The sequence below is a fragment of the Parapedobacter tibetensis genome, assembly GCF_024704835.1.
In the GTDB taxonomy this organism is placed as follows: domain Bacteria; phylum Bacteroidota; class Bacteroidia; order Sphingobacteriales; family Sphingobacteriaceae; genus Parapedobacter; species Parapedobacter tibetensis.
This window is the reverse complement of the sequence record NZ_JAMXBE010000023.1, coordinates 1-49,882: the sequence shown is the minus strand read 5'-3', so window position 1 is coordinate 49,882 and position 49,882 is coordinate 1. Positions and strand designations below refer to the sequence as shown.

Annotated in this window: 52 protein-coding genes and 3 tRNA genes; 31 read left to right on the top strand and 24 right to left on the bottom strand. The window is 44.0% G+C overall.

The features are described from left to right. The first annotated feature begins 38 nt into the window (after positions 1–38). Both NF543_RS23500 and NF543_RS23495 read left to right on the top strand, forming a co-directional pair. A complete protein-coding gene (locus NF543_RS23500) occupies positions 39–686 on the top strand; it encodes an O-methyltransferase (protein WP_257670650.1) in 648 nt (215 codons plus the stop codon). 164 nt (positions 687–850) lie between these two features. After that, positions 851–2,041, top strand: a complete 1,191-nt coding sequence (locus NF543_RS23495) for an MFS transporter (RefSeq protein ID WP_257670649.1) — start codon at positions 851–853, stop codon at positions 2,039–2,041. Between the two features lie 4 nt (positions 2,042–2,045). On the opposite strand, the gene NF543_RS23490 is transcribed toward NF543_RS23495, so the two are convergent. Continuing rightward, complete coding sequence (locus NF543_RS23490) at positions 2,046–2,921, bottom strand: NAD(P)-dependent oxidoreductase (RefSeq protein ID WP_257670648.1); 876 nt, start codon at positions 2,919–2,921, stop codon at positions 2,046–2,048. A gap of 136 nt (positions 2,922–3,057) precedes the next feature. On the opposite strand from NF543_RS23490, the gene NF543_RS23485 reads away from it, so the two are divergent. The 7 genes from NF543_RS23485 (at position 3,058) to NF543_RS23455 (ending at position 6,858) form a co-directional block, all read left to right on the top strand. Beyond that, positions 3,058–3,402 carry a winged helix-turn-helix transcriptional regulator gene (locus NF543_RS23485; protein WP_257670647.1) on the top strand — a complete coding sequence of 115 codons (345 nt, stop codon included), beginning with the start codon at positions 3,058–3,060 and terminating at the stop codon, positions 3,400–3,402. Between the two features lie 227 nt (positions 3,403–3,629). Beyond that, positions 3,630–4,220, top strand: coding sequence for a TetR/AcrR family transcriptional regulator (locus NF543_RS23480; RefSeq protein ID WP_257670646.1), 591 nt, complete (start codon positions 3,630–3,632; stop codon positions 4,218–4,220). A 48-nt stretch (positions 4,221–4,268) separates the two neighbouring features. After that, positions 4,269–5,135, top strand: coding sequence for an alpha/beta hydrolase (locus NF543_RS23475; protein ID WP_257670645.1), 867 nt, complete (start codon positions 4,269–4,271; stop codon positions 5,133–5,135). A 100-nt stretch (positions 5,136–5,235) separates the two neighbouring features. Beyond that, positions 5,236–5,308, top strand: a tRNA-Lys gene (locus NF543_RS23470). Between the two features lie 93 nt (positions 5,309–5,401). Then, positions 5,402–5,474, top strand: a tRNA-Lys gene (locus NF543_RS23465). A gap of 203 nt (positions 5,475–5,677) precedes the next feature. After that, a complete protein-coding gene (locus tag NF543_RS23460) occupies positions 5,678–5,860 on the top strand; it encodes a hypothetical protein (RefSeq protein WP_257670644.1) in 183 nt (60 codons plus the stop codon). 305 nt (positions 5,861–6,165) lie between these two features. Further along, entirely contained in the window at positions 6,166–6,858 is a 693-nt protein-coding gene (locus NF543_RS23455; protein WP_257670643.1) for a type 1 glutamine amidotransferase domain-containing protein, read from the top strand. Positions 6,859–6,873: 15 nt separating this feature from the next. On the opposite strand, the gene NF543_RS23450 is transcribed toward NF543_RS23455, so the two are convergent. Further along, positions 6,874–7,737 carry a hypothetical protein gene (locus NF543_RS23450; RefSeq protein ID WP_257670642.1) on the bottom strand — a complete coding sequence of 288 codons (864 nt, stop codon included), beginning with the start codon at positions 7,735–7,737 and terminating at the stop codon, positions 6,874–6,876. A gap of 256 nt (positions 7,738–7,993) precedes the next feature. On the opposite strand from NF543_RS23450, the gene NF543_RS23445 reads away from it, so the two are divergent. After that, positions 7,994–9,118 (top strand): Gfo/Idh/MocA family protein, encoded by a 1,125-nt coding sequence (locus tag NF543_RS23445; protein WP_257670641.1) that lies wholly within the window; start codon positions 7,994–7,996, stop codon positions 9,116–9,118. A gap of 28 nt (positions 9,119–9,146) precedes the next feature. On the opposite strand, the gene NF543_RS23440 is transcribed toward NF543_RS23445, so the two are convergent. Both NF543_RS23440 and NF543_RS23435 read right to left on the bottom strand, forming a co-directional pair. Further along, positions 9,147–10,202 (bottom strand): nucleoid-associated protein, encoded by a 1,056-nt coding sequence (locus NF543_RS23440; protein WP_257670640.1) that lies wholly within the window; start codon positions 10,200–10,202, stop codon positions 9,147–9,149. Positions 10,203–10,232: 30 nt separating this feature from the next. Further along, positions 10,233–11,135: a histone deacetylase family protein gene (locus NF543_RS23435; RefSeq protein WP_257670639.1), complete on the bottom strand. Its 903-nt coding sequence runs from the start codon at positions 11,133–11,135 to the stop codon at positions 10,233–10,235. A 121-nt stretch (positions 11,136–11,256) separates the two neighbouring features. Between NF543_RS23435 and NF543_RS23430 the strand changes: the two genes are divergently transcribed. Both NF543_RS23430 and NF543_RS23425 read left to right on the top strand, forming a co-directional pair. Further along, a complete protein-coding gene (locus NF543_RS23430; RefSeq protein ID WP_257670638.1) occupies positions 11,257–11,904 on the top strand; it encodes a YceH family protein in 648 nt (215 codons plus the stop codon). Between the two features lie 88 nt (positions 11,905–11,992). Beyond that, positions 11,993–12,463: a universal stress protein gene (locus NF543_RS23425; protein ID WP_257670637.1), complete on the top strand. Its 471-nt coding sequence runs from the start codon at positions 11,993–11,995 to the stop codon at positions 12,461–12,463. A gap of 80 nt (positions 12,464–12,543) precedes the next feature. Here the strand turns inward: NF543_RS23425 and NF543_RS23420 are convergent, their stop codons facing one another. Continuing rightward, positions 12,544–12,894, bottom strand: a complete 351-nt coding sequence (locus tag NF543_RS23420; RefSeq protein ID WP_257670636.1) for a 4Fe-4S dicluster domain-containing protein — start codon at positions 12,892–12,894, stop codon at positions 12,544–12,546. A gap of 163 nt (positions 12,895–13,057) precedes the next feature. On the opposite strand from NF543_RS23420, the gene NF543_RS23415 reads away from it, so the two are divergent. The 6 genes from NF543_RS23415 to NF543_RS23390 all read left to right on the top strand — a co-directional run bounded on the left by NF543_RS23415 (position 13,058) and on the right by NF543_RS23390 (position 17,940). Further along, complete coding sequence (locus NF543_RS23415; protein ID WP_257670635.1) at positions 13,058–14,077, top strand: acyl-CoA reductase; 1,020 nt, start codon at positions 13,058–13,060, stop codon at positions 14,075–14,077. A gap of 79 nt (positions 14,078–14,156) precedes the next feature. Next, positions 14,157–14,360 (top strand): fructose-6-phosphate aldolase, encoded by a 204-nt coding sequence (locus tag NF543_RS23410; RefSeq protein ID WP_257670634.1) that lies wholly within the window; start codon positions 14,157–14,159, stop codon positions 14,358–14,360. A 4-nt stretch (positions 14,361–14,364) separates the two neighbouring features. Then, entirely contained in the window at positions 14,365–15,045 is a 681-nt protein-coding gene (locus NF543_RS23405; protein ID WP_257670633.1) for a cell division ATP-binding protein FtsE, read from the top strand. A 170-nt stretch (positions 15,046–15,215) separates the two neighbouring features. Further along, the gene (locus tag NF543_RS23400; RefSeq protein ID WP_257670632.1) at positions 15,216–15,800 is read left to right on the top strand and encodes a nucleotide exchange factor GrpE; all 585 of its coding nucleotides are present in this window, start codon (positions 15,216–15,218) and stop codon (positions 15,798–15,800) included. Positions 15,801–15,814: 14 nt separating this feature from the next. Then, positions 15,815–16,963 carry a molecular chaperone DnaJ gene (gene dnaJ, locus NF543_RS23395; RefSeq protein ID WP_257670631.1) on the top strand — a complete coding sequence of 383 codons (1,149 nt, stop codon included), beginning with the start codon at positions 15,815–15,817 and terminating at the stop codon, positions 16,961–16,963. Between the two features lie 380 nt (positions 16,964–17,343). After that, positions 17,344–17,940, top strand: coding sequence for an outer membrane beta-barrel protein (locus NF543_RS23390; RefSeq protein ID WP_257670630.1), 597 nt, complete (start codon positions 17,344–17,346; stop codon positions 17,938–17,940). Between the two features lie 312 nt (positions 17,941–18,252). On the opposite strand, the gene NF543_RS23385 is transcribed toward NF543_RS23390, so the two are convergent. The 7 genes from NF543_RS23385 to NF543_RS23355 all read right to left on the bottom strand — a co-directional run bounded on the left by NF543_RS23385 (position 18,253) and on the right by NF543_RS23355 (position 23,952). Continuing rightward, positions 18,253–19,458: an NADH-quinone oxidoreductase subunit D gene (locus NF543_RS23385; RefSeq protein WP_257670629.1), complete on the bottom strand. Its 1,206-nt coding sequence runs from the start codon at positions 19,456–19,458 to the stop codon at positions 18,253–18,255. Between the two features lie 36 nt (positions 19,459–19,494). Beyond that, positions 19,495–19,989 (bottom strand): NADH-quinone oxidoreductase subunit C, encoded by a 495-nt coding sequence (locus tag NF543_RS23380; protein ID WP_308379381.1) that lies wholly within the window; start codon positions 19,987–19,989, stop codon positions 19,495–19,497. An 11-nt stretch (positions 19,990–20,000) separates the two neighbouring features. Further along, positions 20,001–20,654, bottom strand: coding sequence for a pyridoxamine 5'-phosphate oxidase (pdxH, locus tag NF543_RS23375; RefSeq protein ID WP_257670627.1), 654 nt, complete (start codon positions 20,652–20,654; stop codon positions 20,001–20,003). 191 nt (positions 20,655–20,845) lie between these two features. Continuing rightward, positions 20,846–21,658, bottom strand: coding sequence for a M48 family metallopeptidase (locus tag NF543_RS23370; RefSeq protein ID WP_257670626.1), 813 nt, complete (start codon positions 21,656–21,658; stop codon positions 20,846–20,848). 132 nt (positions 21,659–21,790) lie between these two features. Continuing rightward, positions 21,791–22,441 (bottom strand): glycerol-3-phosphate 1-O-acyltransferase PlsY, encoded by a 651-nt coding sequence (plsY, locus tag NF543_RS23365; protein ID WP_257670625.1) that lies wholly within the window; start codon positions 22,439–22,441, stop codon positions 21,791–21,793. Between the two features lie 47 nt (positions 22,442–22,488). Beyond that, positions 22,489–23,349 carry a carboxylating nicotinate-nucleotide diphosphorylase gene (gene nadC, locus NF543_RS23360; protein ID WP_257670624.1) on the bottom strand — a complete coding sequence of 287 codons (861 nt, stop codon included), beginning with the start codon at positions 23,347–23,349 and terminating at the stop codon, positions 22,489–22,491. Positions 23,350–23,556: 207 nt separating this feature from the next. Beyond that, positions 23,557–23,952 carry a DUF4783 domain-containing protein gene (locus NF543_RS23355; RefSeq protein ID WP_257670623.1) on the bottom strand — a complete coding sequence of 132 codons (396 nt, stop codon included), beginning with the start codon at positions 23,950–23,952 and terminating at the stop codon, positions 23,557–23,559. Positions 23,953–24,258: 306 nt separating this feature from the next. Between NF543_RS23355 and gpmI the strand changes: the two genes are divergently transcribed. Together gpmI and NF543_RS23345 are read left to right on the top strand one after the other, a co-directional pair. Beyond that, entirely contained in the window at positions 24,259–25,788 is a 1,530-nt protein-coding gene (gene gpmI, locus NF543_RS23350) for a 2,3-bisphosphoglycerate-independent phosphoglycerate mutase (RefSeq protein ID WP_257670622.1), read from the top strand. A gap of 5 nt (positions 25,789–25,793) precedes the next feature. Further along, positions 25,794–26,348 carry a hypothetical protein gene (locus NF543_RS23345; RefSeq protein ID WP_257670621.1) on the top strand — a complete coding sequence of 185 codons (555 nt, stop codon included), beginning with the start codon at positions 25,794–25,796 and terminating at the stop codon, positions 26,346–26,348. A 56-nt stretch (positions 26,349–26,404) separates the two neighbouring features. Here NF543_RS23345 and NF543_RS23340 read toward each other — a convergent pair whose 3' ends face one another. Then, entirely contained in the window at positions 26,405–27,079 is a 675-nt protein-coding gene (locus NF543_RS23340; protein WP_257670620.1) for a tetratricopeptide repeat protein, read from the bottom strand. A 161-nt stretch (positions 27,080–27,240) separates the two neighbouring features. On the opposite strand from NF543_RS23340, the gene NF543_RS23335 reads away from it, so the two are divergent. The 3 genes from NF543_RS23335 to NF543_RS23325 all read left to right on the top strand — a co-directional run bounded on the left by NF543_RS23335 (position 27,241) and on the right by NF543_RS23325 (position 31,502). Further along, entirely contained in the window at positions 27,241–27,480 is a 240-nt protein-coding gene (locus tag NF543_RS23335) for a hypothetical protein (RefSeq protein WP_257670619.1), read from the top strand. A 128-nt stretch (positions 27,481–27,608) separates the two neighbouring features. After that, complete coding sequence (gene lon, locus NF543_RS23330; RefSeq protein WP_257670618.1) at positions 27,609–30,068, top strand: endopeptidase La; 2,460 nt, start codon at positions 27,609–27,611, stop codon at positions 30,066–30,068. 120 nt (positions 30,069–30,188) lie between these two features. Beyond that, entirely contained in the window at positions 30,189–31,502 is a 1,314-nt protein-coding gene (locus NF543_RS23325) for a hemolysin family protein (protein WP_257670617.1), read from the top strand. Positions 31,503–31,560: 58 nt separating this feature from the next. On the opposite strand, the gene NF543_RS23320 is transcribed toward NF543_RS23325, so the two are convergent. The 5 genes from NF543_RS23320 to NF543_RS23300 form a co-directional block, all read right to left on the bottom strand. Beyond that, entirely contained in the window at positions 31,561–32,511 is a 951-nt protein-coding gene (locus tag NF543_RS23320; protein ID WP_257670651.1) for a glycosyltransferase family 2 protein, read from the bottom strand. Positions 32,512–32,569: 58 nt separating this feature from the next. After that, positions 32,570–33,151: a DUF4199 domain-containing protein gene (locus NF543_RS23315; protein ID WP_257670616.1), complete on the bottom strand. Its 582-nt coding sequence runs from the start codon at positions 33,149–33,151 to the stop codon at positions 32,570–32,572. Between the two features lie 17 nt (positions 33,152–33,168). After that, positions 33,169–33,837: a hypothetical protein gene (locus NF543_RS23310; protein WP_257670615.1), complete on the bottom strand. Its 669-nt coding sequence runs from the start codon at positions 33,835–33,837 to the stop codon at positions 33,169–33,171. Next, positions 33,837–35,108: a dihydroorotase gene (locus NF543_RS23305; RefSeq protein ID WP_257670614.1), complete on the bottom strand. Its 1,272-nt coding sequence runs from the start codon at positions 35,106–35,108 to the stop codon at positions 33,837–33,839. The genes NF543_RS23310 and NF543_RS23305 overlap by 1 nt, the downstream gene beginning before the upstream one ends. Before the next feature lie 256 nt (positions 35,109–35,364). After that, a complete protein-coding gene (locus NF543_RS23300) occupies positions 35,365–35,925 on the bottom strand; it encodes a UbiX family flavin prenyltransferase (protein WP_257670613.1) in 561 nt (186 codons plus the stop codon). A 669-nt stretch (positions 35,926–36,594) separates the two neighbouring features. Here NF543_RS23300 and NF543_RS23295 point away from each other — a divergent pair. Then, positions 36,595–37,245: an ankyrin repeat domain-containing protein gene (locus tag NF543_RS23295; protein WP_257670612.1), complete on the top strand. Its 651-nt coding sequence runs from the start codon at positions 36,595–36,597 to the stop codon at positions 37,243–37,245. Positions 37,246–37,252: 7 nt separating this feature from the next. Here NF543_RS23295 and NF543_RS23290 read toward each other — a convergent pair whose 3' ends face one another. From NF543_RS23290 to ribD, 5 genes are read right to left on the bottom strand one after another with little or no spacing between them, the layout of a single operon-like run. Next, the gene (locus NF543_RS23290) at positions 37,253–37,474 is read right to left on the bottom strand and encodes a PspC domain-containing protein (protein ID WP_257670611.1); all 222 of its coding nucleotides are present in this window, start codon (positions 37,472–37,474) and stop codon (positions 37,253–37,255) included. Beyond that, positions 37,474–38,757 carry a DUF2851 family protein gene (locus NF543_RS23285; protein WP_257670610.1) on the bottom strand — a complete coding sequence of 428 codons (1,284 nt, stop codon included), beginning with the start codon at positions 38,755–38,757 and terminating at the stop codon, positions 37,474–37,476. The genes NF543_RS23290 and NF543_RS23285 overlap by 1 nt, the downstream gene beginning before the upstream one ends. Before the next feature lie 47 nt (positions 38,758–38,804). Beyond that, entirely contained in the window at positions 38,805–39,560 is a 756-nt protein-coding gene (locus tag NF543_RS23280; protein ID WP_257670609.1) for an ABC transporter ATP-binding protein, read from the bottom strand. 15 nt (positions 39,561–39,575) lie between these two features. Then, complete coding sequence (locus NF543_RS23275; protein WP_257670608.1) at positions 39,576–40,454, bottom strand: ABC transporter permease; 879 nt, start codon at positions 40,452–40,454, stop codon at positions 39,576–39,578. Between the two features lie 19 nt (positions 40,455–40,473). Next, positions 40,474–41,538, bottom strand: a complete 1,065-nt coding sequence (gene ribD / locus NF543_RS23270) for a bifunctional diaminohydroxyphosphoribosylaminopyrimidine deaminase/5-amino-6-(5-phosphoribosylamino)uracil reductase RibD (protein ID WP_257670607.1) — start codon at positions 41,536–41,538, stop codon at positions 40,474–40,476. A gap of 77 nt (positions 41,539–41,615) precedes the next feature. Between ribD and prmC the strand changes: the two genes are divergently transcribed. From prmC to NF543_RS23245, 5 genes are all read left to right on the top strand, one after another. Continuing rightward, positions 41,616–42,485 carry a peptide chain release factor N(5)-glutamine methyltransferase gene (gene prmC, locus NF543_RS23265; protein WP_257670606.1) on the top strand — a complete coding sequence of 290 codons (870 nt, stop codon included), beginning with the start codon at positions 41,616–41,618 and terminating at the stop codon, positions 42,483–42,485. Between the two features lie 15 nt (positions 42,486–42,500). Next, positions 42,501–44,153 (top strand): amidohydrolase, encoded by a 1,653-nt coding sequence (locus tag NF543_RS23260; protein WP_257670605.1) that lies wholly within the window; start codon positions 42,501–42,503, stop codon positions 44,151–44,153. Between the two features lie 161 nt (positions 44,154–44,314). Next, positions 44,315–44,387, top strand: a tRNA-Lys gene (locus NF543_RS23255). Positions 44,388–44,729: 342 nt separating this feature from the next. Beyond that, a complete protein-coding gene (locus NF543_RS23250) occupies positions 44,730–45,728 on the top strand; it encodes an aldo/keto reductase (RefSeq protein ID WP_257670604.1) in 999 nt (332 codons plus the stop codon). Between the two features lie 72 nt (positions 45,729–45,800). After that, on the top strand, positions 45,801–46,697 hold the full coding sequence (locus NF543_RS23245; RefSeq protein WP_257670603.1) for a helix-turn-helix domain-containing protein: 897 nt from the start codon (positions 45,801–45,803) through the stop codon (positions 46,695–46,697). A gap of 410 nt (positions 46,698–47,107) precedes the next feature. On the opposite strand, the gene NF543_RS23240 is transcribed toward NF543_RS23245, so the two are convergent. Continuing rightward, complete coding sequence (locus NF543_RS23240; RefSeq protein ID WP_257670602.1) at positions 47,108–47,884, bottom strand: alpha/beta fold hydrolase; 777 nt, start codon at positions 47,882–47,884, stop codon at positions 47,108–47,110. Positions 47,885–48,790: 906 nt separating this feature from the next. Here NF543_RS23240 and NF543_RS23235 point away from each other — a divergent pair. Both NF543_RS23235 and NF543_RS23230 read left to right on the top strand, forming a co-directional pair. Continuing rightward, positions 48,791–49,075, top strand: coding sequence for a type II toxin-antitoxin system RelE/ParE family toxin (locus NF543_RS23235; RefSeq protein WP_257670601.1), 285 nt, complete (start codon positions 48,791–48,793; stop codon positions 49,073–49,075). Positions 49,076–49,087: 12 nt separating this feature from the next. Then, positions 49,088–49,387 (top strand): HigA family addiction module antitoxin, encoded by a 300-nt coding sequence (locus tag NF543_RS23230; RefSeq protein WP_257670600.1) that lies wholly within the window; start codon positions 49,088–49,090, stop codon positions 49,385–49,387. Positions 49,388–49,882: the final 495 nt, after the last annotated feature.

Here is a 49,882-nt window from a genome sequence, read left to right as displayed (position 1 = left end):
TTGATTGATAAACAAATAAATGATTTAAACATATTCTAATGAAAACTATTTTCAAAATTAAATCGGTTTTGTTCGGCATCCTGTTTTTCGGCTTCATTGCCGAAAGCGCTGCCCAAGAGGTAAAAGACCAGAGCACACGGGATGAACGTGTCCAGAAATTTCTGAAAGAAAGCCAGCAGAAGTGGCAGGATCTAAATGTACCATATGAAGACGGGCAAATATTACATGATCTCATTGTAAACAATAATTATCAATCAGCACTAGAAATAGGCACCTCCACGGGACATTCCACCGTCTGGATCGCATGGGCACTCAGTAAGACCGGCGGCAAGCTGACCACCATAGAAATTGACAAAGAAAGGCAGCAGGAAGCCATCCAAAACCTGGAAGCCGTGGGTCTGTCGGATTTTGTAGATTTCAGGCTGGGCGATGCCCACCAGCTGGTTAAAGAGCTGGATGGACCATTCGACTTTGTTTTTTCAGATGCAGATAAGGACTGGTATGTACAATATTTCAAGGATGTGCATCCCAAACTTAAAAAGGGCGGTCGCTTTACCGCGCATAATGTGCTTCAAAACATGAGTGGAATCCAGGAGTATATGGATTTTGTCAAAAGCCATCCGGATTATGAAACCACTTTAGATCGGTCAAGCAGCTCGGGTATCGCCATTAGTCATAAAAAATAACTAGTTTTTCCCTATTTGCATATACATAACTGCTTTGCCAATTATGCTCAATCTCCGTTGGTACGTGGGCCGCAAAACATTAGTTTGTCCAAATCAACCCCATGTAATGTCTGTTTTACCCCCTAGTCCTATCAAATTAAGATGGTAGTTTTGGGGTTATGAAAATGAAACCAGCTGAGTTTATTGCGCTGTCGGCCTGCACCATGACCTTGACGGCTTTGGGAATTGACATCATGCTTCCGGCATTTGGTGAGCTTCGGGAGCATTTTGGGCTTAGGCCTGGATCTACAGCTCCAGCACAGATCATTTCGTTCTTTTTCATGGGTCAGGTTGTCCAGATTATTTTTGGCGCACTTTCGGACCGTTTCGGACGACTGTCGATCCTACGGGTCGGGTTTCCACTCTACATCATGGGTGGAATAGCTGCGGCCTTTGCCCCAAGCCTGGAACTCATGCTTGCAGCACGCTTTGTGGCCGGCATGGGGGCATCAGCGGTCTTTATGACCACCATCGCGGGTGTTCGCGATCGCTTTGTTGGAGACCAGATGGCCCGCACCATGTCCCTGATCTTTACGATTTTCCTATTCACTCCGATCCTCGCACCCTTTTTAGGGTTGGCTATCCTGTCCGTTTCATCCTGGCAGATGGTATTCCTCACCCCTCCGCTGTTTGCGGTCATCGTGTTTCTCTGGTCGCTTAGACTGGAGGAGTCCCTTCCTCGCGAACAACGTAGCGTGCTCAACTGGATAAGTATCAGTCAGTCCATCCGGAAAGTGATCAGTAACCGGATCTTTCTTCGGTATACCGGGATTACTACCATCCTTTTCGCGGCATTAAGCTCGTACGTCGCCAGCTCCGAACATATTATAGGAGAGATCTACGGCAGACCGGAGCTATTTGCCTGGATTTTTGCTGGTATTGGGTTGATGATGTCGCTTTGCGCCTTACTGAATTCGCGCCTCTCTTCCAGGTATGGGGCACGGCGAACCATAAGATGGCTCCTCCTCATCTACACAGTAGTAGGTGGCCTCCTACTGTTGTACGCATTCTCGTTCGGTGATCCACCGGATATGCACTTATTCTTCATTGCCGTTGCCTTATTGATGGCTATCAATATAGCTGTTGAGCCTAATAGCAGCGCTTTGGCATTGGAGCCGATGGGAAATATGGCGGGTATGGCCTCTGCTATTTACGGAACCTCCTTCTTTTTCATTGGGGCATCTTTGGGATCAGTCATTAGTCATTTACTGGTCATTGGGGTTTTTCCGCTTGTACTAAGCTTTTTTGTCATAGGACTGATCACTGTGCTTTTAGTATTTAGCGATCGTCGACCGCTCAGCAGACCATTTTCCTGACGGATTACCGAATTACCTTCACAAGAGCGGCCACTTGTTCGGGCCCATAGCCTGCATCCATTGCCTTTTTAAAGAGCGTCATCCCAAACAACGGCCAGTCCTTATTGATACCTGCCTGCTCCGCATGTTGGAGCAACAATTTAAAAGTAACCGATGATGTTTTGACGGAACTCTGTACCTGTGTAAAGGCACTTTTCGCAATAATTTCTCCCTCATATTTAATCATTTCACCGGTAATGGGTGCCAAGGCTGCCATCATATTGCCATAGGCTTCCACATCAATATGCTCAGATTCCAATACAACAGCTCCGTGGTAAAAACCCAGTAAACCGCCAAAGAGACAAGATAAAAATGCAAGATCCCAGGCCGAAGCATTTCCCACAGGCTCGCCCATATATTGCAATCCTCCTGCCAATGTTTTCATTACCTTTTCAGCTGTCTCATAAGCCTTTCTTTCGCCTGAAACAAAAATCGGGGTGTCCGGCCTTCCCATTTGTGGTGGTGTAGCTAAAATAGCACCATCAAGATAAGCTGCTCCTGCTTTCTTGGCCAGTTCATGGCCATCCCTTGCGTCCTGCGGTGTTCCGGTACTTAGTTCAATAATCAACCGGTTTTCCAATGCCGCAAACGCACCGTCAGCGTTGAGAATCCGGTGCGAAACCTCATAATCGCTGACACACATAATGGTTATCGGGCTACTGCTTATGGCCGCGGCCGGTGATGCCGCTTTTACAGCACCTACCTTTCTCAAAGCCTCTGTTTTTGCAATATCCCTGTTCCAAACAGTTACTGTATACTCATTTTCCAATAGCACATGGGCTAGTTTTTCGCCCATATTGCCAAGACCAATTACGGTTACATCCTTGTTTATCTCTGCCATAGTTAAAAGTTATTTTTGCAAATTTAGCAGGTTTCAACGGCCTAAACAATAAGGGAAAAAAGATTCATGTAGGGAAGTTTTCTTCCCTATATTGATGTTTTCATTTTATTTATCTTTGTGAAAATTCTTATTGATTATGTACCTGAAAAAGATTCCCGACGAGCATGATTGTGGTATAAGTGTTGCCTTAAAGATAGTAGGAGGCAAATGGAAAGCCTGGATAATTAATTGCATCAGCAAAGGAATGATCCGCCCAAGTCAGTTACACCGTGAACTGACTGTAACAAGCCCTCGCGTCATAAACATTCATCTTAGGGAATTGGAAAAATATGGCATCATAGACAAAATAGTGCATCCCGGCCTACCGCTTAAAGTTGAATATTTTCTTACAGAAACAGGTAAAAGTGTGCTTCCAATTATTGATATAATGGAACGCTGGGGTGACAACCATAGACAACCAGTAAATGAACCGGACAACTAAGATCATTCATTCATCAAACTAGCCATCCGGGTATAGCATTGATCATGGAAATCCATACAACAGTGCCGTGCACGCTATCCATAGCTTAGCTGGTGGTTGGGTAGGGGAATGCGTGGCATGCTCTCTACAACTATACGATACGGGTCAATACTTAGGTCACATTAAATACAAAAAATTTTATTTTCTTTTTTATTTCTTATCTAGATACCAATCGGTATCTTTGTAGGATGAGGAACCCCAGTCAAACCAAGCTGAATATACTGGTCCGCTCCGGCGACCTATTCAACACACAGGGATATAGGGCCACATCAATTGCTAATATCACCAAATCCACCGGTTTTACTAAGGGGGCCATCTACAGGCATTTTGAGAACAAGGAAGAGCTGGAAAACCAAGCCCTCATGCACCTATCCACCGTCATGTTCCAAAAACTAAGAGAACGCATCAAGAAACAAGCGACAGCCCCCGATAAGTTGCGTTCGATATTGAGATTCTTTGAATCATATATCAGTAACCCTCCCCTTGAAGGTGGTTGCCCGTTGATGAACGCAGCCATAGAAGCGGATGACGCGCACCCTTCGCTTAAAAAGGGAGCCAATAAGGTACTTAACCTACTGGAAGAATCCATCATTACAATTCTTGATAACGGGATCCGTTTTAAACAACTCAAACCGGAGATTGATAAAAAGTCTCTGGCAACCCTATTGATTGCAAGCCTCGAAGGAGCCATTATGATGAGCAAGCTCCGTGACGATAACGACGCTATCATCAACGTAGTCAAACACCTGGAAATTGAAATAAAAAAAACTGAGTTATAAAAAATTTTTGACCAACAAGATACCGTTCGGTATTTATAATATAGTATGATGAAGAGGTTACTTACACGTTCAATGGGATTCTACTTAAATTCCCTCGCATTGGTATCGCCGCAATTAGCGGCCAAAAAGGGATTCGAACTCTTTTGCCGTCCATTCCGAGCCCCAATAAAGCCATGGCACAAGCAATTTTTACATTCAGCAGATCTTTTCGAATTCCAGCATGAAAACTACCGGATCCAAGGATACCGCTGGGGCAATGGGGAGAAAAAAATCCTACTGCTTCACGGCTGGCAAAGCCATACCTATCGTTGGAAAGCATTTGTTGAGTCCTTTCAGTGGGAGGAGTACTCCATCTATGCATTTGACGCGCCCGGGCATGGGCTATCAACCGGAAATTTTCTTTCGGTACCCCTATACAGCGATGTCATTGAGCAGGTGATCCATCGTATAGGAGACTTATATGCAATCATTGGCCATTCATTGGGAAGTTTTACATCAATATATACGTACTATCGGTTGGAAGGGTTTCCGGTTGCCAAATTAATCGCTTTGGCTTCGCCGGCGGAAGCAACGGAATTTTTTCAATTCTACCAGCACACGCTCAAGCTTTCAGCCAAAACCATACAAGCCACTATCGCTCACTTTAAACGTGAATTCCAAAAGGGCCCCGAATTCTTTTCGGCACCTTCATTTGCCCGCTCAGTCAATGTTCCTGGCCTAATCATTCATGACCAAGATGATGATGAAACCCCGGTTGAAAACAGCATACGGATAAACCAAGCGTGGGAACAATCGACCCTGCTCATCACCAAAGGACTTGGGCATAAGTTAAAAGGTTCTGCCGTGTTGAAACACGTAAATGAATTCATGCTCGATGGGCACTCGGAAAGTACTCGCACGGCGAGCAACCATTGATCGCCGTACTACAAAAGCATTTGTAGATTACGCATGCAGATCACACCATTTTTTTTATATTTGCATCGGTCTATCCAAATTTACTACTTGGATATAAATAGACTCCGTAGCTCAGCTGGTAGAGCAACTGACTCTTAATCAGTGGGTCCAGAGTTCGAATCTCTGCGGGGTCACTAGTTTCTAAAAGCTCTTTTTTCTCAAAAAGAGCTTTTTTTTATGCATAGACGCATATTTTGCTTTTTCCATCGCTAAAACTTCNATAAATAGACTCCGTAGCTCAGCTGGTAGAGCAACTGACTCTTAATCAGTGGGTCCAGAGTTCGAATCTCTGCGGGGTCACTAGTTTCTAAAAGCTCTTTTTTCTCAAAAAGAGCTTTTTTTTATGCATAGACGCATATTTTGCTTTTTCCATCGCTAAAACTTCTGGTTCTATGACGCTTTGTATGGCTAAACGGATTCACTTAACCTGCCTACGCAGCGGACGCCCGCTAGAGGCAAAACCTTTGAGGGGACTGGTTCGATGAAGAATACCGACCAGTGGTTTGACAAAAACTAGACAACGTGTAGACATTTTCGGAGCTCCTTCGGGACTGCAACGGGATTTCTTCGAGACTACAACGGGGCTGGTACGGGCGCAGGCCGATCAAGGGTCGTCGCTTGCCCGGTACCCATCCGGTTTATATCCGAAGCCGTCTCCAATTCATCCCCAACCGTGGAGAGGCTAAATTCGATTACCCACACTATCCGTCATAGAGCCAAACTTCTTGTAATTCTCGGCTCAAAAACAGCTACTGTCCGCAACAGCCAAATTGATTTCTTCAAGTGGACGAAGGCTGCCATTAACGAAATTACCGTCGTTTACAAACGGTCTGTCTATGGTGTCAGGTTAGAAGATGCCATTTTGACTGCTGGTGATTCCGACAGCATGGACACTAGCCCCATTAGACCCATTATCTTAGCCGATTTGTTAACTTTGTATCAAATTTTACCCAACGTATAAACCTTGCATTCTTTTTGCCGTTTAGGGAGTATGAAGAAAGTCTTAATGGTCCTTAGTTCGCATGCTGCATTGCAGCACACGGACGAACGTACAGGTGTCTGGTTGTGTTCGTTCACCGATCCTTATTATACGTTTTTTGATGAAGGCTTTGAAGTGACATTGGCCAGTCCGATGGGTGGCCCGGTGCCGGTCGACCCCATGAGTGAACAGACAACGCATGCCAGCCTCGGCACGGCTCGCTTTGCCGCGGATGAAGACGTGCGGCTGGCCATTGGGAATACCTGGAAACTAGACGAGGTGCAGGCTTCGGATTTTGATGCCTTGTATTATCCAGATAGCCACGGGGCCATGTGGGATCTGGTAGACAATGAACGGAACGCGCGGCTGTTGCTGGGTTTCCTTGATGCCGGAAAGCCAGTGGCCATGGTTGGTCATAGCGCGGCAGCCCTGATCAAAGTGGCGGCTCAACGGCCGGAGATGTTACAGGGCCGGCACCTGACCTGTTTCAGCAATACGGAAGAGGCTTTATTGAAACGGCATCACCATATTCCTTTTGCATTAAAGGATCGCCTGAAAGAACTGGGTGCGGTCTACGAAAAAGGCATCATCCCGTTTACGCCCCACTTGGTAGTGGAGGGTCTGCTGATCACAGGACAAAATGCATCGTCGTCACTGCCAACGGTGCAGGCTGTGGTCAAAGCGTTGGAAGGGGAATTGGTATAAATGTTTCTTATATCCTTATAGACCACTTTCTGGAATTTCGGTTTCTGGATTGCTAGTCTTCCGTTTTATATCAGTAATAATATATTTTTCAACTTGATTTATCTTTATAATTGTGCTATCGGTTGTAATGGTGTATTGTGAGTCATCGATCCCAGTAACCTCACCCTCTCCGTATACATCTGATAGGTCATTGTATACGCCTAATATAGTTAATGTGTTGTCAACGTCCATATCGCCGTGATGTACCTTGACGGAATCCAACACGTTATGATCATCAAAATAAAAATAGTGCACGCCCACAAATCCCTTGAGCGGAAAAATGTTCAACAACCTATCCTGTTCGTACCTTGAATCATTTTCGGTCTCCAACTCGGTATTGATTTTCACTACTGCTTCATTTTCCCATCTTGTAAGCATCTCCGGTCTAAGGACATCCCAAATACTATCAATTTTTGAGGACTCAAGTATGGGTACTTTTGCTTCGGATTTGACAATTTTGCCATTTATATATTCAATTTCAATCGTAAATACAGCCTCAGGCGCCTCAAAGGCAACAAACGTTACGCGCTGGTTATCCCCTGCTAATACTTTTGATTGCTTATTATAGGAGACCTTGATTCCCCTTAACTCCATTGGAGATAGCGCGCTGGATATTTCAGCCCTTGTAACCGTCAATTCTGTCGATATGGTATCCGATACGCCAAAAAATCCCCTATCGAATTTTGCCTCCACCCCTACATTATACCTATCTGAAAGCGTTTCCTCATGTATGGAATCATCCTTTACGCACGATACTAGAACAAACAAAATCAATGGAATAGTTAGGAGTCTCATGGTTTTAAATATTATTAGTTGTAGTTGGTCAAAAAACTTTTTCAAAGTCCTTTATTGATTTTATATAATATGCTGTTGGCAAATGTACATATAATCAGTACAAGTAGCCAAAAACGGATGAAATAGCGAGCAAAGACATAAAAAATCATGCCAGAACATAAATCGACAACTTGTTTTTATACGCCGTTTTTGTAACTTGCATAAAAAAATAACGTATCAAAGGTTGCTTATCACCTTAAGAGACAAAAAAACTATCCGGTGGCAACTGTTGTTAACCGTACAAAAGCAAACCATTATTACCATGATGAAGAACTCACGTCGCGACTTCCTACAGAAATTGGCTGCATCAGCCATGACCATGCCCGTCCTATCATCATATGGCGCATTCAGCAAGCTGGATTTGTACCCCCCTTCTTACCAAGGGCCTACGTTGCGGGTGGCCCTCATGGGGCTTGGTGGCTATGCCTCCCGGGTGGCCGCTGCCATGCAGGATTGCAAACGCGCTAAGATAACGGGACTAATTAGTGGCACACCTTCCAAAATCAAAGACTGGCGGGCCAAATACGATATCCCCGAAAAGAACTGCTACAATTATGAGAATTTCGACAATGTCAAGGACAACCCCGACATTGACGCTGTGTACGTGATTACACCGAATGCGCTCCACCATGAGCACGTAATCAGGGTGGCTCAGGCCGGTAAACATGCCATTTGTGAAAAACCCATGGCCATCAATGCGAAGGAAGGCCAGGATATGGTAGACGCGTGTGCAAAAGCAAATGTGAAATTACTCGTAGGCTACCGTATGCATTTCGAACCCAAAACGCTTGAAGTCGTCCGCATGCGCACTGAAGGGGAATTGGGCAACATCAAGTTTTTCCAAGGACTATGCGGTTTTCGAATAGGCGACCCCAACCAATGGCGGTTGGATAAGGCACTCGCAGGCGGTGGGGCACTGATGGACATCGGTATCTATGCCATAAATGGTGCCCGTTACATGGTTGGTGAAGAACCAGTTTGGGTAACTGCACAAGAAACCAAAACGGATAACGTGAAATTCAAGGAAGGGGTAGACGAAACCATCTTGTTCCAATTGGGTTTCCCAAGTGGGGCATTAGCTTCCTGCCTCTCTACATACAACATGAATTACCTCGACCGTTTTTTCCTAAATGGTGAAAACGGCTTTGCGGAATTGCAACCCTCCACGGGCTATGGCCCCATCAAAGGCCGCACGAATAAAGGCGAACTGTCCCAACCCCATATTACCCATCAAACCTTGCAAATGGATGAAATGGCTGGTATTATCCTTGATGACAATAAGCCCATAGTACCCGTTGATGGATTAGAAGGTTTGAAAGACCTGAAAATTATCGATGCTATATACCAGGCTTGCGCAACGGGAAATAGGCAGGAGCTGCAATTGTAATGGATAGCGAGCGATGCAATAGGGAAACTTAGTGCTCTTCCTTAAAATACACTTTGTAATAATTCAACCCTTTTTCGTCGTCATAACCCTTCTCGATGTATTCCCGCTTGCCATGTACGTAAATATGGAAATTCTTATCCAGCTTCAATACACTTTTATAAGTAGATTGGGCCTTCTTTACCGCTTGGTCCGAAATACCAAAATTACTGTCAATGGGCATGTCATATTCCTTTTCGAATTGTTGACGATAGTCATTGAAAAGGTTAATCGCCTGCGGATTACCTAAGATTTCTTCCTCAAACTCTTCTTGTTTGAACGTTTCCTTCTCCTTGAAGTAATCCATCGAACGATTGAGCAAATCAATCTTGTCCGTACGCCCCATTTCAAACGTTTCATCCAATCCCTCGCTGACAAAATTTTTATATACTTTCAGAAAATTTCCGGTTTGGTGGAATGCATCATTTCGAACACGTAACTTGAGAAAGTCATCTTTCCAATATGCCGCTTCTTGTTGCCGGTTGGTTTGGTCGACTACCAATACTTTGTATCCCTCTTCACTTTCCGTATTGACAATAAGGCAGCCTTTGTCCAGCTTGTTGATGTTAATGGCCTCTTGTTCGTAATCCATATTGAATGCTCCCTCTGTAGGGTATACTTTGAGATAGGTCTCCTTGTTTTCAGATTTAAATATCCCAATGGCTTCATGTACTTCCCCCTCCAGCTGCACGCCTTGTAGATGCACCACATAGAGCTCGCCTCCTTTTATCTTGGGGTGGTTGGAAGATTCAAATAAATGCTTGCAAATTTGTTGGCTAAGCTCATGGAATCCCAATTGTCCCTGAAAAAATTCCTTGGAAAAATGATGCAATTCATTGAGTGCAAGGGTACCATTGGGATGAAAAAAACGGTATACTTCAGCCACTTTGGCAAATGGGTTTAAGAAATACTGCATCAATAATTGGGCTAACAATTCATCCTGTAAATCCACACGATGATCTGAAAGTACATAAAACTCATCCTGCAATTTGTTGCCCACTCGGTGGATGGATAGGTGTTCGATAATAGCGTCAGTATGGTAAAACATGTATATAGTTGATTTAATGACTAGCGAAGCCTAAGTATAAATACGGATAGCTTCCTTGAATGTACGGCAATGCGCATCTACAATATCACGAATATGAGATGAATAACCTCCTCCCATGCTCACCTGCACCGGTATATTTGCCGATTTACAGCACCGAAAAACCAGTTCATCCCGCCTCCGGCATCCTTCCTTGGTTAAGGTCAATTTCCCCAGTTTATCTGTCGTAAGCACATCCACCCCCGCTTGGTAAAAAACGAAATCTGGTTTCACTCGCTTAATGATCATTTCCAGCTCCTGTTCCAGTATGCGTAAGTATGTATCATCGCCTGTTCCATCAGGCAGGCCCACATCCATATCGGAGCGCTCCTTGCGAAACGGGAAATTCCGCTCACCATGCATCGAAAAGGTAAATACGCAGTCGTCACCCTCAAAAATCTGTGCCGTACCGTTCCCTTGGTGGACATCCAAATCGACAATCAGCACCTGGTTGCAAATTCCATGATGTACCAAGTGCGCCGCTGCGATTGCTTGGTCATTGAGCAAGCAAAAACCTTCACCCCAATCGCGTCCGGCATGGTGTGTACCCCCGGCTACATTGAATGCCACACCATCCTCCATGGCAAAAAGGCACCCATCCACCGTACCCTGTGCGATCCGTAGCTCACGGGCCACCAATTGGGCAGATAATGGGAAGCCAATACGTCTTACCATAGCGGGGGAAAGCGTTAAATCCAGCAATTGCCGGCAATAGCTCGGGGAGTGTGCCTGTGTAATGGTTTCAAAATCGGCCAACACCGGCTCGAAGAAACTATCGGGTTGGACAGTTCCTTCATGGAGCAACTGGGCAGGAATCAATTCATACTTCGCCATTGGGAAACGATGGCCTTCTGGCAAGGGCTGTACATAAAAGGGATGGTAAGCAATCTTGAGCAACGATGAAATTGTTTTGATCGTTGCGAAGATAGCAAAACAAAGTTTAACATAAAGTTGCTTCTTTGGGATATAAATTCCATTTTTGGAAGTTAAAATAAAATACTAAGGACATACTAAATCCATGGATACCACGGCAACACTCCCTATCCTATCAGCTGAAGAACAACGCGTACTAGGCTCCCTGATGGAAAAAGCAAGGACTACTCCAGAATATTACCCCCTCACTTTAAATGGCTTGGTTTCCGCATGCAACCAAAAGACTTCTAGAAAACCGGTGGTAAATTATGACGATAGCACGATTATCTCCACCCTGGATTCTCTGCGGAAAAAGGGATTGGTATCAACGGTAACGGGAGGATCCAGTAGGGTAACTAAATTCAAGCATAATTTTGCGGTAGTATACCCTGTGGTGCCCGCCGAAGTGACCATTATTTGTCTACTATTGCTACGTGGGTCGCAAACACCGGGCGAACTGAATACTAATTCGGGTAGGATGTACGAATTTGAATCGCTTGATGAGGTACAATCATTGCTCGATAACCTAGCCAATGCCGAACAACCCTATGTTAGGCAATTGCCCAAACGCCCGGGACAAAAAGAAGCGCGGTACGTGCATCTCTTGGGTGGTGATGATAGCATAGACGAGGATGAAGCCGACTTCAATGATACACATTCCTCATCCGAACTAGCAACCCGCTTAGCCAAAGTGGAGGCGGAATTGGCCGCATTGCGGGCGGAATTTGACAAATTGATGCATGAATTATCCTGAATCCTGTATTCCCTGAATTGGTTTATAAAACCAAAACCAATCAATAGTTGTTATCTTTACAAGAGTTTAACATCTCAAACCCGTAATTATGGACACGAAACCAATAAAATACGGCCGTATACTCATTGCGACAGATGATAGTGAATGTTCAAAAAAGGCATTGCAACATGGCCACCACCTCGCTACAATAATGGAATCATCCGTGGCACTGATACACGTCATTGAGCCTGCGGCGCCTACCAATTACGGAGCCGATCCTTTGATGGGGCAGCAGCCCATTATCATCCCTGAAACCACGGAAGTACAGGAAAAGAACGCCAAGGCCATGCTGGATGAAATCAGCAAAGAATTCAACGATGTGAAGGAAGTATCCACATTCTGCCGCATAGGTAACCCAAAACAGGAAATACTCACCGTAGCCGGTGAGTGGGCGGCAGACCTGATCATTATGGGTACGCATGGGCGCACCGGTTTTGACCATTTCATATCTGGCAGCGTGTCCGAAAGCGTAACCAGAAGGGCCAGTTGCCCGGTATTAGTGGTTCCAGGCAAATGCTAAACTTATTAAAACCAACAAAGCCATCCGACAGCTGTCGGATGGCTTTGTTGGTTTATCGCTTTGGAAGCGTATATCGTTAATTACTCCCCATGTAGCCATGCCTTCTTGGCCAGCAGCTCCTCTTCAGTCTCACGTACGTCTTCATCATCCACGCAGCAATCCACCGGACATACTGCCGCACACTGTGGCTCGTCATGGAAGCCTACACATTCCGTGCATTTATCCGAAACAATGTAATATACTTCATCGGATAACGCAGATTGTTCCTCTTCCGCATTGAGTGTGGTGCCATCACCAAAATCGATGACTCCATGCAACTCCGTCCCTTCAGAAAACCGCCAGCTCACCCCTGCATCGTATATCGCATTATTAGGGCATTCTGGCTCACACGCCCCGCAATTGATGCACTCATCTGTTATCTTGATTGCCATTTATATCCTTACACTAAATGATAAAATAAAAAACCTATTTTTGTAATCCGTTCTGAATAAAAAAAGTTCACTACAAAATCAGTCGTCTTTTTTATCGACTGCTTAATTTTTCTCTGCAAAGATACAACAAATATTGTACAAATAAGGGGTTAAAGTTTAGATTTTGACAAAGAAACAACGCATCGAAACCTTCTGCTCATTGGGCGAATACCTATTTTCCGGCAGCCTGCACCTGCAACAAATCATTGAATCAGCAGCATATTATAATAGTTGGTTTACCCAGCCCAATATCCGCAAAGCACTGGAAGCCGCAGCACAAAACCTAACGACGGAAAAACTGGAAAATTGGCTTGGGCCTTATCCATTTGACGAGGAAACGGACAAAACCGTCGGCTTGATCATGGCTGGAAACATCCCGTTGGTTGGCTTCCATGATATCCTTTGCGTACTCGGCGCGGGCTTCAATGTTCTGGTAAAACCATCATCCGACGACCTAAAACTTACCACCCACCTATTGGATAAATTGCAGGAAATTGCTCCCTCTTTTTCCCATAAGATTACCATTGCCGAACGGCTAAGCGATTTCGACTTGGTTATCGCCACGGGAAATGACAACAGTGCAAGATACTTTTCTTATTATTTTGGCAACAAGCCCCATATCATAAGGAAGAACCGGAATAGTGCAGCCGTACTGACGGGGAAAGAAAGCAAAGACGAACTCCAACAGCTTGGCAACGATATATTTGATTATTTTGGCCTCGGGTGCCGCAATGTCTCTAAGCTATTTTTACCCGAAGGTTATGACATTTCAACATTTTTCGAAGGGATAGCACATTTTTCTGATGTATTCAACCACCATAAATACGCCAACAATTACGATTACAACAAGTCTATTTACCTCATCAATGGCGACCGACATTACGATAATGGTTTCCTACTTGTGAAGCATGATGAACGGATCGCTTCTCCGTTGGCAGTTTTGTATCATGAAACATACAGCAGCATTGGTGCACTTACGGAACAGTTGACGACATTGGCCCCTCAATTACAATGTGTGGTCAGCCATGAAAAACTGATCATCCCCACCCCGGTGGTTGATTTCGGCCAAAGCCAACAGCCGGCCCTTGATGATTATGCCGATGGTGTGAACACATTGGATTTTTTGGCCAGCAATATGGAATAGCAAGGAGTAGGCTGGTATAGTCAAGAACATGGGCGGAAGCTTTTATCTTTCGCCCAATTAATGCTAACTTTGCCCCACCATGTATGTCATCAAGGTCAAGGGCGTAGCCAAAATACCGGATTATGTCCAATTGCGGGATGATGCCTTTACATTGCTCGCTTATTTCAGGGTAGATCGCCCCGACAAATCCTTGGAAAAACTGGGATTGGGTGACAAGATAGCGCACATCATGGAAATCGTTAAGGAAATGCCCTTTGGACAAATTAAAAAACTAGAATTGTAAGCATATGATAGGCGATACGGTAATTACACTCAAAAATGTAGACATCTACCAGCCCAAGCATCTGGTGCTCTCCAACGTCAATCTAAAGATAGACAAGAGCGAATTTGTATTCCTTATCGGCCAAACCGGAAGCGGTAAGAGCAGCCTATTGAAAATTATTTACGGCGACCTGCATATCGCCAGTGGCGAAGGGATGGTAGCAGGTTTTGACCTGAAGAACCTCAGCGGTCGGGAAGTCCCCTATTTGCGCAGGAAATTAGGCATCGTTTTCCAGGATTTCCACCTGCTTACGGACCGTACCGTGGAAAAAAACCTGGAGTTTGCGCTACGCGCCACCGGATGGAAAGACAAGGGGCTCATCAATAATCGAATGCTTGATGTATTGGAAAAAGTAGGCCTGCGTTCCAAGTTGAAGAAAATGCCGCATGAGCTGTCGGGTGGCGAGCAACAGCGCGTGGTCATTGCACGTGCTTTGCTGAATAATCCGGAAATTATCCTGGCCGATGAGCCTACGGGCAACCTTGACCCAGAAACATCCGAAGAAATTGTGCTGCTGCTGAAAGAAATCAGTCGATCAGGAACGGCCATCCTGATGGCCACCCATGATTACCAAATCATCCGGAGCATGCCCTCACGTATCATCAAAACGGCCGATGGTGCAATGCACGACAACGTGTCGATATAACCTGTCGGGTCTCTGCCAACAGCCAATCAACACGCCATTTTGTAAGTGTTTTACTGCAAAAAACTGACAGGGTGACGGTATTTCGCCATTGGCAACGAAATTGAGACGTCATAGCGGCTGGGACACCTGCCTATGGGGGAAATTGTTTGGAAAAAACAGTGAAAACAACTATGGCAAATAACAGAAAAAAAAGAAATAAGGACAACAACGATATAATGGGTGAAAATGAATTTGCTGCCCAAGAAGCGCAGCCGACCGAAACTGCTCAAACCGAAAACGAAACGGATACCGCAAACGAAGAGATAACGGCCGAAGAGCGACTGGCAACCGAATTGGCCGCGGCAAATGACAAATACTTGCGCCTATATGCCGAATTTGATAATTACAAACGCCGGATTGCCAAAGAACGCATCGAACTCATGCAATCAGCAGGCAAAGATATCATTGTTAGCCTGCTTCCATTGGTAGACGATTTTGACCGTGCATTGAAAGTAATGGAAACCTCTATGGAAACCGCTGCGGTGAAAGAAGGGATTATATTGGTCAGCCAAAAACTAAAAAACGTCTTGCTACAACAGGGATTGAAGGAAATGGAATCCATAGGCAAACCATTCGATGCCGAACTGCAAGAAGCAATCACCACGATACCTGCCCCCAATGATGAACTGAAGGGTAAAGTGATCGATGAAATCGAAAAGGGGTATTATTTACACGACAAAGTCATACGGCATGCCAAAGTGGTGGTAGGCAATTAAATACTTAAGTAAGCATGGCAAAACAAGATTACTATGATGTGTTGGGTGTTTCGCGTAATGCGGACCAAGCGGAAATAAAGTCAGCCTACCGAAAACTGGCCATCAAATACCACCCTGACAAAAACCCGAATAATAAGGAAGCTGAGGAGAAATTCAAGGAGGCCGCAGAGGCCTATGAGGTCCTGAGCAATCCCGAAAAAAGGCAACGTTACGACCAATTCGGACATGGTGGCAATGCCGCCGGTGGTTTCAGTGGCGGGGGCATGAATATGGAAGACATATTCAGTCAGTTCGGTGATATTTTCGGTGGCGGTGGCAGTCCGTTTGACAGTTTCTTCGGTGGTGGTGGCCAGCGTGGCGGACGTCGCGTGGCCAAAGGCACCAACCTACGTATCAAGGTGAAGCTTACTCTCCAGGAAATTGCCAAGGGAGCTGAAAAAAAGATCAGGGTAAACAAGCAGGTCATCTGCTCTACATGTGACGGAACCGGTGCCAAGGACAAATCGTCATTCCACACCTGCCGTACCTGTGGGGGTACCGGCGCCGTAAGGAGAGTCACCAACACCATCCTTGGGCAAATGCAAACCACCAGTACTTGCCCCACTTGCAATGGTGAAGGTGTGGAAATATCTGCCAAATGTTCAGAATGCCATGGAGATGGGCTGGTGCGTGGCGAGGAAACCATCAGTATTAATATACCGGCCGGTGTAAGCGAAGGCATGCAACTCTCCATGAGTGGCAAGGGAAATGCCGCTCCCAGAGGCGGGGTTCCGGGTGACTTGATCATCCTCATTGAAGAGATACCACATGAAACCCTCAAAAGAGATGGCACCAATGTCATCTTCGACCTGTATGTCAATTTCGTAGATGCTGCGTTGGGCACCAGTGTGGAAATCCCGACCTTGGATGGCAAAGCGAAAATCAAAATCGAACCCGGCACACAAGGGGGAAAAATACTACGGCTCAAAGGAAAAGGCATACCCGAAGTAAACTCTTATCATAAAGGCGACCAACTGGTTTATGTAAATGTGTGGACGCCCAAAGCGTTATCTTCGGAAGAAAAAGAAATGCTCGAACGCCTACGCAGTTCGCCCAACTTCAAGCCCCAACCGGGCAGAAATGAGAAGACCTTTTTCGAACGAATAAAAGAATATTTCGAATAAAAAGCGGCATCCCGTTTTGCACGATGAATTAAAAGCCAAGCAGCAAAGTCTGTTTGGCTTTTGTGTTGACATAACCATGACTGACATATATTGTCAAAAAGTCAATATCAAAAGTACCTGAAACTTACATTTTGTCAAAAACTGCCAAAACAAGTAAAAAATTACTAGCGCTATATCTTGCATAAATAGGTTAATGATTTATCCATGGCTAATTTACTGATAATAAGCGAGCAAATTAAAATCGACAAAACGGTGACAAAAACAACTATTCAAAAAATCCAGTTTGGCATCAGTATTGTTTTACTGACAACATCAGTCAAATAGTTCAACAAACAAATAAGGACTAAATGGCTGGATGTTTTAACTAAATTTTATACAAAATGAAAAAATTATTTTTAACCTTATCAGCTGCCATCGCAGTAACTTTCGCAGCAAATGCACAAACCGAAAAAGGAAAAATCATCCTGGGCGGAAATGTTTCGTATGACTATTCAAAAGTAAAAGATGCAGATACCGAAGGCCACTCTTTGGGCATTTTACCTACTGTAGGGTACTTTATCAGTGACAATTTAGCGATAGGAACTGGTGTTGGGTATTCTTACGAGGAAAACACTGCTAATGCAACCGTTTTTGAAGGTGACAAATTGAATGTATTTAGTGTGGCTCCGTTTGCGCGCTTGTATAAAGGTGATGGCGACTTCAAATTCTTTGGACAGCTTTCTGTACCTATGGCCTGGGGAAGCGCTAAGGACGGTGACACTAAATTAGGAAACACTGAGCGTTATGGCGCTGAATTGGCTCCAGGTTTTGCGTACTTCCCTACCAGTAAAATCGGTATTGAGTTTTCTGTAAGAGGATTGTACTATCAAAGCACTACCTTGAAACCAGAAGAGGGAGACAATAAAGTAACTACCAACTCTTTCGGTTTGAATGCTAACTCATTAGCCCCAAGGATTGGCGTACAGTTTTACTTCTAATCCCCTCCAAAGGGTACAAAAGGAAACCGCTTCAGCATATGGCTGAGGCGGTTTTTTCTTTTATGATAGTTCAACATATAAACCTAGCAAATTAAAAAACTTATTCGGCTCAATTACTTGCTAAAAAAGAAAGGTTTCCAAACGGGGAGAATGGAAACCTTTACTAACCAATTATAAACCTAAATTATGATGCTACAAATATAGTGTTTGTTCTACACTTTTTCAAAAATATTTTTAATTATTTTTTCCTTGCCTAAAAAACACCCTGTTAACCAACTATCCAAATGCCTAATAGAGGTCTTAAAACGCACATTACCGATCAACCTCTCCCAAGACAATGTCTATCGAACCCAATATAGCAATCAAGTCTGCGATAAGCACACCCCTTGCCAATTCAGGGAGCACCGAAAGATTATTAAAACTCGGTCCACGCGCTTTCACCCGTTTAGGGATGTCGGTTTTTTCCTGCGTGACGAAATAAAAACCAAGTTCGCCCTTCGGATTTTCCGCCCGCACATAATAATCTTGTGCCTTTAGGTTTACCTTTTTCGGCATAAATCCCCGTGGATCAAAATCGGGCGTGCGTTTCAACGCTTTGGTAAGCCTTGCCAAGCATTGTTCAATGATCTTTATGGATTCCTTGATTTCATCCACACGCACCTTGAAACGGTCCCAGCAATCACCTAAGGCTCCCATCTCTCCTTTCCCTATCGGAATATCGAATTCGATTTCGGGGTATACCGAATATGCATCTACTCTTCTCAAGTCCCACTTGATGCCTGATGCACGCAACATCGGTCCCGAACAGCCATAATTGATAGCAACCTCAGCAGGCAGCACGCCGATATTCGCTGTACGCGAAACAAAAATTTGATTCCTAGTTAGCAATTCATCCAGTTCTGCCAATTTGGGTTTGAAATAATCGACAAACTCCATACAACGTTCCTCAAAGCCCACAGGCAAATCATAGAACAATCCACCTACCCAGATGTAATTATAAAGCATCCTTGATCCGGAAACCCATTCCAGCATATTCATGATATGTTCCCGATCACGAAAACACCACATAAATGGTGTAAACGCACCGATGTCAATCCCATATGTGCCAATCGCAATCAAGTGTGAGGCAATACGATTGAGTTCACACACGAGCACCCGGATGTATTCGACTCGTTTTGGGATCCGTTCATCGACGCCAAGCATGCGTTCTACTCCCATCACGAAGGCATGGCTGTTATTCATCGATGCCAGGTAATCCATCCGGTCTGTAAAGGGGATGGTTTTGCCGTAGTTCATGGATTCGGCATGCTTCTCAAAACAACGGTGTAGGTAGCCCATATGTGGGATAACTTCCTTGACCAGCTCCCCATCGGTGACCAATTGTAACCGCAACACACCATGCGTGGATGGGTGCTGGGGGCCCATATTGATGATCATCTCCTCAGCTCCTATTGATGCCAAGCGCGCTTCATAAGCCCTTAGTGCTTCTTGATATGGTTTATCTACTACCGGTGGCATCTCTTGTCCCTAAATTTGTATTTGGCATTTCGCACTTCACTTAATCGTAATCCCATGGTATGTTTCAGCTTCCTTATAATCCTTCCTCAACGGGTATCCTTCCCAATCATCTGGCAGCAATATCCGTCTCAAATCAGGATGACCATCAAAAAATACCCCCATCAAATCATAGGCTTCCCGTTCATGCCAATCCGCAGTACGCCATACACCAGTGACGCTTGGCACCACGGGAAGGTTGTTCAGCTGCCTATCGTTCTGCACAACCACTTTGAGTGTCAATTGATGTTTGTATGGAATGGAAGCCAAATGATAAACTACGGTGAATGTGCCCGCTTCTACCCCATCGTCAACGGCACTGATGCATGACAGAAAATCGAAATATGTTTCCTCACCATCACGCAGGAACAAGCATACGTCTTGCAATAGTTCCTTGTCAATCACCAACGATGGCTGTAGTCCCGATCGTTCCTCAGCCACAATAACCTGCTCGCCAAACTGGCCTATCAATAATGTTTTAACGCGTTCTACCATTTCCATCTAGGTTAGGGTGCCAACCTCACGATTTGCCAACCATTGTCCTGCCTTTTGTAGGCCAACCTGTCATGAAGCCTGCTGCCTCTTCCTTGCCAAAACTCCAGCAAGTCTGGCACAAGCCTGTATCCTCCCCAATGCGCGGGTCTGGGCACCAGCTCCGTGTCCCCATATGTTTTCTCCAATTCAACCAATTGCGTATCGAGCGTCTCCCTATCCGGAATTTCCCTGCTTTGGGGTGAGGCGATGGCTCCCAGTTTACTGCCTTTCGGCCTCGACTGGAAATAGGCATCAGACAGTTCGGCTGACAACTTTTCTACACGCCCCTCTATGCGCACCTGACGCTGCAATTCTGGCCAGAAGAACAATAAAGCGGCATGTGGGTTTTCGTCCAATTCCGTCCCTTTACGGCTTTCATAATTCGTGAAGAAACCGAAACCCGACTCATCCAGTTGTTTCAACAGTACAATCCTAGAGGATGGGCTACCGGATATCGATACGGTAGATAAGACCATGGCGTTTGGTTCCATCACTTCGTTTTGGAGTGCCTCATCGAACCATTTTTGAAATTGGATCAAGGCATCATCCGCAACCTCATCTTCACTTAATTGCCCCATCCCGTATTCCGCTCTGATCGCCACTATATGCTGTTGTTTCAAGGTCATTTTTTGTTTGTTCTTGATTGCACAAACATACAAAAAACCCCATTCAATAACCACACATCAGCCATTTCCGACAGTATGGATTCAAAAACTGACATTATACCAACTTTATAGCATGGCATACCATATACCAGCAAGAAAGGCTTGACCCATACGGACCAAGCCTTTCAAAAAAGTTTCCAAGCATGAAAACGTTACTTCTTGTAATAGCCCATTGCTTCTGGTATCAATTTCTGGATATTATTGATACGGCGTGCATCGCTCGGGTGCGTGCTCAAGAATTCAGGTGGAGCCCCCCCACCTTGTGTTTGTTTGGCTTGTGCCATACGCTCCCAAAACCCAACCGCCTCATTGGGGTTGTATCCGGCCATGGCCATAAATACCAGTCCCAACCGATCTGCCTCGCTTTCTTGGTTACGCGAATAACTTAGCAACGCAAGCTGTCCACCTAATCCATATGCAGTATTAAGGACGGCACGTGTAGTATTGGATTTCTCCGATGTGGCCACATCCACCGCCGCTCCTCCTGCCTGGGCGATAATAGATTGCGACATACGTTCTGCCGAATGCTTGGCAATGGCATGAGCAACCTCATGTCCCATTACAGTGGCTAAACCAGCATCATTTTTTGTTACGGGTAGTATACCGGAGTATACGGCCACCTTACCGCCCGGCATGCACCAAGCATTAATCTGGTCATCATCAACCAACGTAAACTCCCAACTGAAATCATATTGGTCGCCATATCCATTTTCCTGCAAGAACCGAGTCACTGCTCCTGCGATATTTTTGCCTACCCGCTGTACAGTCTGCGCCTGTGATGTACCTTTCACGACTTTGGTTTTGGAATCGCCCAAGAAGTCCTTGTATGCCAATGCCGCCTGTTGCTGGATTTCTCCTTCATCGACCAAGCTAAGCTGCCTGCGTCCGGTCAATGGTACCGTTGCACAGGAAATTACGATCGTTGCCGCGAGCAACAAACATGTACCTTTTATTAGTAGTTTCATGATATTGAAATTTAATATTGGTTGACAACTGATTTCATTCATCCAAGTGAAATGAATGAAACCCACAAACATTTATACTGATAAAATAATTCATAAGATATATAGAGCAATATATATGCCGGTTTTAACCCATCATTTCTCGGCCTTTTTCCTAAGCAAGTATACCTTGGATTCCTTGCCTTTCAGTAAACGTTCGATGTTTTTTTGATGCGTAATCAAAATCAATACACATATACACATTCCATATAATAGCACTGATTTTACAGAGGTGTGGAATAAAAAAACGATGCTAAATGGAAAGGCAAAGCCTGCACTAATGGAACTCAGTGATACATAACGGGTTAATAACAATACAACAACAAAAACAGACACACATACTAATGCCACTTGGAAGTGGACGGCTAATATCATCCCAAAAAGCGTAGCTACTCCCTTTCCTCCCCTGAATCCTGCAAAAACCGGGAATAGATGGCCCACTACAGCGATCACCCCCAAAGCCAGTTGGAAATTGATAAACTGGGCGGCTGCTTGCGGGCCGGTGACCGAAGACCCCATGAAATAAGCTAAATTCGTCGCCGTCCATCCTTTGAAAATATCGATGAGCATCACTGCTAAACCAGCCTTAGTGCCCAATACCCTGAATGTATTGGTAGCTCCTGCATTCCCGCTCCCGTATTCGCGTACATCCACCCCATAAAAAGATTGGCCCAACCAAACTGCCGTAGGGATGGAACCAAACAAATAGGCCAGCACAACTGCTCCAATCAAATAAATCGATATCATGAATCGCAAATTAACGAAAAAGAAGCAAAAAACAGCACCACCTCATTTTAATCAAGCAACTTTGCTTTCAAACTCATATCCAGACTCTTCACTGAATGAGTGAGCGTACCCATGGATATGTAGTCAACACCAGCCTCTGCATATTCACGCGCATTTCCTTCAGTAATGCCTCCGGACGCTTCTGTAACGCATTGGCCGTTGATGAGCTTCACTGCGTCACGCACTAAGCTCGGGTTGAAATTATCTAGCATGATCCGCTCTACCCCGCCCACATCCAGTACTTGTCTCAGTTCATCGAGATTCCGTACTTCCACTTCAATCGCCATGGGCTTATTCAATGTTTCGCGGTAGCGATTCGCCTTTTTCACAGCCTCTTTTATTCCCCCCGCATAGTCAACATGATTATCTTTAATCAAAATCATATCATACAGGCCAAATCGATGATTGACTCCACCGCCAATTGATACGGCTTTCTTTTCCAAAAACCTGAGTAATGGTGTGGTTTTCCGGGTATCCAATACACGGGTACCCGTCCCTGCTAGCGCATCCACAATCCGATGCGTCACGGTTGCGATGCCACTCATACGTTGCAGGATATTGAGCACAAGCCTCTCGGCAAGCAAGATGCTATGAATGCTTCCCTTAACCAGCAACGCAATATCTCCGATGCCTACTTGCTGTCCCTCACCGATGAACGTTTGTATCTCCAGCGTTTCATCCACTTGATTAAACACGGCAGTGGCCTCCTCCATACCAGCCAATATCCCTTGCTCTTTGATAATCAATTGAGCTTCTCCCAACTTTCCAATAGGGATGGTGGATAGCGAAGTGTGATCTCCTTCACCTATATCTTCCTGGAGCGATGCTGCAATAAAAGCTCTTAGCCTCTCTTTTTCTTCCTGATTCATTCGTAATCAATAAAAAACACATTGGATCATGTTCTTCTTAAGGATGTGGGCACAGATCCGTCACAACAAAACACCTTGCTGTGCCATCCGCATTATACCTCAATCCAAAATAACAGCGAACATTGGCAAACACTCCAATAAAATGCTGCTAAGATGGATATTTAAAACAAAATACAGCGAATAAAAATAAAATTTGGATTTGTAAGGCTAATAAATTGATTCTATACGAAATTCTGTAACCTGGAAAGAATTGTCGTTATTGGTGAGTTTATAGGAAACCCTAAACGTATCCTTGGATGTTTCAAGATTAAGCACCACGTACCTAAAATTGGGGTTTGAATCCAATCTATGGGCCAATTTCACACTGGTTGGCGTATTCCTGTTGAAAAAATCACGTAAGATTATTTCCGCTTGAACGCGTGAGTAAATGCCTTCATCATTCAACAGTGTCATACTTACTGTAGAAGAAAAATATTTGGAAAGTTCTTTTGTATTAGCGGTTCGTATACATGATGCAATATCGTCAATCACATCATTGATATTAGCGAGGCTTGTCATCATGAGAAAACACATCATTGCCGCCATCCCTGCCTTATTAAGCATTCTAAATCCCTTCGTTTTCAAAGTAATTGTATATTCAATTGTCTATTCCGTTTAGTATCCACTAATAATAAGGTACCTCCCCTAAAAATTTTTGTACACTTTTTTCTACAAAATGCATTTTAATTGGGTACTGCTTATTCACCTATCTAAGCTATAGCGAAAAACATGCCATATTTTCAGCAACCCTTTTTAAACATTTTTTGTATGGTTGTCAAAGAATCTTTAGGAGCTGGGCAAACGTGGTTTCCCTGATGTTGTGGTGTATCCATTCATTCGATTTTCTTAAAAAAGCGTATATTTGCATTTGTGAATAACAAGAAAAAAGTAGCGCTCGTAATCTTAGATGGCTTAGGTTATGGCAAATCAGATCATTCGAATGCCGTACTGGCTGCAAACACACCTTTTTTAGACGAATTACTATCCCGTTATCCCAATTCCAAGCTGGAAGCTTCTGGGGAAGCCGTAGGCCTTCCTGAGGGCCAAATGGGTAATTCAGAGGTTGGACATATGAATTTAGGTGCCGGGAGGGTTGTTTATCAGGAACTCGGCAGGATTCATAAAGCCGTCAATGATGGAGAGTTTGACACAAACGAAACCCTCCAGGAAGCATTTCGTTATGCCAAGACCAATGAGAAGCATGTGCATTTCATCGGCCTATTATCCGATGGCGGAGTCCATGCCCATACCAAACACCTAAAAGGTTTATGCAATGCGGCAAAAAATGCTGGCTTGAACAATGATCAAGTATTTGTCCATGCTTTTTTGGATGGCCGGGATACCGACCCCAATTCAGGCCTCGGATATGTACAAGACATCGAACAATTTCTCACTACAAGTACAGGACAAATTGCATCAGCCATCGGCAGGTATTATGCGATGGATCGTGACAACCGCTGGGAACGAGTGAAACAAGCTTATGATTTGTTGGTTCACGGCACAGGCTTTCCTACAGACGATATAGCCAAAGCCATCCAAAAGTCATATGATGAGGGCGTTACCGATGAATTTATAAAACCCATTGTCAAGACCGATGCCCACGGCACGCCCATTGCCACCGTGAAGGATGGCGACGTAGTAGTATGTTTCAACTTCCGCACTGACCGAGGACGCGAGATTACCATAGCGCTTACGCAAAAAGCATTTCCGGAGCAACAAATGAAGCCCTTGGATTTGCATTATGTTACCATGACCGCCTATGACGAGACATTTAAAGATGTCAATGTTGTATTCCATAAAGATAACCTAGTAAACACACTTGGTGAGGTGCTCGAAAACGGCGGCAAAACGCAAACACGGATTGCGGAAACTGAAAAGTACCCACATGTAACCTTTTTCTTTTCCGGAGGGCGCGAACAAGTATTCGATGGTGAGAATCGTATACTCATTCCCTCACCAAAAGTGGCTACATATGACTTACAACCCGAGATGAGCGCACAAGGTGTGGCAGATGCCATATGCACCCATATCGTAGCTAAACAGCCTGATTTCATTTGTCTCAATTTTGCTAATCCTGATATGGTGGGGCATACTGGGGTATTTGAGGCTGTAGTGAAAGCGGTAGAAACCATAGATAGATGCGCAAAGCAAGTCGTGGAGTGTGGGCTCAATGCAGGATACAGTTTCATCATTATCGCGGACCATGGAAACGCCGAATTCATGATCAATGACGATGGCTCGGCCAACACCGCCCATACGACCAATCTTGTACCTTGCATCCTCATCGACAATGACTACACATCCGTGTCTAATGGCAAATTGGGAGATATTGCACCAACCATATTGAAAATAATGGGTCTACCCATTCCTATTGAAATGACTGGAGAAATACTGGTTTAATAAATATGGTCAAGAAAACCGACATAGCAAACGCTTGTTTTGTAGTCGCCATCATGCTATCAGCCATATCCTGTACCACCGACGATGTTCAGGTGGCTAATCATGTGAAACCCTACTTCAGCTTGGAGGACTATTTTCAGCAGGAGGCTTCCCGATTGCAACAGTTAGCCCCCAGTATCTCCAAAATGGTATCCAAAAATGGTGAAACAGAAAGCCACGACATCCAAATTGATAACTGGGAAAGTGAATTGGCCTTGTTCATTGATTCCGACATTAACAAGGCTGCTTGGCAAAGCAGCTATAAAATTGATAGCACGATGACGTCTCTGGTATACACGAGTCTTGATCCCGAATTACGCACCGAACAGATCACGGTGGAAAAGGGTGACGATGGTACTATCAAACACATCGGTGTCAGCAACCGCATAAAAAACATGCTGTATCAAACCGATGAACAACTTGATTACTATCCGGACTCACTATACCGTATCACGAAGCAACAACATGTACGTATAATTGGCGAAAGCAATTACCTCGTCGCCGGTACCTTCCAACAATAAAGAAGCTTTGGCGGGATTGCCAAAGCTTCTTTATTCGCTTTACAAAAAAAAACTGCTTACTTTAAATTATCTCGGTATACCTTGGCCTTTTTAATCTCCGTCTGGATATCTTTTTTACCCGGTGTCAATGCCAAAACTTGTTCCAAATCAGCAATGCAGTTGTTATAAGCTTCCGTGGCAATGGCCTTATCATAGTTGGATGTCCCTGATGTCCCCCGCAAAATACCCAAATCACGATAGGCAATCGCCCTGTTTTGATATAGTTTTACATCCTCGGCATTCAATTCGATGGCTTTGGAATAATCAGCTATAGCCGCACTCAGCATCTTCTCTCTATTACCGGAACTGGTTTTTGTTTCGGTCTGCACAGCCAATATATTTTTGGCTTTGCCAAGGTAATAGTATGCAGATCCATGGTCGGGACGTAATGCCACTACCTTGCCAAAAGACGCCAAGGACTTCTTATATTCTCCAATTTGGAATTGGGAATACCCCAGCATATACATCACATCTGGATCGCCTGCTTCCGCTGGGAGGGCTTTCTGCAGGTAATTGGCAGCGCTCTTGAAATCGCCATCCAGCAATGCTTTCTGTCCTAAACGGACGTTAGGATTGCTCGGGGCGGTTTCCGTTGTCTGCCCTTGTGCAAGCAATACCGTAAAGCATAGCATTCCACCTACAACACCATGGTTAAGTTTCCTAAGAAACATGTTCAATTTGTCTCGTTTCATTACTTTTAAATTATACTAAAATCCTTTATGCGTTGCGTCTCCATAATGGCCCTTCTATGACATGCCACACATTCATGGAACATTTTCGCTTTCGCGCAGTACTGCAATATCCGTGCTACAAACTTAGCTATATTTGCTGTCAAATACAATTTTACTCACTGATGTCCCACCTGAAAAAGTGGAACCATAAAAAACCCCAGCCCCTGCTGCTTGGCTGGAAATACCCCTCAAGCGCAAAGGGATTGGGTAAATTTAATGTTAAAACTCCAAATCAACCATTTTATTATTTCATGCTAGTTTTTTCCTTTATTTTTTTATATTTATCCACCATGCAACCATTCCATTCTGTTGTTTCGGTGGCTGACTTTTTTTCAGTATGTATGCCTTTTGGTACAGTTTAATGATGAAATATCGAAAAAATTCACCATTGGCATAGGCCTTGCACATACTTAAATAGATATATAATTATATAGAACAAGAAGGTAGGCTGCCAATGTGGCGCCGTAACATCATAAGACAAAAAACATTCATGAGCAATTTTGATCCATTCGATTTTAACCAGGCTATACCCATCATAAATGAAGACACCGAATTTTTCCCCTTGCTCAGCCAGCAAGATGAAGATGAGATGAGCAATGCGGATCTTCCCGAATCGCTATCCATCCTTCCGTTACGTAATACCGTTTTGTTTCCCGGCGTGGTGATACCCATCACGGTAGGCAGAGACAAATCCATCAAGCTGGTCAAGGAAGCCTATAAAGGCGATCGCATCATCGGCGTGGTATCGCAGCAAGACATGTCTATCGAAGACCCTTCGTTTGAGCAGCTCAACAAAGTAGGCACGGTGGCGATGATTATCAAGATATTGCAGATGCCTGATGGCAATACGACGGTAATCATACAAGGCAAACAACGTTTCAGGTTGCATGAGCTCATTCAAAACGACCCATATATCAAAGCCCGTATCGAGCGTTTTGAAGAGAAAAAACACAAAAAAAACAGGGAATTCAATGCGCTGATGTCTTCCATTAAAGAAATGGCATTGCAGATTATCCAGCTCTCGCCACACATACCAAGTGAGGCTGGTATCGCTATCAAAAACATTGAAAGCCCCGGGTTTCTTATTAATTTCATTTCTTCTAACCTCAATGCCGACCTCCAATTCAAGCAACATTTGTTGGAAATAGCCGACTTGGACAAACGTGCTGGAAAAGTACTGGAACAACTCGATGTAGAACTTCAACTGCTGGAACTCAAGACCCAAATTCAAAATAAGGTAAGAGGCGACCTAGACAAACAGCAGCGGGATTACTTTCTCAACCAGCAACTAAAAACTATCCAGGAGGAACTAGGGGGTAATACACCCGACCTAGAAATGGATGACTTGCGTAAACGTGCAAAGGCAAAAAAATGGTCAAAGGAGGTAAATGAGCATTTCACCAAGGAGCTTGATAAACTCGCCCGCATTAACCCTGCGGCGGCGGATTATTCCGTACAAGTGAATTACCTTGAATTGTTACTTGAGCTGCCCTGGCATGAATTTACCAAGGACAACTTCGATCTCCAACGCGCAAAACGAATCATGGATAAGGATCATTACGGGCTTGAAAAAGTAAAACGACGAATCATCGAATACCTGGCCGTGCTGAAATTGAAGAACAATATGAAGGCCCCCATCCTCTGTTTGGTGGGCCCCCCAGGGGTGGGGAAAACCTCTTTGGGCAAATCCATCGCCAGGGCACTTGGACGCAAATATACACGGATGGCACTCGGTGGAATCCGCGACGAGGCCGAAATAAGGGGTCACCGCAAAACATACATTGGCGCCATGCCGGGACGCATCATTCAATCGCTTAAAAAAGCAGGGGCTTCGAATCCCGTATTTGTGCTTGATGAGATCGATAAAGTCGGTAGCGACTTCAGAGGCGACCCGTCATCCGCTTTGCTAGAGGTACTGGATCCCGAGCAGAATAATGCTTTCTATGACCATTACGTAGAATTGGACTATGACTTGTCAAACGTCATGTTCATCGCCACAGCCAATTCGTTAAGCAACGTACAACCTGCTTTGCTTGATCGCATGGAAGTCATTGAAGTAAATGGCTATACCATAGAGGAAAAAATAGAAATTGCAAAAAAACACCTTATTCCCAAGCAACGGGAACTACATGGTATCCAAGCAAAAGAGCTTTCCATCCGTTCCAAAATCATCGAAAAAATTATCGACGAATATACACGTGAATCGGGTGTGCGTGGTCTAGAAAAGAAAATCGGTTCCATTATACGGGGAGTAGCAACCCATATTGTAATGGGAACCCCCATCGCCAAATCCATTGACGCCGAAGAAGTGGAAAAAATCCTTGGCGCACCGATATTCGACAAGGAGTTTTATGAAAATAATGAAGTAGCAGGGGTGGTCACCGGATTGGCTTGGACACAGGTTGGCGGCGATATTCTCTACATCGAATCAAGCTTGAGTCCGGGAAAAGGTAAGCTTACGCTGACCGGAAACCTGGGGGATGTGATGAAGGAATCGGCTAGCATTGCGATGGCCTACCTCAGGGCCCACTCTGAGGAATTTGGAGTTGATTATAAGGTGTTTGATCAATGGGATGTACATATCCATGTACCAGCAGGTGCCACGCCGAAAGACGGTCCGTCGGCCGGCATCACTATGCTCACCGCGTTAGCATCAAGCTTCACCCAACGAAAAGTGAAAGAAAAGCTCGCTATGACCGGTGAAATCACCTTACGTGGGAAGGTGCTCCCTGTAGGTGGAATAAAAGAGAAAATATTGGCCGCCAAACGGGCTAACATTAAGCAAATTATCCTCTCTAAAGCCAACAAAAAAGACATTTTGGAAATTAAGGAGGACTACATAAAGGACTTGACATTCCATTATGTTACGGAGATGCATGAGGTGGTCAACATCGCTTTGTTGAGCCAAAAGGTGAAAAGCCCCAAGAAAATGGACTTAGAGCAGGCATAATAAAGACATTCAATTCAACGACATCAAGGAACTTCAGCCATCGCATGAGTAAGCTATGCAATGGTTGAGGTCTTTTGACACCTCTTTTTGTTTATTCAAATTATTGTTTATCTTAGCTTCATGCTTACAGAATCGCTGGTTATCTTGGCGTTGATCCTGTTGAATGGCATTTTATCGGCATCTGAAATCGCCATTTTATCAAGTCGGAAAACTCGCTTACAAGTGTTGGTTGATAAGAAAAAGACATCAGCCAAACAAGTGGTTAAACTGAAGGAATCACCTAACCAATTCTTATCCACCATACAGATTGGCATCACGCTCATAGGCATTTTGACTGGTCTTTTTGGAGGAGCTACGATAGCCCTACGCCTCGATGTATACCTATCCGAAATAGCATGGCTAGCTGCATACAGCGGGCAGTTATCTGTGCTTATCGTGGTCATTACGATCACATTCCTTACGCTCGTATTGGGCGAATTGGTACCTAAGCGTATCGGCATGGCTATTCCCGAAAAATATGCCATGGCAGTGGCCGTTCCCATGAAAATTTTGAGTTTGGCAGTGGCCCCATTCGTCTGGCTGCTGAGCATTACCACCGAGGCAATTGTCAAGCTATTGAATATCAAAACTTCTCAAAATGCCGTTACCGAGGAAGAAATAAAGGCCTTGGTTGATGAAGGAGCAGATATTGGCGCAATCGAACATATCGAGCATGAAATCGTGGATCGAGTATTCAGCTTAGGCGACAAAAAGGCGATTAACCTCATGACGCACCGCAGCAATATTGTATGGCTGGATATAGATGATCCCTATGAGCTCCATAGAGAGACCATATTGGAAAGTGGGCACTCGGTATATCCGGTATGCCAGGGTGGATTGGACAACATCATCGGGGTAGTACATATCAAATCATTGCTCAAGCAATACCTCATCGCCCAACCCATCCGCCTCAACCAACTGACCCAACCCCTCAATTACGTACACGAAAACAGTTCGGCATACAGCATACTCAACAAATTCAGAGTATCCAGAATACACCAGGCCATTGTGCTTGACGAGTATGGCTCATTGCAGGGTATCGTCACACTCAATGATATACTGAGCAGCTTAGTTGGCAACATCTCAGAGAGCGACACAGCCGAAAAGCCCGAAATCGTGACACGGGAAGACGGCAGCCTCCTCATCGATGGCCAATACCAACTCGACGACCTGTTTACTGCCCTACATATAGAAATCTCGGAAGGAGAAGAAAATAATGGATTGGGTAGCATCAATACCATTGCAGGATTGGTTTTACTCAAACTTGGCCACATGCCCACGGTGGGTGAACGCATGCAGTGGAAAAACCACGAGTTTGAAGTGATGGATATGGATGGAAACCGCATCGATAAGGTGCTCGTAACTCTTTTGGAAGAAGGAAAATCACAGCTATAAGCCTTAACTGCTGCTTGGGCCCTTCACCTTCAGTCTTCCAAGCTTTGGTCTACCGAATTCAAATGACTTTTTCAATTTGATAATTATTGCGATCTACGCTATTACGGGAAACCAGCTCGGCAATAAACCCAGTCAAAAACAATTGTGTACCTATGATAATGGCAACCAGTGCAAAGAAAAACAAGGGTTGATCGGTCACATTGCGGTATGGACTTTGGTTGGCAATGCTGATTAATTTCTCCGCAATGAGCCATACGGCGATGACAAAACCTGCCAAAAAACTCAGTACGCCCATAGTACCAAAAAAATGCATGGGACGTTTGGCAAATTTGCCAACAAAGAATATGGATAACAGATCCAAAAATCCTTTGATGAATCTCCCTGCCCCAAACTTCGTCTTACCATATTTGCGCGGGTAATGCTGCACCACTTGCTCGTCTATGCGTCTGAACCCAGCCCATTTGGCTATTACTGGGATGTAGCGGTGCATTTCGCCATAAACCTCAATACTCTTTACCACGTCCTTCTTGTAAGCCTTTAATCCACAATTGAAATCGTGGAGGTTGTTAATACCTGATACTCCTCGGGTCACAGCGTTGAACAATTTGGTGGGAATGGTCTTGCTAATTGGATCATGGCGCTGCTGCTTCCATCCTGATATCAAATCGAAATCCTCGTGGATAATTTTCCGGTACAATTCAGGTATCTCATCGGGGCTATCTTGCAAATCAGCATCCATGGTAACCACTACATCGCCCTGTGTAGCCGCAAACCCTACATTGAGTGCGGCTGATTTCCCATAGTTGCGCCTGAACTTCACGGCCGTGATTCTCGGATTCATGGCCTTCAATCCCTCGATGATCATCCATGATTCATCGGTACTGCCATCGTCTATCAAGATAATTTCATAGCTGAACCGATGGTCATCCATTACACGCTTAATCCATGCGATAAGCTCCTGCAGGGACTCAGCTTCATTATATAAAGGAATGACGACAGAAATATCCATATCAAGCATAGTCATGCAATGACGCAAACTTAGCTAAATTGCTTGATATATATACCGGCTATTCTTCATCAACTGGAGCAAATACCGGCGCGGTACGTTTAAAAATCGCAGCAAAGATCAAAGCACCGATAAAATAGAAGATGGCTGCTATGGCCAAGCTCTTCACCAAATCCATGAAACTGGGATTGACCTGCTTTTCAATGCTTTTCTCCGCTTCTTCAATGATCTTGTCAATCTGCTCTTGATCAGAGCTGAATGTCTCGGCCATCTTTGTCGTGGCATTGAGTGAAATTTCTCTCATTGTATCCGCATATCCAGGTTCAATCCATTTGCCAAAAGCAGTGGTAACCAGTGTTACAACAATCACCTGCACGATAAACATCAGGAATATGTTACCCAAGGCTTCCCTGAACGACCAATATCCGCCTATTTTTTTCCGCAGATCAAGCGTGAAGTATATGGCAAGGCCGATTGCGATAGCCAATTGAATAAATGCATAAGCAAAATTACCCATCAGGGAAGGCGAAGCGTAATAGATCAATAAAAAAATGATGATATTAATTACTGCCCAAATGAGCGCATTATTGATTGCGATTTTCTTAGCATTTGGTTTTTCTTCAGTGTTTAGATTTGTTGTCATGGTTATTTGTTTTTAGATTAACGATTATATGCTGTCAATAATTTATACACCGCAGTTTCAAAAGCCGGATTGGCACTTGAACGGGCGTAATCCTCCAAATCCTGCTCAGATGGGTTCTGTTCGTAGAAAAAACCCATCAACGGGTAGAAGAATTCAGCCAACTCTTGGTTTTCGGGGATTTTTGAAGCAACTTTTGCAATCTCATCGTATGAGGTATCGGTGAGTATTTGGTTGGCAATTACCGGTTCATATATCCGGTATTCATCTTGGAATTCATCCTCATCTACAAGCAAAAATTCCTTGAGATAATCCACAAGCTGTGGCTCAATATCTTCGTCTGCGCATTCACGCAGGTAAAGCAAGAGGTTTAATAGCTCTGTTCCTCGTTCTATGGTCTGCTCCTCTATCGCTTCCCATTCCTCAGATTCGAGGTAATCCGCCTCCAATTTTTCCACATCGGCAGCGAAGAAATTCATCAACAGCAAATCGAAGACAATTTCCCTCAACTCCTCGAATCGCGGATGGTCGTCAAAGGCCGCATCCAAGCCTGACACTTTTTCTAGATATGGGGCTTCTAACTCAAATACCTCAATAAGCTTACCCAAAAGCTCATTTGCACCAAACTCCGCCATCTCACCATACGTATGCAGGCAAGCTCCAAGGGCTTTCTGTATATGCTCTTCCATTAGATTTGTGTGTTTATAATTTGACGTTTATTTGCCACAATTGTTACTTTCCCCTTCAATTCAGTGCCCATCAAAGGACTATTGCTCGATTTTGACCGGTTTGTCTGTCGGTCAAAATACCATTTCGCTTCAGTATCGAATAAAATGAAGTTTGCTAATGTTTTTTCCCGTAATTCAGGAATAGGAAGCCCCAATACATTCCGAGGGCCGATTGCCAATTTCTCCACAATTTGGTTTACTGTCAATCCCGCTTTCAGTGCAAGCGGCAGCACAGTTTGTAAGCCGATGATTCCATCTGCCGCAATTTGGTATTCCACATTCTTAAATTCGATTTCATGTGGAGTATGTTGTGAGACGATGGCATCTATGGTGCCATCTTTAAGTCCTTTGAGCAATGCTTTCACATCAATTTTGGTACGCAAAGGTGGGCTCATTTTATAATTACTATCAAAACCGGCGATTAGATCATCCGTTAGCACCAAATGGTGGGCAGCTACATCACAGGTTACTTTAATGCCTGTTGCCTTAGCCTTCCGGATGAGCGTTACAGATTCGGAGGTACTGATAGTCGTAAAATGTATGGGCGCATCATTATATTCGGCAAGGTATAAATCGCGGGCGACCATAAGTGCTTCCGCTAGGTTCGGGTTGCCCTTCATCCCGAGGTATGTACTCATCACTCCTTCATTCATTTTGGCACCACCGACTACAGACGTATCCTCGGGGTATGACAGCACCAAACCGCCAATCCCTTTGCTGTATAACAAAGCCCGGCTCATCAAACCCGCTTGCAGTATACTTTTGTTGCCATCTCCAAAGGCGATGGCACCCGCAAGCTTCATATCGTACAGTTCGGCCAACTCCTCCCCTGCCCGTCTTTTGCTCACGGCGCCTATGGGATATACGTCAACAGGCAAATCCTTTGCACGGTTCACAATCAAGGCCACTTCCGAACGGCTGTGCACGGGAGGATGCGTATTGGGGTGTACGGCTACACCGGTAAATCCACCAGCTACAGCCGCTGCGCATCCTGATAGGATATCTTCCTTCGTTTCCAGACCCGGTTCACCAAAATTGACGTTCAGGTCAAAGAAACCCGGAGCGATGTATTGGCCCTTAGCATCAAAAACGCTTACCTTGTTGCTATCGATATTGATTCGGGGAGCGATATTGACAATTTTTCCTTTCTCCACTAAGATATCCACCTCCTTGTTGTAGTAAGGGCTATCTGGAAAGGCCACGTTGGCAGACTTGATTAGCAGGGTATTCATGTACGTTTATAGCGTAGTGTTTTTATAGCGTGATGTTTTCGTCCGATTTATGGGAATAAAATAACCATTGGAATATCCAATCGCGGGCACTGAATGACTCAAGTATTTGAAAAGAGATATGAATGGCACTAAAAAGTCCGGAAAGTTTGTTTTTAATGGAATTATGGCTGAGTGCACATTCATTAAAAAACAAAAGTACAAAATCCGCCACAATGGCAAGTCTTTATTTTGAAATAATATGAATCGACGTGAATAATCATCCACCCCACTCATAGCTATCCACCTGCAAATCCGCCAATCCCAGCACACGGTCTACTACGGTGGAAGCCAGTTCCTCAAAATTTTTAGGCAGGCTATAAAATGAAGGGCTTGCTGGGCAAATAATACCGCCGGCCTCAACGACTGCCTGCATATTACGAATGTGAATCAAGCTCAATGGGGTTTCCCTAGGTACCATAATCAGTTTCCGTCTTTCTTTCAATATCACATCAGCTGCCCGGGTGGTCAGGTCGGATGATGTACCATGTGCAATCCGTGCCAATGTACCCATGGAGCAAGGGCATACAATCATCGTGTCAAACTTGGCCGATCCGGAAGCAAACGGTGCATAAAAGTCATTCTTATCGTAAAACGTAAATGGATAGTTGTTGTGATCGCTGTTTCCCAACTCAAATTTCCATACATCCTTTGCATTGTCTGACATCACAATACCCACAGTATCCAGCTGAGGATGGAGGGCCAGAAGTTTGTCAAATAATACTTTGGCATAAATAGATCCACTAGCGCCCGTAACAGCTACGATAATTTTTCTCGGCATATCTTCGGAATAAATTTCAAAGCTATGAAAAAAGAGGCACTATTCCCTCTTGTAAAACTTCATAGGTTCAAACACCGTTATCTCGACCGGATCCCAACCGAGATAATCTCCAAAAAACAAAGAAAAACGAATAAAAACTTAGGTAAGCGTTTGCTACATGCTAACATAAAAAACTAACGTTAATTTTAGATGAATAGACTAACAGTACGGGCGCAAAAATGTAAATTCATTCTTATAGTCAAAAAAACATTTTACATTTTTTAACAATCGAGCAAATTTTTCTTATGGAAATTACTTGATATGATACTTCGTCTGTGAAATAAAAAAGGGCCGAATAATGAATATTCGACCCTACATCTACCTATGAAAAACATGCCCTTTGGGAGGGCAATACAAAAGTACTGTTAAGTATGACGAAATAAAACAATAACTATGTTAAAAAAATAATTTTGTAGATGTAATACTACAAACGACTACAAAGTTGCCTACATTTTAACAAAAGGAATGGTAAGCCTATATCCAAAAATTTCCTGTGCCACATCCATAATTTATTACAGTAGTACATTGTTTAACTGTATTTTACCTTAAAAAACATCCCATGTGCGCTATTTTTGATATTTTTTTAGTTATTTCGTGTTGTGATTATTTAAATGAACCAAATCATATCGAATGAGCCTTAGTTTATTAGAAGAATATATCGAAACAGGTAACAGCTTAGCAATTGATGACTTATTGAACGGAAGTCCAAATCTAAGCAAACAAAAGACCAGCCATGATATATCCCCATTGCTACTTGCCTGTTATTACAATAAACCCCAAATCGTTAAAGTGCTTTTGAAGCATCTGGACGAGCTAACCATACATGAAGCCGCCGCCGCCGGGCTACTGGAGCAGGTGCAAGCCATGGTTGAAAACACACCGAGTTTGCTAGACGAGGTTTCCGATCATGGCTTCACGCCGCTGGGCATTGCCACACATTTCGGGAATGAAGATGTTGTCCATTTTCTATTAGCAAAAGGTGCAGACGCTAATGTGCAGTCACAAAACGGCTACAATGTATATCCCCTCCATACTGCCATTGGTTCGGGTTTTGAGCATATTGCAAAGATGCTCATGGAGGCTGGAGCAGAGGTAAATGTCCTCCAGTCATCGCGTACGAGCCCGCTGCATGTTGCTGCCCAAAACGGCAACATCGACCTCATTATCTTACTTTTGGAACACGGTGCGCTTGTTGAAATCCAGAATGACATGGGCAAAACCGCATCTGATCTGGCTGCCGAAAAAGGGTATGCCGATATTGCCAGTATCCTGAAGGTTTAGCGCGTGCTTAAACATCCCAAAGCCGATGGCGCATACGTTTAATGTAGTTTCGGAAATCCAACACGATACCCGCCAAGAAATAAAAAATAATTGGGAACCCTACAGCCAAAAAAGATGTGTAGATAAAGAATAACCGGATTTTGGATATGGATACGTTAAATCGTTCACCGATATACGTACACACGCCAAAGGATTGCTGTTCAAAAAATAAGAGAATTCGCTTTACCATCATTCATTGTGTTTGATTAACTGCAATCCTACACTACAATTCAAGCATTTCTTCTTATCACAATAAAATGCCTTCATTTGTAACAAAGCCTGTGATTCAGCTGCCTGCCTTGCTTGGATACCCAATGCCAAAAAACGCCTCAAAACCGCATTGTCCTCCGCTTTAAGGCTTTCCAACAAGGCTATGGCTCGGTAAATATACATTTCTTTGCCAATATATTTGCCATATGCAAATAAAATAACTGCCACTGAATTTATCAGGATCGTATCAATAGACCGCGATCCAAATTGACAGCCATGCAAGGAAGAAGGGGTATCAAATTGGTAGTGTTCTTTCCAATATGGATTCACGGGCAACTCCTCATACAAGGATTGTAGCCCACCGATCTCCTTGGTATCCAGTATGGCGGAAAATAAATGGGAAGATTTCAGGCATAGTGCCGCAAATTGCGCAATGCGGATGGAAGGGAAGTTACTGGGCCGTGTTCGCATGAATTTCCATGCAGATGCGTCCATCGGCGAAAGTGAATGCAATGTTCGTAGATAGTTGTATTCCTGTTGCAGCTTTTGCGGATAATCATCTTTAAACACCCTATCTTCCAGCATGCCAGCCTGACCGAAAAATAGGGCTTCCACCGCCAAAGCGCGATGCTTGTGTTTGGCAACGATGGATTGGGGCAGTACACGCGTCAGCAGCTCAAATGCCTGAGCATTCACTTTGAACCCAAAACTTCGGGCCATCCATATATAGCAAGTGTCTTCCCAGCTTCCTCGCTGTTGTGCAAGCAACTCATAAACGGCGGAAACACGATGTTCAAAACGTTCGACCAGTAAACGCGACAACCATTGGGACAACTGAAATGAGGGAACTGTATGGATGAGTTTTTCACAAGGTATCCAATACATGCCACTCATCATTTCACGGTATTTTGGTAAAATATGTACCGGAATTAGGGGCTTTAGTTCCAAGGTTTCTGGCAATGTGCCGTCTTCACGGCTTATGGCCTTGTCGTATTCATACACCACGTGCAATATTACGTTATTGTATGCTTTATCATGATGGTGGCGGTGCGCATTCCAATCGGACGATTGTACATGGATTTCTACATTCCCTACCCATTCCGTATTGCCGATATGTATCCGTGCATCCAAGAAATCAGCCCCTGCATTATCGTTATGCACACCCGCATAAAGCACAGAAAGGGTTTTGCCACTTATGGTCTGTAGGTCATGGGTATGATATAGTCTATACTTCCAGATAAAATGCAATATGTCTTCAGGCAAGGTCACTTGTTAAAGGTACATACATTGAAATTAATTTGCAAATTTGGTTAATAATAATCGAACCAAGAAATCACTTCCGTATGGTTAAGCGTCAGTTTTTCCTGTTTGTCATAGTCACGTATGATCTTGCCATTTTCCATTTGGACAAGCCGTGTTCCATAATGTAGCGCCTCATTGATGTTGTGGGTCACTAACAAAGCGGTAAGTTTGTTCTCATGGATAATTTTATCAGCGATTTCCATGACTTCCTTTGCCGAACGGGGATCTAAGGCAGCGGTGGGTTCATCAAGCAAGAGCACATCCACATCAGCCATTACGGTCATCAACAACGTGAGCGCCTGCCGTTGCCCACCACTCAATGTGCCCATGGGTTGCGTAAGCTTATTTTCAAGCGCCATTCCCAGTGTGGCCACCTGGTCATAAACCAACTTCTTGAAATCACTATCCACTCCCAATTTTATCCATTTGGGTGATTTCCGCAATGCCGCCATCCTGAAATTGTCCAGGATACTCAATGAGGCCGCCGTGCCAGCCAACGGGTTTTGGAATACACGTGCAATCCATCGGCTCCGCTTATAATCGGGCATTCCCTGGATTTCGTTCCCACGCAGCAGCACCTTGCCCCTATCGGCATACGTGCTACCCGCAACAAGGTTGAGCAGCGTACTTTTGCCCGAACCGTTTGCACCGACGACCACGGTATGGCTTCCCGCTCCAAGCTGGAGTGTCACGCCGTCCACTGCGATTACTTCCGTAGCTTTGCCAGCATTGAATACCTTACTTATGTTTTGGATTTGCAGCATCCGTTATTTCCAATTTTAGCGTTTACTTAATTGTAAAAAAGAACCTACGCGTGGCAAGGCCACAATGATCAAAACCAGCAGCGATGTAGTCAGTTTCAACAAATTGGCATCCACACCCGCACTTAGCGCGATAGCCAATATCGATTGGAATATGACAACGCCAAAAAGTACGCAGGCCAACATGGAAGGTATAGAGCGGGCCTTCAAAAAATTAATTAAGGTATCGCCGATTATAACAGCTCCCAATCCACTGATTACGATACCAATTCCCATATTAATGTCTGTAAACCCCTGAAACTGCGCCATCAAGCATCCACTCAATGCTACCAATACATTGGATACCGCCAAACCATATACCTTCATCCGTGCCGTGTTTACCCCCTGTGCCCGAATCATGCTCTCACTGTCGCCGGTAGCCCGCATCGCTATTCCAAAATCACTGCGCAACATGTAGCTCATGGATAAGAATAATATGGCCAAAACCACCAGCAATACGGATAATGTATTATAATCGGAAACGGCAAACACATCAAACCAAGTGAATAGATCTCGATAACCAAGCAACGGCATGTTGGAACGCCCAAGCAGGGTCAGATTGATGGAATACAAAGCAGTCATCACCAATATTCCGGCCAGCAATGCATGAATGCGCAACCGAGTATGTATAAGTGCTGTACAACATCCGGCCAAGGCCCCGCCGAACATAGCCAACACAAATACAGCCAGGAGCGGATAGCCATTGGATAAACCCACGGCTGTAATGACCGCCCCCAACGTGTAACTGCCATCCGTAGTGATATCCGGAATATTGAATATCTTCATGGACAGGAACAGTCCCATCACCAAAGGACCAAAGCATAATGCCTGGATAATCGCCGCAACGTAAAAATCCATTGTATTACTGTTTTTAAACCTATGGGGTTTTAACAAAAACATCCAACCTGTCGCGCCCCACGATCTGGGTATGGAGAGGTTTGCGATGCAACTCCGGCGCATCCACTCCATCATGCCATATATCAGGAGAAGTAAATACCCGGGCTTCGTCCCATAATCCCGCTTCAATGAAATGATCGAGTGTCTTTCTTCCTCCTTCCACGATGAGTGATTGCACATCCATCAAATAAAGCTGGAAAACAATATTCTGTGGTAAGTACCAATCGAAGTTTTCCAATGCAATATATTTTGTATTACCCTCCCAATCTGATCTTAACGCATTAAAAACAATCGTTTCGCCCCCTTCCCCATATAAGTTGGCGGTTGCTGGCACTGCAAGCTGTTTGTCGATGAGTATTCGTTTGGGATTCCTGCCTCGCCACTCCCTGACGGTGAGCTGCGGATTGTCTGTCAAGGCGGTTTTCGCACCCACCAATATGGCATCTTCTTCGCTTCGCCAGCGGTGCACCACCTGTTTTGCCTCCGCTCCTGTAATCCATTGCTGGGCACCATCCACAGGGGCCATGTATCCATTGGCGGTTTGCGCCCATTTGAGGATAATATAAGGACGATGGTGTGTAACCCGTGTCGAGAATCGGCGATTGAGCCAAAGAGCCTCCTTGGCTAGTACACCTTCTATTACCTGCACCCCGGCCTCTTCCAATTTCCTGATTCCCTCGCCATTTACTTTATCAAAAGGATCGCGACAAGCGACAACTACCTGAGGTATCCCATACCTCGCAATCATATCGGCGCACGGTGGCGTCTTTCCTTGGTGTGCACAGGGTTCCAAACTTACATACATCGTGGCAGTATGCAACAGTCCTTCAGCCTGTACACCATATTTATCCTGTACTTCATTCACAACCAGCACTTCCGCATGGGGTCCGCCATACCGCTGATGGAAATTTTCGGCGATGATTTTCCCTTCATGTACAATCAAGGCTCCAACCATTGGATTGGGGCTCACATTCCCCGCCCCAAGTTGGGCTAATTCCAAGCAACGCCTCATATATCCTTCATGCTCCTGCATAATTGCAAACATAATTAAAATTCACCTATTAAAATTTAGTGAAAAGGAAGCGTTTGAGTATAAGAAAAGTATAATGTAAGTTTGTGCACATGCAACCTATAGCGCATATTGAACAACGGTTTGTGGATGAATTGGCGAATTTATACGACGCCAATGAAGCGCGGCACATTTGCTTCATGCTGCTTGAAGACCGATTGGGGTGGTCAAAAACCGCTTATTTGCTCCGTAAATATGAATTATTGAATGAGCAAGATTCAGCATGGTTGACGGAAGCGTTACAATCACTCAAACATGCCAAACCCATTCAATACGTCCTTGGCCATGCTTGGTTTATGGGGATGAAATTGGCCGTGAATGAATCCGTATTAATCCCTCGGCCGGAAACCGAGGAACTGGTTGACCTGATTTCCAACCACTACAAAGACCACACCAGCCAACCATTACACATCATGGATATCGGTACAGGAAGCGGTTGCATCGCTATCGCCCTGAAGAAGATCTTCCTCCAATCCTCCACTTATGCGCTGGATATTTCGGCGGAATCATTGGACGTGGCTAAGCAAAATGCCGCAAGCCAATCGGTGGATATCGAATTCATCCATGCAGATATTCTGGAGTGGGATTCCTATTTTCAACCGGATCAAACTTACGATATTGTAGTAAGCAATCCTCCATACATTACCATAGCCGAACAGGGGGGTATGCACCGGAATGTGCTGGCCCATGAACCTCATGCAGCCTTATTCGTGGAGGAAAACGCGCCCCTATTGTTCTATGAACACATCGCTGCATTCGCAATGACCCATCTTAGGCCAGCAGGCAGTCTATATTTCGAAATCAATCGCAGATACGGTGCTCAAGTATGCAAATTATTGCACAATAAGGGTTTTAACGATGTGCAACTACATCAAGATATGCAGCGGACCGATCGCATGGTTCATGCCAAAAAAGAAAAATAATTAAACCTTAATACGATGATGAAGAACAAGTCTTTATTTAGTGTGTTGATTGCTTTATCGATTGCCGCATTTTCATGTGATGGCTTAAAGCAAGCCGACCTTATTGTGCACAACGCCGTGGTATACACAGTTGATTCCGCATTTGCCATGGCAGAGGCGTTTGCCGTGCGCGAGGGGAAATTCATTGCCGTAGGCAGCACGGACGAGATCCTTTCGACCTACACTGCCAACGAAACCATTGATGCGCAGGGTTTACCTGTGTATCCTGGGTTTTACGATGCACATGCCCATTTCTTTGGGTTTGCGCAGACACTTGGCCAAGCCGATTTGACCGGTGTAACTTCGTTTGCCGAAATCGTCGAGCGACTGAAGATATTCCGGGACGAATATCCAGATGCGGACTGGCTCATAGGGCGTGGGTGGGACCAAAATCTGTGGGACACCAAAACATTTCCAGACAGGAGGCTATTGGATGTAGCATTTCCGGATATTCCTGTATACCTAGTACGCATAGATGGCCATGCGGCGTTGGCCAATGGCAAGGCACTTGAATTGGCCGGCATCAGCGGTCCTGTTACCATTGAAGGGGGTACGGTTGAAGTAAAAGATGGTCGCCTCACCGGTATTTTGGTCGACAATGCCATGGCACGCGTATCTGCTATCATCCCACAGCCAACAGTTGCTGAACTTATACAGATGCTACAACGTGCCGAAGCAGCATGTGTGGCGGTAGGACTTACCACCGTGAGCGACGCTGGTCTTGACCAACAGGCAATCATGCTGCTGGACAGCCTATATAAAAGTGAAAAACTCCGCATCCGTAATCATGCTATGATTAACCTTTCAGAGGCTAACCTTGACCATTACCTCTCGGAGGGGCCATATATAAGTGAACGGCTCACCGCTCACACCTTCAAGATCTTAGCTGACGGGGCCTTGGGCTCACGGGGGGCTTGCCTTCTGCAACCCTATTCAGATGCAAAGACATCTGGGTTCCTGTTATTCAATCCTGAAACAATAGAAACTGCAATTGCCCGTATTGCCGAAAGCGATTTCCAAGTCGCCACCCACGCTATTGGCGACTCCACGAATCGGTTGATATTAGCTATTTATGGAAAATATCTCAAAGGGCAAAATGATCGGCGGTGGCGTATTGAGCATGCCCAAGTGGTCGCTCCCCAAGATTTCGAAAAGTTTGGCAAATATTCCGTTATCCCATCCGTTCAGCCCACACATGCTACATCAGATATGTATTGGGCAGGCGAAAGGTTGGGGCCTGAACGCATCAAAGGGGCTTATGCCTACAAACAATTGCTCGAACAAACGGGCTTACTCCCACTGGGAAGCGATTTCCCCGTGGAGCACATTAATCCATTATACGGTTTCCATGCGGCCGTCGCCCGCGTAGACCATGATGGGAACCCAACAGGGGGCTTCCAGCCGGAGAATGCCATCAGTCGCGAGGATGCGCTACGTGGCATGACCGTATGGGCCGCTTATGCAGTCTTTGAAGAAGACAGCAGAGGCAGCATTGAAGCAGGTAAAAAAGCTGATTTTGTATGGTTGGCAGATGATATCATGACAGCTCCGGACGATCAATTACGCAACATAGGTGTTTTGCAAACCGTCATAGCAGGTGAAGCCGTGTATCAAAAAGACCAAAAGTAAAGGTCGCAACACATTGATGAAATCCGGCAATTACTGAAATAAAGGAAGTTAACGAGACACCCGAAATAATCTGAAATTTATTTTGGACGATATAGGTGATAATCCTATCTTTGCACCACTTTCCAAAAAAGGGAAAGTTGCTTTTGAAGAGCGAGGTAATCGATTCTGTAGCTCAGCTGGTAGAGCAATACACTTTTAATGTATGGGTCCTGGGTTCGAATCCCAGCGGGATCACTGGAAAATTAAAAGCCTTCAAAATCAATAATTTTGAAGGCTTTTTTGGTTTGATATGTTTTTTCTATCGAATCCATGCATTTAATTGTTATAATTCAATCCCCATCGGTTCGAGTCCTATCATGTCTGCCAGCGTGGTGATATATTTCAATACTGTTAGCTTCTACGTTTATCATCCAATTGTACCTGAATCTCTATGACAACATCAGATTTAATCTTTAGCGTTTTTCACTTAATCCATATTTAGTTAATCCTTGATTTGCATACAACTTTCAGGGCTTTGCATACAGCTATTAAAGTGTTCTTAGCGAACTTTGACCTATTAAAATTAATAGTATGGTAATGAAGAAAATAAATTTGGGAAGCGAAGGTTTGGCTGTACCAATTATAGGTTTGGGCTGTATGGGTATGACGGGTTTTGAAGAAGGAAATATGTATGGAGAGGCAGATGAGCAAGAAGCTATTGCCACCATTCACCGATCGCTCGAATTAGGTGGCAATTTTTTAGATACTGCCGATTTGTACGGCCCTTTCAAAAATGAGCAGTTGATTGCTAAAGCAATAGATGGTAATAGGAATAAATATATTATCGCGACAAAATTTGGCTGGGAGATCGATGACAACGACAAAGTGACCTGGGCCATAAATGGCAAAAAAGAATATGTTAAAAAAGCGGTGGAACGTTCTCTAAAAAATCTTAACACAGCATATATTGATTTGTACTATATGCACCGACTTGATAAAAACACGCCCATCGAAGAAACCATTGAGGCGATGAGCGAGCTGGTAAAGGAAGGAAAAGTGGGTTATCTCGGACTATCAGAAGTATCTTCAGAAACTGTAAAAAGAGCTCACGCGGTTCACCCGATTACGGCGGTACAAAGTGAATATTCTTTATTTGAGCGTACAACAGAAGAACGTGGCATACTGAATGCTTTGAATAAACTTGGGATAGGTTTTGTTGCTTATTCCCCATTAGGACGTGGTTTTTTATCCGGACATATCCGAACCATAGATGACTTACCGGAAAATGATTTTCGCAGGGCAATCCCCCGTTTTCAGGAAGCTCATTTTTACAAGAATATTGAGTTGGTTAAAGCAATTGAGGCAATGGCCGAAGAGAAAAAAATAACCACATCACAGTTGGCACTGGCTTGGATTATAAATAAGGGCATCTTACCTATTCCGGGCACCAAACGAAGAAAATATTTAGAGCAAAACATAGCGGCCACCGAAATTGAATTAAACGAAGCTGATCTGTCGAAACTCGAAAGCATTGTGCCGTTAGGTACTGATACCGGCAACCCATACGATGATTTTAGTATGGGGCTCATCGATTAGCGTATTTTTTGTAGGGTTGCATTTTAAAGATGCAACCGCTACTATGTACATTAAAATATCTAAATTAGTATTATGAATGCCATCAGATCAGTCTCAGAATTTCACCGGTTACTCTCTTTGCCCGAGCCACGCCATCCATTGATAAGTGTGATTAACCTCGCCGAAAGTATTTTCCTGGAAGATGATGTATGGAAAGGTTTTGTGAATAGATTTTATTGTGTTGCTCTCAAAAGGGAAGCCAAAGGTAAAATACGATATGGTCAGCAACATTATGATTACAATAAGGGTGTTCTGAGCTTTACTGCACCCAATCAAGTTCAATACCTGGATCTGAACAACGTAGAATGCGGATCAGGTTACCTGCTTATTTTCCATCCTGACTTTTTGCTGGCCCATCATCTGGCAAGCAACATCAACGGTTATAACTTCTTCTCTTACGCTGTAAATGAGGCGCTGCATCTTTCTGCTGAAGAAGAAGATGATCTTATTACAATATTGAACAAGATCGATAAGGAATGCCTGCATATTGATAAATATACTCAGGAAATTATCCTATCGCAAATCGAGTTGTTGCTCAATTATTCCAATCGATTTTACGAGCGGCAGTTTATCACCCGGAAAAACCACAATCATCAACTGCTTGCCAAATTTGAACGCCTTGTTGATGGGTATTTTGACAACAGTACGACAACGCAACCGGAACTATTAACGGTACAACGCATGGCCGAACTCATGAACCTGTCTCCAAACTACCTGAGCGATCTACTGCGCATGCATACAGGGCAAAATACACAACAGCATATACATCAGAGGTTGATTGAAAAGGCGAAGGAAAAACTCTCGACTACAAATTTATCGGTAAGCGAAATTGCTTATACATTAGGCTTTGAACACGCACAATCGTTCAGTACGCTATTTAAGAAGAAAACCAGTTTGTCTCCTCTTGAATTCCGGCAGGCATTTAACTGATGATTAAGATACATCTATGAGGCTCACATAATAAGAAATAGGCCAATTAAGCACCCATTAAATCACTTAAAAGCTTCAAATCTTCCAATATCCAATAAAAGGTTCGAGTTTTGTACCAGCAAGTCACTTAAGGAGACACCACATAATGGTTGTCTCCTTTTTTTATGCCAATAAAATCTGTGACCCCAGACTGTTACCATCTGATCATTTATATTAATCATTATCTCCACGCTAAGTTAGCACATCCATTCTCTTCTCCAAACCAGTTCTTTATTGACTATTTTATATAAAAGTATGCCAGCACTTTTCTTTAACTTCATTTTTTTTGAATATCTTTTTACATGAAGATTGTCTTTGGAAACTTTTTGTTCACTGTCCTGCACTTACTTAAAATCGTTGCTAGCATCTTATTATTCTTTAATGAAAGTGAGAATTAAATCTGAAACAATTTTTGATTGATCTTTATGAACTTCATGCCCACCAAATGGAATGTTCAATAATTTTCCATTTTTTAAATAGCTTGCTAACATCACAGCACTTTCACGGGAAAATAGATGATCTTCGTCTCCTCGCACTATTAATGCGGGACAGTTAATTTGCTTCACATTATTACCAGGATATCCTCCTGTTTCTGATTCGTCTATCCACATGTGTTTGAGATTGTCGACCAGGATTTTAAAATCAATGTTAGGGTTAATTGACTCATAGAGTTGATACGATTCGTTAAATTTTTCCTTCCAACTTTCAGGAGTTACTTTTAGAAGGAAACCGCGAATTAAATCGAGGTCTTCTTTTCTCCAGGGTGCTGCGATAGAAACAAGTTTACTCACCCTTTCTGAATCAGAAATTGCAATACGGTGAGCCACCATGCCCCCATCACTAAAGCCCATTAAAATAATTTTGCTGATTTTTAAGTGATCTAATAATCTCTCTGCGTCATCTTGCAATATCTTATAGGTTAAAGGCTGATCTCCTAAGGTTGATTTTCCTTGTCCTCGAGCGTCCATTGCAATAATTCGAAATTCTGATAAAAAATTGCTGATAATAGGCTCAAAATCTTCAAGTGTGCCAAAGCCGCCATGTAACATTAATATAGGAAAACCTGACTGGTTACCCAATTCTTCATAATAAATTGATGCGCCGTTAATTGATATACTTTTCCCTGTCTTATGTTTCAATATCTGCATAAATTTCAAGTTTGTTGATTGCTATAATTACTGATATGGCACTGATTTGTAGATAATTGCGAAAATTGGAACTGAGTTCTCTCGACAAGTACAAAACGAAGTTATGAAAAAGAGGCGTTCTTGCAACAACAAAATAGTAATAGTGTCAAACCTGTAAGTTGTGTATTTCAGTGAGAGCGGAATCGACCGTCAGTTTAATTGCGGAATAAGGGGGCTACTTTGGGCGAAACTCCCAAGTACAGGAAGGCGTTAAATAGGTTGTCTTACAATCTATGTGTATATTTCGGAAAGGTGGTTCTTCCCCAAGTTTGGTAGTCAAGTCGATTTCCCGATTTTCCCTTCCTCCGAGAAAGATCTTTATTAAGACCGAAAAGCATATTTTAGAGCCCGATGCAAGATGACGTTTTATTTCACCACCAAAATTGGGGAAGAACCGTATATTGGAGTGGAACAGTGGTGTACTTTGGCGCGGAATATCCAAGAAATGCTTATTGGAATCGAACCGGTCAAATCTTAATTCCTCCGGGTCTTTTGGCCACTTCTTTTCTTATCTTCGCGTTATGGATTTTTGTAAAGTACTCTAAATCATTATCTTGATTCAAGACAAGTCTATCGTATAAATTTGCCAGTACTATCAAATCATCGAGAAAATGATTCGATGAAGCTCCTGTTAAGGTCACACCAAAAGCCGTTCTAGTCAAATAGAGTGGCTTTTTTAGTTTTGTGTTGTCGGTTTGATAACCATTGTCAATTTAGCCATAATTCAGTATCTTTGACTCATAGCCGTGAGGCTGTAATTTTTAACCGAATGAAACCCTGTCCAGATGGATGGGGTTTTGTTTTTACTTACCAAGCCTATCCTTGTTTAAATAAATTGTATTGCGTATCTTTGCACAACACAGTTAAATGATAAAGTCATTCAAACATAAAGGTCTCGAACGATATTGGACAACCGGCGAAACGAAGCTGTTGCCACAAACGCAGATCAAGAAAATACGGCGTGTACTGGACGCTATCGATTCGCTGAATGACGTGCCGAAGGATTTCGAGCCGTTCAGGTCATGGGGACCCCACCAGTTGCAGGGAGAATACAAGGGGTATTGGTCGCTGGACATCACCGGCAATTACCGAATCATATTTCAGTTCGATAACGGCAACGCTTGCAATTTGATTTATTTGGACACCCACTAAATACGAAGTATCATGAAAAGAGGGATTGAACATAACACCCATCCAGGGGAATACCTGAGGGAAGACATCATCGAGGCTAATGGCCTTACCATATCGAAGGCTGCGGAATTGTTAGGCATAACGAGGGCCAACCTGTCCAAGATCGTCAACGAGCACGCTTCTATCACCCCCAACATGGCCATCAAAATATCGTTGGTATTCGGGGGAAAACCCGATTTCTGGCTGCGTATGCAGTTGGCTTATGACCTGAGGGAAGCCGAAAGGGAGGCGGCTATCAATCCGCCCAACGTGAAAAAATTTGAATATGCATAGGTTGGGCTAATCCCCTTCCGGCGCAAATGTTCCCTTTATTAAAAGGGTGATTAACCCAAACAGGTATAAGCCTATTATTGGCCATGGAATACAACCTGATTATGAAATCAGTCCCTCCGTAGAAGATTTTGCGAATAACAAGGATACAGAATTAGAATTTACCATTTCTCTCATTAACAACTGAAAAGAATAATCAAATACTGATGCCAGCAACACCTAAGAAAACGTGGGGCAGATAGTGGTATCCAGAAGGTTTGTCCTCCATAGCTAACTCTGGTTTCCGTGGACAGGTACTCGCTCCGAAAAGCCCCACGTTTCTTAGCTGCAGAACGATGTAGCCAATTCAATATAAAAGACCTATAGATTGATTACTTTGGTCATAAGTGCCGTTAATGGAATGATAAAAAAAGACAACATATTGACTTAAATGGAAGAACGATTATTGAGAAAGAGAGTGTAACACCAACTGTGTCACTGGATAAAACGAATAAATAG

What these genes read in the sequence shown, in the direction of transcription:
- pdxH (WP_257670627.1), bottom strand. Translation starts at nt 20,654, where the DNA reads ATGACCTTGAAACAACAGCATATAGTGGCGATCAGAGCGGAATACGGG.
- NF543_RS23305 (WP_257670614.1), bottom strand. Translation starts at nt 35,108, where the DNA reads ATGAATACCCTGCTAATCAAGTCTGCCAACGTGGCCTTTCCAGATAGC.
- NF543_RS23455 (WP_257670643.1), top strand. Translation starts at nt 6,166, where the DNA reads ATGAAGAAAGTCTTAATGGTCCTTAGTTCGCATGCTGCATTGCAGCAC.
- NF543_RS23295 (WP_257670612.1), top strand. Translation starts at nt 36,595, where the DNA reads ATGAGCCTTAGTTTATTAGAAGAATATATCGAAACAGGTAACAGCTTA.
- NF543_RS23240 (WP_257670602.1), bottom strand. Translation starts at nt 47,884, where the DNA reads ATGCAGATATTGAAACATAAGACAGGGAAAAGTATATCAATTAACGGC.
- NF543_RS23370 (WP_257670626.1), bottom strand. Translation starts at nt 21,658, where the DNA reads ATGAAACTACTAATAAAAGGTACATGTTTGTTGCTCGCGGCAACGATC.
- NF543_RS23440 (WP_257670640.1), bottom strand. Translation starts at nt 10,202, where the DNA reads ATGTTTTACCATACTGACGCTATTATCGAACACCTATCCATCCACCGA.
- NF543_RS23400 (WP_257670632.1), top strand. Translation starts at nt 15,216, where the DNA reads ATGGCAAATAACAGAAAAAAAAGAAATAAGGACAACAACGATATAATG.
- NF543_RS23315 (WP_257670616.1), bottom strand. Translation starts at nt 33,151, where the DNA reads ATGACAACAAATCTAAACACTGAAGAAAAACCAAATGCTAAGAAAATC.
- NF543_RS23480 (WP_257670646.1), top strand. Translation starts at nt 3,630, where the DNA reads ATGAGGAACCCCAGTCAAACCAAGCTGAATATACTGGTCCGCTCCGGC.
- NF543_RS23500 (WP_257670650.1), top strand. Translation starts at nt 39, where the DNA reads ATGAAAACTATTTTCAAAATTAAATCGGTTTTGTTCGGCATCCTGTTT.
- NF543_RS23445 (WP_257670641.1), top strand. Translation starts at nt 7,994, where the DNA reads ATGATGAAGAACTCACGTCGCGACTTCCTACAGAAATTGGCTGCATCA.
- nadC (WP_257670624.1), bottom strand. Translation starts at nt 23,349, where the DNA reads ATGAATCAGGAAGAAAAAGAGAGGCTAAGAGCTTTTATTGCAGCATCG.
- NF543_RS23250 (WP_257670604.1), top strand. Translation starts at nt 44,730, where the DNA reads ATGAAGAAAATAAATTTGGGAAGCGAAGGTTTGGCTGTACCAATTATA.
- NF543_RS23300 (WP_257670613.1), bottom strand. Translation starts at nt 35,925, where the DNA reads ATGCCGAGAAAAATTATCGTAGCTGTTACGGGCGCTAGTGGATCTATT.
- NF543_RS23475 (WP_257670645.1), top strand. Translation starts at nt 4,269, where the DNA reads ATGAAGAGGTTACTTACACGTTCAATGGGATTCTACTTAAATTCCCTC.
- NF543_RS23230 (WP_257670600.1), top strand. Translation starts at nt 49,088, where the DNA reads ATGAAAAGAGGGATTGAACATAACACCCATCCAGGGGAATACCTGAGG.
- NF543_RS23485 (WP_257670647.1), top strand. Translation starts at nt 3,058, where the DNA reads ATGTACCTGAAAAAGATTCCCGACGAGCATGATTGTGGTATAAGTGTT.
- NF543_RS23385 (WP_257670629.1), bottom strand. Translation starts at nt 19,458, where the DNA reads ATGCCACCGGTAGTAGATAAACCATATCAAGAAGCACTAAGGGCTTAT.
- ribD (WP_257670607.1), bottom strand. Translation starts at nt 41,538, where the DNA reads ATGTTTGCAATTATGCAGGAGCATGAAGGATATATGAGGCGTTGCTTG.
- lon (WP_257670618.1), top strand. Translation starts at nt 27,609, where the DNA reads ATGAGCAATTTTGATCCATTCGATTTTAACCAGGCTATACCCATCATA.
- NF543_RS23340 (WP_257670620.1), bottom strand. Translation starts at nt 27,079, where the DNA reads ATGAAACGAGACAAATTGAACATGTTTCTTAGGAAACTTAACCATGGT.
- dnaJ (WP_257670631.1), top strand. Translation starts at nt 15,815, where the DNA reads ATGGCAAAACAAGATTACTATGATGTGTTGGGTGTTTCGCGTAATGCG.
- NF543_RS23280 (WP_257670609.1), bottom strand. Translation starts at nt 39,560, where the DNA reads ATGCTGCAAATCCAAAACATAAGTAAGGTATTCAATGCTGGCAAAGCT.
- NF543_RS23275 (WP_257670608.1), bottom strand. Translation starts at nt 40,454, where the DNA reads ATGGATTTTTACGTTGCGGCGATTATCCAGGCATTATGCTTTGGTCCT.
- NF543_RS23260 (WP_257670605.1), top strand. Translation starts at nt 42,501, where the DNA reads ATGATGAAGAACAAGTCTTTATTTAGTGTGTTGATTGCTTTATCGATT.
- NF543_RS23235 (WP_257670601.1), top strand. Translation starts at nt 48,791, where the DNA reads ATGATAAAGTCATTCAAACATAAAGGTCTCGAACGATATTGGACAACC.
- NF543_RS23355 (WP_257670623.1), bottom strand. Translation starts at nt 23,952, where the DNA reads ATGCTTAATAAGGCAGGGATGGCGGCAATGATGTGTTTTCTCATGATG.
- NF543_RS23405 (WP_257670633.1), top strand. Translation starts at nt 14,365, where the DNA reads ATGATAGGCGATACGGTAATTACACTCAAAAATGTAGACATCTACCAG.
- NF543_RS23310 (WP_257670615.1), bottom strand. Translation starts at nt 33,837, where the DNA reads ATGGAAGAGCATATACAGAAAGCCCTTGGAGCTTGCCTGCATACGTAT.
- NF543_RS23320 (WP_257670651.1), bottom strand. Translation starts at nt 32,511, where the DNA reads ATGGATATTTCTGTCGTCATTCCTTTATATAATGAAGCTGAGTCCCTG.
- NF543_RS23425 (WP_257670637.1), top strand. Translation starts at nt 11,993, where the DNA reads ATGGACACGAAACCAATAAAATACGGCCGTATACTCATTGCGACAGAT.
- NF543_RS23345 (WP_257670621.1), top strand. Translation starts at nt 25,794, where the DNA reads ATGGTCAAGAAAACCGACATAGCAAACGCTTGTTTTGTAGTCGCCATC.
- NF543_RS23390 (WP_257670630.1), top strand. Translation starts at nt 17,344, where the DNA reads ATGAAAAAATTATTTTTAACCTTATCAGCTGCCATCGCAGTAACTTTC.
- plsY (WP_257670625.1), bottom strand. Translation starts at nt 22,441, where the DNA reads ATGATATCGATTTATTTGATTGGAGCAGTTGTGCTGGCCTATTTGTTT.
- NF543_RS23430 (WP_257670638.1), top strand. Translation starts at nt 11,257, where the DNA reads ATGGATACCACGGCAACACTCCCTATCCTATCAGCTGAAGAACAACGC.
- NF543_RS23420 (WP_257670636.1), bottom strand. Translation starts at nt 12,894, where the DNA reads ATGGCAATCAAGATAACAGATGAGTGCATCAATTGCGGGGCGTGTGAG.
- NF543_RS23335 (WP_257670619.1), top strand. Translation starts at nt 27,241, where the DNA reads ATGTCCCACCTGAAAAAGTGGAACCATAAAAAACCCCAGCCCCTGCTG.
- prmC (WP_257670606.1), top strand. Translation starts at nt 41,616, where the DNA reads ATGCAACCTATAGCGCATATTGAACAACGGTTTGTGGATGAATTGGCG.
- NF543_RS23325 (WP_257670617.1), top strand. Translation starts at nt 30,189, where the DNA reads ATGCTTACAGAATCGCTGGTTATCTTGGCGTTGATCCTGTTGAATGGC.
- NF543_RS23410 (WP_257670634.1), top strand. Translation starts at nt 14,157, where the DNA reads ATGTATGTCATCAAGGTCAAGGGCGTAGCCAAAATACCGGATTATGTC.
- NF543_RS23290 (WP_257670611.1), bottom strand. Translation starts at nt 37,474, where the DNA reads ATGGTAAAGCGAATTCTCTTATTTTTTGAACAGCAATCCTTTGGCGTG.
- NF543_RS23495 (WP_257670649.1), top strand. Translation starts at nt 851, where the DNA reads ATGAAACCAGCTGAGTTTATTGCGCTGTCGGCCTGCACCATGACCTTG.
- NF543_RS23245 (WP_257670603.1), top strand. Translation starts at nt 45,801, where the DNA reads ATGAATGCCATCAGATCAGTCTCAGAATTTCACCGGTTACTCTCTTTG.
- NF543_RS23380 (WP_308379381.1), bottom strand. Translation starts at nt 19,989, where the DNA reads ATGGTAGAACGCGTTAAAACATTATTGATAGGCCAGTTTGGCGAGCAG.
- NF543_RS23490 (WP_257670648.1), bottom strand. Translation starts at nt 2,921, where the DNA reads ATGGCAGAGATAAACAAGGATGTAACCGTAATTGGTCTTGGCAATATG.